The organism is Azospirillum sp., from assembly GCF_035627195.1.
In the GTDB taxonomy this organism is placed as follows: Bacteria; Pseudomonadota; Alphaproteobacteria; order Azospirillales; family Azospirillaceae; genus Azospirillum.
The window spans coordinates 1-56,651 of the sequence record NZ_DASPMG010000237.1; the positions used below are offsets into that span (position 1 = coordinate 1).

Annotated in this window: 50 protein-coding genes (1 of these 50 running past the window's edge); 7 read left to right on the top strand and 43 right to left on the bottom strand. The window is 70.6% G+C overall.

Going from position 1 to position 56,651, the window contains the following annotated elements:
• Nucleotides 1-121: 121 nt before the first annotated feature.
• Nucleotides 122-1,870, top strand: a complete 1,749-nt coding sequence (gene ybaL / locus VED21_RS21355) for a YbaL family putative K(+) efflux transporter (protein ID WP_324885798.1) — start codon at nucleotides 122-124, stop codon at nucleotides 1,868-1,870.
• Between the two features lie 3 nt (nucleotides 1,871-1,873).
• Here the strand turns inward: ybaL and VED21_RS21360 are convergent, their stop codons facing one another.
• The gene (locus VED21_RS21360) at nucleotides 1,874-3,430 is read right to left on the bottom strand and encodes an acetolactate synthase large subunit (RefSeq protein WP_324885800.1); all 1,557 of its coding nucleotides are present in this window, start codon (nucleotides 3,428-3,430) and stop codon (nucleotides 1,874-1,876) included.
• Nucleotides 3,431-3,693: 263 nt separating this feature from the next.
• Between VED21_RS21360 and VED21_RS21365 the strand changes: the two genes are divergently transcribed.
• Nucleotides 3,694-4,395 carry a transglutaminase-like domain-containing protein gene (locus VED21_RS21365; RefSeq protein WP_324885802.1) on the top strand — a complete coding sequence of 234 codons (702 nt, stop codon included), beginning with the start codon at nucleotides 3,694-3,696 and terminating at the stop codon, nucleotides 4,393-4,395.
• Here VED21_RS21365 and VED21_RS21370 read toward each other — a convergent pair.
• From VED21_RS21370 to VED21_RS21405, 8 genes are all read right to left on the bottom strand, one after another.
• Nucleotides 4,382-5,428, bottom strand: coding sequence for a histone deacetylase family protein (locus VED21_RS21370; protein ID WP_324885804.1), 1,047 nt, complete (start codon nucleotides 5,426-5,428; stop codon nucleotides 4,382-4,384). The genes VED21_RS21365 and VED21_RS21370 overlap by 14 nt on opposite strands.
• 117 nt (nucleotides 5,429-5,545) lie before the next feature.
• Entirely contained in the window at nucleotides 5,546-6,781 is a 1,236-nt protein-coding gene (locus tag VED21_RS21375; protein WP_324885806.1) for a Zn-dependent hydrolase, read from the bottom strand.
• Nucleotides 6,782-6,804: 23 nt separating this feature from the next.
• Entirely contained in the window at nucleotides 6,805-7,758 is a 954-nt protein-coding gene (locus tag VED21_RS21380) for a ketopantoate reductase family protein (protein WP_324885808.1), read from the bottom strand.
• Entirely contained in the window at nucleotides 7,755-9,398 is a 1,644-nt protein-coding gene (locus VED21_RS21385; RefSeq protein ID WP_324885810.1) for an ABC transporter ATP-binding protein, read from the bottom strand. The genes VED21_RS21380 and VED21_RS21385 overlap by 4 nt, the downstream gene beginning before the upstream one ends.
• Nucleotides 9,395-10,237, bottom strand: coding sequence for an ABC transporter permease (locus VED21_RS21390; RefSeq protein WP_324885812.1), 843 nt, complete (start codon nucleotides 10,235-10,237; stop codon nucleotides 9,395-9,397). The genes VED21_RS21385 and VED21_RS21390 overlap by 4 nt, the downstream gene beginning before the upstream one ends.
• The gene (locus VED21_RS21395; RefSeq protein WP_324885814.1) at nucleotides 10,234-11,214 is read right to left on the bottom strand and encodes an ABC transporter permease; all 981 of its coding nucleotides are present in this window, start codon (nucleotides 11,212-11,214) and stop codon (nucleotides 10,234-10,236) included. The genes VED21_RS21390 and VED21_RS21395 overlap by 4 nt, the downstream gene beginning before the upstream one ends.
• Before the next feature lie 215 nt (nucleotides 11,215-11,429).
• The gene (locus tag VED21_RS21400; RefSeq protein ID WP_324885816.1) at nucleotides 11,430-13,004 is read right to left on the bottom strand and encodes an ABC transporter substrate-binding protein; all 1,575 of its coding nucleotides are present in this window, start codon (nucleotides 13,002-13,004) and stop codon (nucleotides 11,430-11,432) included.
• A gap of 54 nt (nucleotides 13,005-13,058) precedes the next feature.
• Nucleotides 13,059-14,366: an ArgE/DapE family deacylase gene (locus VED21_RS21405; RefSeq protein ID WP_324885818.1), complete on the bottom strand. Its 1,308-nt coding sequence runs from the start codon at nucleotides 14,364-14,366 to the stop codon at nucleotides 13,059-13,061.
• Nucleotides 14,367-14,523: 157 nt separating this feature from the next.
• Between VED21_RS21405 and VED21_RS21410 the strand changes: the two genes are divergently transcribed.
• Nucleotides 14,524-15,510 (top strand): LysR family transcriptional regulator, encoded by a 987-nt coding sequence (locus VED21_RS21410; RefSeq protein ID WP_324885820.1) that lies wholly within the window; start codon nucleotides 14,524-14,526, stop codon nucleotides 15,508-15,510.
• 20 nt (nucleotides 15,511-15,530) lie between these two features.
• On the opposite strand, the gene VED21_RS21415 is transcribed toward VED21_RS21410, so the two are convergent.
• The 4 genes from VED21_RS21415 to VED21_RS21430 form a co-directional block, all read right to left on the bottom strand.
• Complete coding sequence (locus VED21_RS21415; RefSeq protein WP_324885822.1) at nucleotides 15,531-15,881, bottom strand: hypothetical protein; 351 nt, start codon at nucleotides 15,879-15,881, stop codon at nucleotides 15,531-15,533.
• A gap of 192 nt (nucleotides 15,882-16,073) precedes the next feature.
• Complete coding sequence (locus VED21_RS21420) at nucleotides 16,074-16,418, bottom strand: ribbon-helix-helix domain-containing protein (RefSeq protein ID WP_324885824.1); 345 nt, start codon at nucleotides 16,416-16,418, stop codon at nucleotides 16,074-16,076.
• 171 nt (nucleotides 16,419-16,589) lie between these two features.
• Nucleotides 16,590-17,111 (bottom strand): ribbon-helix-helix domain-containing protein, encoded by a 522-nt coding sequence (locus tag VED21_RS21425; protein ID WP_324885826.1) that lies wholly within the window; start codon nucleotides 17,109-17,111, stop codon nucleotides 16,590-16,592.
• Nucleotides 17,108-17,725, bottom strand: coding sequence for a GNAT family N-acetyltransferase (locus VED21_RS21430; protein ID WP_324885828.1), 618 nt, complete (start codon nucleotides 17,723-17,725; stop codon nucleotides 17,108-17,110). Before VED21_RS21430 ends, VED21_RS21425 begins: the two co-directional genes overlap by 4 nt.
• Nucleotides 17,726-17,840: 115 nt before the next feature.
• Between VED21_RS21430 and VED21_RS21435 the strand changes: the two genes are divergently transcribed.
• Nucleotides 17,841-18,752 (top strand): LysR family transcriptional regulator, encoded by a 912-nt coding sequence (locus tag VED21_RS21435; RefSeq protein ID WP_324885830.1) that lies wholly within the window; start codon nucleotides 17,841-17,843, stop codon nucleotides 18,750-18,752.
• An 18-nt stretch (nucleotides 18,753-18,770) separates the two neighbouring features.
• Here VED21_RS21435 and VED21_RS21440 read toward each other — a convergent pair whose 3' ends face one another.
• Both VED21_RS21440 and VED21_RS21445 read right to left on the bottom strand, forming a co-directional pair.
• Nucleotides 18,771-19,166: a helix-turn-helix transcriptional regulator gene (locus VED21_RS21440; protein ID WP_324885832.1), complete on the bottom strand. Its 396-nt coding sequence runs from the start codon at nucleotides 19,164-19,166 to the stop codon at nucleotides 18,771-18,773.
• A 150-nt stretch (nucleotides 19,167-19,316) separates the two neighbouring features.
• Nucleotides 19,317-19,814 (bottom strand): substrate-binding domain-containing protein, encoded by a 498-nt coding sequence (locus VED21_RS21445; RefSeq protein WP_324885834.1) that lies wholly within the window; start codon nucleotides 19,812-19,814, stop codon nucleotides 19,317-19,319.
• Nucleotides 19,815-20,012: 198 nt separating this feature from the next.
• Here VED21_RS21445 and VED21_RS21450 point away from each other — a divergent pair, with 198 nt between their 5' ends.
• Complete coding sequence (locus VED21_RS21450) at nucleotides 20,013-20,891, top strand: SDR family oxidoreductase (RefSeq protein WP_324885836.1); 879 nt, start codon at nucleotides 20,013-20,015, stop codon at nucleotides 20,889-20,891.
• A 3-nt stretch (nucleotides 20,892-20,894) separates the two neighbouring features.
• Here the strand turns inward: VED21_RS21450 and VED21_RS21455 are convergent, their stop codons facing one another.
• The 5 genes from VED21_RS21455 to VED21_RS21475 all read right to left on the bottom strand — a co-directional run bounded on the left by VED21_RS21455 (nucleotide 20,895) and on the right by VED21_RS21475 (nucleotide 29,754).
• The gene (locus VED21_RS21455) at nucleotides 20,895-22,862 is read right to left on the bottom strand and encodes a YgiQ family radical SAM protein (RefSeq protein ID WP_414638261.1); all 1,968 of its coding nucleotides are present in this window, start codon (nucleotides 22,860-22,862) and stop codon (nucleotides 20,895-20,897) included.
• Between the two features lie 171 nt (nucleotides 22,863-23,033).
• Nucleotides 23,034-24,161, bottom strand: a complete 1,128-nt coding sequence (locus tag VED21_RS21460; RefSeq protein ID WP_324885840.1) for an ABC transporter permease — start codon at nucleotides 24,159-24,161, stop codon at nucleotides 23,034-23,036.
• Nucleotides 24,162-24,164: 3 nt separating this feature from the next.
• Nucleotides 24,165-26,906, bottom strand: a complete 2,742-nt coding sequence (gene rbbA / locus VED21_RS21465; protein WP_324885842.1) for a ribosome-associated ATPase/putative transporter RbbA — start codon at nucleotides 26,904-26,906, stop codon at nucleotides 24,165-24,167.
• Nucleotides 26,903-27,916, bottom strand: coding sequence for an HlyD family secretion protein (locus tag VED21_RS21470; RefSeq protein WP_324885844.1), 1,014 nt, complete (start codon nucleotides 27,914-27,916; stop codon nucleotides 26,903-26,905). Before VED21_RS21470 ends, rbbA begins: the two co-directional genes overlap by 4 nt.
• 212 nt (nucleotides 27,917-28,128) lie before the next feature.
• Nucleotides 28,129-29,754, bottom strand: a complete 1,626-nt coding sequence (locus VED21_RS21475) for an alpha-amylase family protein (RefSeq protein WP_324885846.1) — start codon at nucleotides 29,752-29,754, stop codon at nucleotides 28,129-28,131.
• Between the two features lie 92 nt (nucleotides 29,755-29,846).
• Between VED21_RS21475 and VED21_RS21480 the strand changes: the two genes are divergently transcribed.
• Complete coding sequence (locus VED21_RS21480) at nucleotides 29,847-30,338, top strand: dihydrofolate reductase (protein WP_324885848.1); 492 nt, start codon at nucleotides 29,847-29,849, stop codon at nucleotides 30,336-30,338.
• Between the two features lie 136 nt (nucleotides 30,339-30,474).
• Here the strand turns inward: VED21_RS21480 and VED21_RS21485 are convergent, their stop codons facing one another.
• From VED21_RS21485 to VED21_RS21545, 13 genes are all read right to left on the bottom strand, one after another.
• On the bottom strand, nucleotides 30,475-31,224 hold the full coding sequence (locus tag VED21_RS21485) for an ABC transporter ATP-binding protein (protein WP_324885850.1): 750 nt from the start codon (nucleotides 31,222-31,224) through the stop codon (nucleotides 30,475-30,477).
• Nucleotides 31,212-31,964 (bottom strand): ABC transporter permease, encoded by a 753-nt coding sequence (locus VED21_RS21490; RefSeq protein ID WP_324885852.1) that lies wholly within the window; start codon nucleotides 31,962-31,964, stop codon nucleotides 31,212-31,214. Before VED21_RS21490 ends, VED21_RS21485 begins: the two co-directional genes overlap by 13 nt.
• A 4-nt stretch (nucleotides 31,965-31,968) precedes the next feature.
• Nucleotides 31,969-32,982, bottom strand: a complete 1,014-nt coding sequence (locus VED21_RS21495) for an ABC transporter substrate-binding protein (protein ID WP_324885854.1) — start codon at nucleotides 32,980-32,982, stop codon at nucleotides 31,969-31,971.
• 111 nt (nucleotides 32,983-33,093) lie between these two features.
• The gene (locus VED21_RS21500; RefSeq protein ID WP_324885855.1) at nucleotides 33,094-34,362 is read right to left on the bottom strand and encodes an amidohydrolase family protein; all 1,269 of its coding nucleotides are present in this window, start codon (nucleotides 34,360-34,362) and stop codon (nucleotides 33,094-33,096) included.
• Nucleotides 34,362-35,273, bottom strand: coding sequence for an ABC transporter permease (locus VED21_RS21505; protein ID WP_324885856.1), 912 nt, complete (start codon nucleotides 35,271-35,273; stop codon nucleotides 34,362-34,364). The genes VED21_RS21500 and VED21_RS21505 overlap by 1 nt, the downstream gene beginning before the upstream one ends.
• Before the next feature lie 3 nt (nucleotides 35,274-35,276).
• Nucleotides 35,277-36,326 carry an ABC transporter permease gene (locus tag VED21_RS21510; RefSeq protein WP_324885857.1) on the bottom strand — a complete coding sequence of 350 codons (1,050 nt, stop codon included), beginning with the start codon at nucleotides 36,324-36,326 and terminating at the stop codon, nucleotides 35,277-35,279.
• On the bottom strand, nucleotides 36,316-37,863 hold the full coding sequence (locus VED21_RS21515; protein ID WP_324885858.1) for an ABC transporter ATP-binding protein: 1,548 nt from the start codon (nucleotides 37,861-37,863) through the stop codon (nucleotides 36,316-36,318). Before VED21_RS21515 ends, VED21_RS21510 begins: the two co-directional genes overlap by 11 nt.
• 118 nt (nucleotides 37,864-37,981) lie before the next feature.
• Nucleotides 37,982-38,998: a BMP family protein gene (locus VED21_RS21520; protein ID WP_324885859.1), complete on the bottom strand. Its 1,017-nt coding sequence runs from the start codon at nucleotides 38,996-38,998 to the stop codon at nucleotides 37,982-37,984.
• A gap of 152 nt (nucleotides 38,999-39,150) precedes the next feature.
• Nucleotides 39,151-39,780, bottom strand: a complete 630-nt coding sequence (gene upp / locus VED21_RS21525) for a uracil phosphoribosyltransferase (RefSeq protein ID WP_414638262.1) — start codon at nucleotides 39,778-39,780, stop codon at nucleotides 39,151-39,153.
• 37 nt (nucleotides 39,781-39,817) lie between these two features.
• Nucleotides 39,818-40,993: a URC4/urg3 family protein gene (locus tag VED21_RS21530; protein ID WP_324885861.1), complete on the bottom strand. Its 1,176-nt coding sequence runs from the start codon at nucleotides 40,991-40,993 to the stop codon at nucleotides 39,818-39,820.
• A complete protein-coding gene (locus VED21_RS21535) occupies nucleotides 40,990-42,249 on the bottom strand; it encodes a GTP cyclohydrolase II (protein WP_324885862.1) in 1,260 nt (419 codons plus the stop codon). Before VED21_RS21535 ends, VED21_RS21530 begins: the two co-directional genes overlap by 4 nt.
• Before the next feature lie 146 nt (nucleotides 42,250-42,395).
• Nucleotides 42,396-42,764, bottom strand: coding sequence for a hypothetical protein (locus tag VED21_RS21540; protein ID WP_324885864.1), 369 nt, complete (start codon nucleotides 42,762-42,764; stop codon nucleotides 42,396-42,398).
• 74 nt (nucleotides 42,765-42,838) lie between these two features.
• Complete coding sequence (locus VED21_RS21545) at nucleotides 42,839-43,249, bottom strand: hypothetical protein (RefSeq protein WP_324885866.1); 411 nt, start codon at nucleotides 43,247-43,249, stop codon at nucleotides 42,839-42,841.
• 268 nt (nucleotides 43,250-43,517) lie between these two features.
• On the opposite strand from VED21_RS21545, the gene bfr reads away from it, so the two are divergent.
• A complete protein-coding gene (gene bfr, locus VED21_RS21550; RefSeq protein WP_324885868.1) occupies nucleotides 43,518-43,994 on the top strand; it encodes a bacterioferritin in 477 nt (158 codons plus the stop codon).
• 4 nt (nucleotides 43,995-43,998) lie between these two features.
• Here bfr and VED21_RS21555 read toward each other — a convergent pair whose 3' ends face one another.
• The 10 genes from VED21_RS21555 to VED21_RS21600 form a co-directional block, all read right to left on the bottom strand.
• Nucleotides 43,999-44,334, bottom strand: a complete 336-nt coding sequence (locus VED21_RS21555; RefSeq protein ID WP_324885870.1) for a YnfA family protein — start codon at nucleotides 44,332-44,334, stop codon at nucleotides 43,999-44,001.
• A gap of 5 nt (nucleotides 44,335-44,339) precedes the next feature.
• Nucleotides 44,340-45,440, bottom strand: coding sequence for a DUF1513 domain-containing protein (locus tag VED21_RS21560; RefSeq protein ID WP_324885872.1), 1,101 nt, complete (start codon nucleotides 45,438-45,440; stop codon nucleotides 44,340-44,342).
• On the bottom strand, nucleotides 45,433-46,539 hold the full coding sequence (locus tag VED21_RS21565) for an imelysin family protein (protein WP_324885874.1): 1,107 nt from the start codon (nucleotides 46,537-46,539) through the stop codon (nucleotides 45,433-45,435). Before VED21_RS21565 ends, VED21_RS21560 begins: the two co-directional genes overlap by 8 nt.
• 28 nt (nucleotides 46,540-46,567) lie before the next feature.
• Entirely contained in the window at nucleotides 46,568-47,902 is a 1,335-nt protein-coding gene (locus tag VED21_RS21570) for a di-heme oxidoredictase family protein (RefSeq protein WP_324885876.1), read from the bottom strand.
• Entirely contained in the window at nucleotides 47,899-49,170 is a 1,272-nt protein-coding gene (locus VED21_RS21575) for an imelysin family protein (RefSeq protein ID WP_324885878.1), read from the bottom strand. Before VED21_RS21575 ends, VED21_RS21570 begins: the two co-directional genes overlap by 4 nt.
• A 204-nt stretch (nucleotides 49,171-49,374) precedes the next feature.
• Nucleotides 49,375-49,686 (bottom strand): DUF2149 domain-containing protein, encoded by a 312-nt coding sequence (locus VED21_RS21580; protein WP_324885880.1) that lies wholly within the window; start codon nucleotides 49,684-49,686, stop codon nucleotides 49,375-49,377.
• A complete protein-coding gene (locus VED21_RS21585; RefSeq protein ID WP_324885882.1) occupies nucleotides 49,683-50,228 on the bottom strand; it encodes a MotA/TolQ/ExbB proton channel family protein in 546 nt (181 codons plus the stop codon). The genes VED21_RS21580 and VED21_RS21585 overlap by 4 nt, the downstream gene beginning before the upstream one ends.
• Before the next feature lie 3 nt (nucleotides 50,229-50,231).
• On the bottom strand, nucleotides 50,232-54,194 hold the full coding sequence (gene cobN / locus VED21_RS21590; RefSeq protein ID WP_324885884.1) for a cobaltochelatase subunit CobN: 3,963 nt from the start codon (nucleotides 54,192-54,194) through the stop codon (nucleotides 50,232-50,234).
• 72 nt (nucleotides 54,195-54,266) lie between these two features.
• Nucleotides 54,267-56,447 (bottom strand): TonB-dependent hemoglobin/transferrin/lactoferrin family receptor, encoded by a 2,181-nt coding sequence (locus VED21_RS21595; RefSeq protein ID WP_324885886.1) that lies wholly within the window; start codon nucleotides 56,445-56,447, stop codon nucleotides 54,267-54,269.
• 102 nt (nucleotides 56,448-56,549) lie between these two features.
• Nucleotides 56,550-56,651 carry the 3' portion of a hemin uptake protein HemP gene (locus VED21_RS21600; protein WP_324885888.1) on the bottom strand. It continues 87 nt past the right edge of the window, so 102 of the gene's 189 nt are visible here — the last part of the coding sequence; the start codon falls outside the window, past its right edge; its stop codon occupies nucleotides 56,550-56,552.

The following is a 56,651-nucleotide window of genomic DNA, read 5'->3' on the forward strand; positions in this document are numbered from 1 at the left end:
GGTCAACAGCGCTGCGATTCCCATGGCGGGCCTGGAAATGTCGACCATTTTGGTTGAAATATGCCGTTCCCGTCCCAAATGCAAGGACCACCCGCGCCCCATTCCGACCCCGCAGGTTCCCATGCACCACGGCCCGCTGATCGCCATGCTCGTCGCCGGCTTCGGCCTTGCCTTCGCGTTCGGGGCGCTGGCCCACCGGCTGCGCGTGTCGCCGCTGGTCGGGTACCTGATGGCCGGCATCGCGGTGGGGCCGTTCACGCCGGGGTTCGTGGCCGACCAGGGGCTGGCCAACGAGTTGGCGGAGATCGGCGTGATCCTGCTGATGTTCGGCGTCGGCCTGCACTTCTCGCTGAAGGACCTGCTGTCGGTGCGCGCGGTCGCCGTGCCCGGCGCCGTGGTGCAGATCGCCGCCGCCACGGCGATGGGTGCGGGTCTGGCCACGTGGCTCGGCTGGTCGCTGCTGTCCGGGATCATCTTCGGGCTGGCGCTGTCGGTGGCCAGCACGGTCGTCCTGCTGCGCGCGCTGCAGGAGCAGCGGCTGGTGCAGACGGAGCGCGGGCGCATCGCCGTCGGCTGGCTGATCGTCGAGGATCTGGCGATGGTCCTGGCCCTGGTGCTGATCCCCGCCGTGGCCGGCGCCGCGCACGGGGGTGTGGATGCGGATGGCCCGCTGGGGATGGGCGTCGCCGGCATCATCCTGCTCACGCTGGGCAAGGTGTCGGCCTTCGTCGCCTTCATGCTGATCGTCGGGCGGCGGGTCATCCCGTGGATCCTGCACTGGGTGGCGCACACCGGCTCGCGCGAGCTGTTCCGCCTGGCGGTGCTGGCCATCGCGCTGACGGTGGCCTTCGGCGCCGCCATGCTGTTCGGCGTGTCCTTCGCGCTGGGCGCCTTCTTCGCCGGCATGATCCTCAGCGAATCCGAACTCAGCCAGCGCGCGGCGGCCGAGACGCTGCCGCTGCGCGACGCCTTCGCCGTGCTGTTCTTCGTGTCGGTGGGCATGCTGTTCAACCCGGCCATCATCGTGCAGGCCCCGTGGGAGCTGGCGGCGACGCTGGCCATCATCCTGATCGGCAAGTCGGCGGCGGCGTTCCTCATCGTGCGCGCCTTCGGCCGGCCGACGGGCACGGCGCTCACCATCTCCGCCAGCTTGGCGCAGATCGGCGAATTCTCCTTCATCCTCGCCGGGCTGGGCGTCGGGCTGGGCATCCTGCCGGCGGTCGGGCGCGACCTGATCCTGGCCGGCGCCATCCTGTCGATCGTGGTGAATCCGCTGCTGTTCGGGCTGATCGCCCGCCTCGTCCCGCGCGAGGAGCCGGCGAAACCGGAACCCGCCACCAGCCCCGCAACAACCGCACCGGCCGCACCGGCGGAGCCCGCGCACGACCTGCAGCCGACGGCGCTGACGGGCCACACGGTGCTGATCGGCTACGGCCGGGTCGGCGCGCTGGTCGGCGCCGGGCTGCGGGAAGCCCGCGTCCCCTTCGTGGTCGTCGAGGACCGGACCGAGCCGGCCGAGGCCGCGCGCGGCGACGGCGCCGAACTCCTCTTCGGCAACGCCGCCGATCCCGACGTCCTGGCGGCGACCAACCTGGCCGGCGCCCGGCACCTGATCGTCGCCATCCCCGAAGCGTTCGAGGCCGGCCAAGTCGTCGAGCAGGCGCGCGCCGCGAACCCAAACCTGGAGATCGTGGCCCGCGCCCATTCCGACGCCGAACTCGACCACCTCGCCACCTGCGGCGCCTCGCACACCGTCATGGGCGAACGGGAGATCGCCCGCTGCATGCTGTCCCTGGTGCTGGACGACTGGGACACCCGGACGGACGGACGGCGGACGGACGACCGCCGCGCCGCCGGGGCCGCGGAATGAGGCTCACCCCGCCATCATCGCTTCGATGAGGAACGGGCCCGGCGTGGCGAGGCTGCGGGCCAGCAGGTCGTTGAAGGTCTCCATGTCCTCCGCCCGCGCCGCCGGCACGCCCATGCCCTTGGCGAGGCTCACCCAGTCCAGCGCCGGGCCGGTCAGGTCGGTCATCGCCCGGGCCGCGGCACCGGGATCCTGGAAGCCCAGGTTGCCCAGTTCCACCCGCAGGATGGCGTAGGAGCGGTTGTTGAGGATCACCGTGGTGACGTTCGCCCCCTCCCGCGCCTGACTCCACAGCGCCTGGAGCGTGTACATCGCGCTGCCGTCGGCCTGCAGGTTCACCACCCGCCGGTCCGGGCAGGCGATGGCGGCGCCCAGCGCCACCGGCGGGCCGTAGCCGATGGAGCCGCCGGTCACGTGCGTCCAGGAATGCGGCCGCGCCCCGTCGGTGGGCGGGTAGAGGAAGCCGCCGGCGGTGATCGATTCGTCCACCACCACCGCGTGGTCCGGCAGCAACGCCGCCACGGAGCGGCCGATCGCCTTGGGCGTCACGGCGCCGATGGCCGGGGTGGGCGGGGCCAGTTCCTGCACCGGCACCGGCCGGGCGTGCGCGCCCATCTCCTCGGCCAGCCAGGCCAGGGCTTGCAGCGCGTCCTCGCCGGGGGCGGCCAGCGTGTGGATGCGGCAGTGCTCCGGCGTCAGCACGCTGGGCTTGTCCGGATAGGCGAAGAAGCCCACCGGCGCCTTGGTGCCGACCAGGATCAGGTGGTCGACGGTCGACAGCGCCTCGATCGCCTGCGCCACGGGATAGGGAAGCTTCTCCGCCGTCACGCGGCCAGCACCACGGTCGACGCGGGCGCACAGCGTCTTGGCGATCAGACGCGCGCCGGTCGCCGCGGCGATGCGCCCGGCCCAGGCCAGCGCGTCCTCGCGTAGCGCCGGGCCGTCCAGGAAGAAGGCGACGCGCTGGCCGGTACGAAGCGCCTCCGCCGCCGCCCGCACGGCTTCGCCCGCCACGGCGGCGGGGCGCGGCGGGTGCATCGGGCGGGCCACCTCGGGCGCCGTTTCGTTCCAGGCGGCGTCGGCCGGCACGATCAGCGTGGCGATGCGGCCCGGCGGCGTGCGCGCGGCGGCGATCGCCTCGGCCGCCAGCCCGGCCAGCGACGCGGCGTCCGGCGCCGTGCGCACCCAGTGCGACATCGGGCGCGCCACGCCCTCCACGTCGGCGGTCAGCGGCGCGTCGTGCTGCAGGTGGTAGGTCGCGTGGTCGCCGACGATGTTGACGACCGGCGACTCCGCCTTGCGCGCGTTGTGCAGGTTGGCCAGCCCATTGGCGAGGCCCGGTCCCAGGTGCAGCAGCGTGGCCGCCGGCCGGTCGGTCATGCGGGCGTAGCCGTCGGCCGCCCCGGTCGCCACCCCTTCGAACAGCGTCAGCGCGCAGCGGATGCCCGGCTGGCGGTCGAAGGCCGAAACCACGTGGATCTCCGAGGTGCCGGGGTTGGCGAAACAGACCTCGATCCCACCGGCCTTGAGCGTCGCCACCAGATTGTCCGCGCCGAAAACCATGCCTTAGTCCTTCCCTGGCGTGTTCTTCTTGGGGCGCGAGTATGGCCGAGCCCACCGACGCCGCCAAGCCTCGCGCATGCACGCACGGCAGCCCCGCGCCCTTGGCATTTGCGGCGAACCATCAGTGTTGCCAACTATTGGCCACACCCCAACGTCTGCGTCATGGCCGACCTGATTCCCGTGCGGTTGCGCCCGATGCGCCGGAAGGGTATGCCTCCGCCCGCCCCGGACCCGACTCCAGACCTGATCGAAGATCCCGCCCCATGCTGAGCGACATCGAACACCGCCTCTACACCTCGCCCGGCGAGTACATCGACAGCGACCACCCGGCCCTGCGCAAGCACGCCGCGTGGGTCACCGCCTGCGCGCCGACGGACGAGGGCAAGGCGCAGTGCCTGTACCTCGCCGTGCGTGACGAGATCCGCTACGACCCCTATCTCGACTACGGTTCGCTCGACGTCTACCGCGCCTCCTCGGTGCTGGAGGCGCGGCGCGGCTACTGCGTGGGCAAGGCATCGCTGTTCGCAGCGCTGGCGCGCGCCATCGGCATCCCGGCGCGCATCGGCTTCGCCGACGTGCGCAACCACCTCGCCACCAAGCGCCTGCTGGAGACGGTGGGCAGCGACGTGTTCGCCTGGCACGGCTACGTGGAGATCTACCTGGGCGAGCGCTGGGTCAAGGTGACGCCCACCTTCAACGACACGCTGTGCGCCAAGCTGGGCGTGGCGCCGCTGCCCTTCGACGGCACGTCGGACGCGCTGCTCCAGCCCTTCGACGCCGAGGGGCGGCAGTTCATGGCCTACCTGAACGACCACGGCACCTTCCACGACGTGCCCGCCAAGTTCCTGGTCGGCGAGATGGCCCGCCTGTACCCCAAGCTCTGCGCGACCATGGCCGGCCAGGGTGAGTTGAAGCGCGACATGGAGCGCGAGGCCGAAGAGGACGCCGCCGCTATGCGGCGCTGAACCCCTCCAGGAAGCTCGTCAGGTTGGCGGTGAGCGCGGCGCAGTCGTAGCCGCCCTCCTGCACCAGCACCGTCGGCCAGCCGCCCGCGGCGATGGCCGCACCCAGCGTGGCGAAGCCCGGCGTCGTCACCTGGAAGGCGGCCAGCGGGTCGCCCGCGTAGGTGTCGAACCCCAGCGACAGCACCAGCGCCTCCGGCCCCCAGGCGCGCACGTAGGCCATCGCCTGCCCCACCGCGTCCAGGAACATCGCCTCGGTGGTGCCGCCCACCGGCAGCGGGATGTTGAGGTTGCAGCCCAAGCCCCGCCCTTTCCCACGCTCGTGCGCGTAGCCGGCGAACCAGGGGTAGAAATTGTTGGGATCGCCGTGGATGGAGGCGAACAGCACGTCGTCGCGCTCGTAGAAGATCGCCTGCGTGCCGTTGCCGTGGTGCACGTCCACGTCCAGGATGGCGACGCGCGGCGCCCGGCCCTGCCCCGCCAGGATGGGCAGCATCGCCTGCGCCGCCACGGCCGCGTTGTTCAGGTAGCAGAAGCCGCCCGCCATGTCGCGGGACGCGTGGTGCCCCGGCGGCCGGCACAGCGCGTAGGCCGCCGGCACCTCCCCCCGCGCCACCAGCTGCGCGGCGTGCGCCGCCGTGTCGGCGCCCGCGCACACCGCCTCCCACGTGCCCTCGCCGATGGGGCAGGCGGTGTCGGCCATGTGCCAGCCGGCCTGCCCGACGATGCCGGTGGGATACTCCGCCATGTCGGTGCTGCGGTGGACGTTGGGGATGATCACCTCCGCCGCGTCCGGCAGCGCCGACCAGCGTTCGTACGCTGTCTTCAGGAAGCGCAGGTAGTCGGCCGAGTGCACCGCCGCCCGCGGCCCGGCGCCCAGGTCCGGCGGCGCCTCCACCGCGCAGCCCCGCCGTTTCAGCGCGTCCAGCAGCGCCGTCGCGCGCTCCGGCTTCTCCGGCGACGGCTGCGGCCGGCCGCGCACCAGGAACGTCGGCGGCCGGTGCCTGAGCTGGGTCTCGGAATAGACGAAACGCATGAGATGACCCTTCCCGATTTCTTCTCTTCGTAGGTTGGGTTGAGCACCAGCGAAGCCCAACAGCCTTTGCGCCGCGAACATGTTGGGCTTCGGCTGCGCCTCAACCCAACCTACGCATCACGCCACGCCCGCCGTCTCCAGCACGGCGTCGGCCAGCACGTGGCAGCCCGCCAGCGCGTCGGCCGGCTTGATGTTCTCCGCCTCGTTGTGGCTGAGGCCGCCTTCGCAGGGGATGAAGACCATGGCGGTCGGCACCTTGCGGGCGACGTAGACGGCGTCGTGCCCGGCCCCCGACACGATGTCGCGGTGCGTGAGGCCGCGCCGCGCGGCGGACGCGCGGACCCGGCCGACCAGCGTGGCGTCGAACGGCGTCGTCGGGAAATCCCAGAAATCGATGATCTCCAGGCCCAGGTTGCGCTCCCGCGCGATGGTGCCCAGGCGCTCGTTCATCATCGCCACCATGCGCGACAGCGTGTCGGCGTCGGGGTTGCGCAGGTCGATGGTGAACCAGACGCGGCCGGGGATGACGTTGCGCGAGTCCGGCTCGGCCCGGATGCGCCCGACCGTGGAGCAGGCATCGCCCCCCACCTCGCGCGCGATGGCCTCCACCGCCGCGATCATCAGCGCGGCCCCGGCCAGCGCGTCGCGGCGCAGGCGCATGGGTGTGGGGCCGGCGTGCGCCTCGCTGCCGGTCACCGTGGCCTCGAACCAGCGCTGGCCCTGCGCGCCGGTGACGACGCCGATGGCCTGCCCTTCCGCTTCCAGCACCGGCCCCTGCTCGATGTGCGCCTCGAAATAGGCGGCCATGCGGTGCGCCGTGGGATCGTGCGGTCCGGCGTAGCCGATGCGGCGCAGTTCGTCGCCCAGGCGCAGCCCCTCGGTGTCGCGGATGTCCAGCACATGGTCCAGCGTGAAGACGCCCATGGCGACGCCCGAGCCCAGCATGGGCGGGGAGAAGCGTGCCCCTTCCTCGTTGGTCCAGACGATCAGCTCCAGCGGCGCGTCCGTCACGATCCCGGCGTCGTTGCACGCACGGATCACCTCCAGCCCGGCCATGACGCCGTAGATGCCGTCGAACCGCCCGCCGGTCGGCTGGGTGTCCAGGTGGCTGCCCATGCACACCGGGTCGCGGGTCGCGTCGCGCCCGGCCCGGCGGGCCACCAGGTTGCCGACCTGATCGACGCGCACGTCGCAGCCGGCCATGTCCGCCCATTGCACGAAGCGGTCGCGCCCCTCGCGGTCGAGGTCGGTGAGCGCCAGCCGGCACACCCCGCCCTTCGGCGTGGCGCCGATCGTCGCCAGGTCCATCAGGCTCGCCCACAGGCGCTCGCCGTCGATGCGCAGGTTCGTCATGTGTTCATTCCCCAGTGAGAATCCTATGCCGCCAACGCCTCGCCACCGCGCCGGCACAGCCGGACCAGCGCCTGAACCGTGCGCAGGCGCGGCACCGGGGCGCCGACGCGGTCGGCCAGCTCCACCGGCGCGTCGAGGAACGCCTCCCACTCCGGCCGGCCCTCCGCTGGCCAGGGGCGGATGCGCCCCGGCCGCTGCGCCAGCGCGATGCAGGCGTCCAGCCCGTCCACCACGGCGTGGCCGAGCCTCCCCGCCAGATCCCGCACCTCCTCCACGACGGCGGCGGCCACCGTGCGGGCGTCGGCGTCGCGGGCCAGCTCGTCGGGTGCCCGGCCCGCGACGAACCCCATCGGCGCGAAGGCCAGCGGCGCCAGCAGCGCCGGCCACACCGCGGCGCGCGCATCGCCCGCCGCCGCCTCGAACCCCGCCGCGCCCAGCAGCGCCGCCAACTCCTCCACGAAGCCGTCGTTCGTCCCCTCCGCCATGCCCAGTGTCAGCGTCAGCCCACCGACGTGGCGGATGTAACCCTCCGCCCGGCGCTCCACCGCGAAGCCCGCGACGGCGCCGACCACCCGCCCCGGCGGCATCGCCGCCCACAGCAACCCGCCGGGATCCAGGCTGCGCAGCGGCCGCCCGTCCAGCCCGGCCGGGTACCACCAGGGCACGCCGCCCAGCACCGGCACCAGCCGCGTGCCGCGCCCGACCAGCGGCGCCATCGCCTCCAGGACGTTCGCCAGATCGTGCGCCGGCACCGCCAGCAGCACGGCGTCCCGCACGCCCAGCTCCAGCGCGTCGTCGGTCACCGGCGGGTGCACGGTCAGCGGCCGTCCCGACGGCGTCTCCAGCGTCAGCCCGTCGCGGCGCAGCGTGTCCAGCGTGCGCCGCCGCGCCAGCAGCGGTGCCGGCGTCCCCGCCAGCGCCAGCCGCGCCGCCAGCAGCCCGCCGGCCGCCCCCGCCCCGACGATCGCCAGCTTCATGAGGCCATCCCGCGCCGCCGCACCGGCGTCAGGTCCTCCGGAATGCTCCACGCCTTGCCGGGGATGGCGTCCAGCAGCTGGCGGGTGTAGGCGTGCTTCGGGGCGGAGAACACGTCCCTGGCCGGCCCGATCTCCACGATCTTCCCGCGCTGCATCACCGCGATGGTGTCGCACACCTGGGCCGCCACGCGCAGGTCGTGGGTAATGAACAGCATGGACAGGTTCAGGCGGTGCCGCAGCTCCTCCAGCAGGTCCAGCACCTGCGCCTGGACGGACACGTCCAGCGCCGACACCGGCTCGTCCGCCACCAGCAGCTTGGGCTCCAGCGCCAGCGCGCGGGCGATGGAGATGCGCTGCCGCTGCCCGCCGGAGAACTCGTGCGGGAAGCGCGTGAGCGCCGAGGCGTCGAGCCCCACCAGCTCCAGCGTCCGCCGTGCCTTGTCCATCGCCGCCCGCCGGTCCTCGCCGAAGGCGACGGGCCCCTGCGTGATGATGTCGCCCACCGTGTGGCGCGGGTTCAGCGAGGCGTAGGGGTCCTGGAACACCATCTGCACGTGCTTGCGCCAAGGCCGGAACTGTGTCCGCGACAGCGACAGCAGGTCCGTCCCCTCGAACAGGATGCGCCCCTTGTCCGGCTTGATCAGCCCGACCACGGAGCGGCCCAGCGTCGACTTGCCCGACCCGGACTCGCCGACCAGCCCCACCGTCTCCCCCGGATGGATCTCCAGCGAGATGTCGTCGCCCGCCACCACCGTTTTCGCCGCCCGGAACAGCCCGCCGCCCAGGTGGAAGGTCTTGCTGACCCCCTCCGCCTTCAACAGCGGCGCGCCGGCGCGGGCGAAGTCCGCCCGATGCTCGATCAGGTGCGGCACGGCGGAGATGAGCTGGCGGGTGTAGGGGTGTTGCGGCCGGTTCAGCACGTCGGCGGCGCGGCCGATCTCCACCACGCGGCCGTGCTGCATCACCGCCACGCGGTGCGCGATCTCCGCCACCACGCCGAAGTCGTGGGTGATGAACATCACCCCCATGTGCCGCGTCGCCTGCACCTCGCGGATCAGGTCGAGGATCTGCTTCTGCGTGGTGACGTCCAGCGCGGTTGTGGGTTCGTCGGCGATCAGCACGTCGGGCTGCACGGCCAGCGCCATGGCGATCATCACCCGCTGCCGCTGCCCGCCGGACAGGCGGAAGGGGTAGCTGCGCCGCAGATGCACCGGCTCCGGCAGTCCCACCGACGCCAGCAGCTCCACCACCCGCGCCTTGCGCGCGGCGCGGTCGAGTTGGGTGTGGTAGCGCAGCACTTCGTCGATCTGGTCGCCGACGCGCATCAGCGGGTTCAGCGCCGTCATCGGCTCCTGGAAGATCATGGAGATGCGGCCGCCACGCAGGGCCCGCTGCTGCTTCTCCGGCAGGAACAGCACGTCGGTGCCGTGGTGGCGGATGGCGCCGGCGGAGACCTTCACCGCCTTGGGCAGCAGGCCCATGATGGCGTGCGCGGTCATCGACTTGCCCGATCCGGACTCGCCGACCACGCACAGGATCTCCTCCCGCTCAAGGGTGAAGGCGACGTTCTCCACCGCGTGGCGGCGGTCGGCGCCCGGCGGCAGGTCGATAGTCAGGTTCTCGACGGACAGCAGCGTCATGCCCGCCCCCGCCGTGCCATCTTGGGGTTCATCGCGTCGTTCAAGCCTTCCCCCACGAGGTTCAGCGCCAGCACAGTCAACAGGATCGCCACACCGGGGAAGAAGCTCATCCACCACGCCTGCCGGATCACCGTGCGCGCAGCACCCACCATGTAGCCCCAGCTCATCATGTTCGGGTCGCCCAGGCCCAGGAACGACAGCGAGCTTTCCAGCAGGATCGCGGTGGCGACCATCAGCGAGGCCGACACGATGATCGGCGACAGGCTGTTGGGCAGGATCTGGCGCAGGATGATGGTGGCGTTCGACTGCCCGGTGGTGACGGCGGCCTGCACGAACTCCCGCGTGCGCAGGCTCATGAACTCCGCCCGCGCCAGCCGGGCCAGCGGCGGCCAGGACACGATGGCGATGGCCAGCACGATGGAGGTGATGGAGGGTGTGAAGATCGCCACCAGCACCACCGCCAGCACGAAGTTGGGGATGGTCTGGAACAGCTCGGTGAAGCGCATCACCGCGTCGTCCACCCGCCCGCCGTAGAAGCCGGCCACCGCCCCCAGCAGCACGCCGATCAGCACGGCCACCAGCGTGGAGGTCAGCCCGATCAGCAGCGACACCCGCGCCCCGTGCGCGATCCCCGCCGCGATGTCGCGCCCCAGCGTATCGGAGCCCAAGGGAGCGTCGTCGGACAGCGGCGGCTGGAACGGGGCCGTCGCCATGTCCCACGGGCTGCCGGGGAAGGCGAAATCGGCCAGCGCCGCCAGCGCCACCACGGCGACCAGGAACACCAGCCCGACCACCGCCCCCTTGTTGCGCGCGAAGGCCCGCCAGAACTCAGCATTCATGGCATCACCTCGATGCGCGGATCGACGAGGGTGTAGATCAGGTCGGTGATCAGGTTGAACAGCACCACCACCACCGAGGTGACCAGGAAGATGCCCAGTAGCACGGCGTAGTCGCGCTGCAAGACGGCGTCGAAGGCCAGCCGCCCGATGCCCGGCAGGGCGAACACCGTCTCGATCAGGATGGAGCCGCCGATCAGGTGCCCGGCCTGGAAGCCGGCCACGGTGATCACCGGCAGGATGGCGTTGCGCAGGATGTGCACCGACACGATGCGCCATTCCGGCAGCCCCTTGGCCCGCGCCGTCTTCACGAAGTCCATGTCCCGCACCTCCAGGATCGAGGCGCGGGTGAGCCGCGTGTACACGGCCATGTAGAACAGCCCCAGCGTGGCCACCGGCAGCACCAGATGCACCACCCGGTCCTTGAACGCCGCCAGCCCCGTGTACCCCGCCCCCACCGTCTCGATGCCGAAGGCCGGCAGCCAGCCGAGGTTTACGGAGAACAGCAGGATCAGCATCAGCCCGATCCAGAAGATCGGCGTCGCGTAGGCCGTCAGCCCGACGATGGTGATGGCGGTGTCCGACCACGTCCCCGCCCGCATGGCCGCCAACGTGCCCAGCAGCACGCCCCCGATCAGCGCCAGCACGAAGGCCGACAGGGTGAGCGCCAGCGTGGTCGGCAGCCGGTCCATCAGCAGCGACAGGACGGGGCGCTGCTGCCGGTAGGAATAGCCGAGGTCCCCCTGCACCACCTTGCCCATGTAGGTGCCCAGCTGCTCGTACAGCGGCCGGTCCAACCCGAACTGCTGGCGCAGCTGCTCGATGAACTTGGCGTCGGCGGCGCCGGCCTCGCCGGCCATGACCATGGCCGGGTCGCCTGGGGCGGCGTGCACCAGGAAGAAGTTGAACACGGCGATCGCCAGCACGACGAACACCGCCTTTACCAGCCGCTGGACGATGAAAAGCACGATGCGGGGCATGGGGGTTCCTTAAAAATCCCCTCTCCCGCCCCGGGAGAGGGAGGGACCCGCCCGGAGGGCGGGAGGGTGAGGGTAAAGCCAAGGATCCTTGCCTGTACCCTCACCCGGCCGGCTTCGCCGGCCACCCTCTCCGCTCTCAGCGGATGCCAAAGGCATCCGCCTGCCGCGTCAGCCGGATCGAAGATCCGGCGTGAGCGGGACGGGAGAGGGTTGGATCACTTCTTCAACCAGACCCCGTCATAGCTCTCGTTCACGCCGATCGCCGTGGTGACGGCGTTCTGCACGCGCTTGTCGAGGAAGGTCGGGAACTCCATCTCCAGCAGCCACGCCACCGGCACGTCCTCCACGATGATCTTCTGGGCGGCGGAGTAGAGCTGCTGGCGCTCGTCGTCCTTGGACGACTGGGCGGCCTGGGCGAACAGCTTGTCGGCCTCCGGGTTCGAGTAGCCCATGGTGTTGGAGAACATCACCCCCTGGCGGATGTTGTCGGAGATGTAGGTGCGCGCCACACCCAGCGCCGGGTCGCCGTACTGGTAGACGAAGTTGAAGGTCAGCTCGTAGTCCCAGCCCGACACGCGCTTGGTCCAGCCGGCGACGTCCGTGGTCTCCAGCGTCACGTCGACACCGACCTTCTTCATCGCCTGCTTCACGTACTCGCCCAGGCGCGTCCAGGTCTCGCCATAGGGCATGACCAGCAGCTTCACCTTGGCGCGCGTGCCGTCCGAACCCTTCTTCAGCCCCATCTCGTCCAAGAGCTTCTCGGCCATCTTCGGGTCGTACGGGTACTTCTTGACGTTGCCTTCATAGAAGCGCGTGACCGAGTTGACCGGCCCGGTCGCCACGCGGCCCAGGCCGAACCAGATCTTGTCGCGGATGAACTGGCGGTCCAGCGCGTGCAGCATCGCCTGCCGGAACCGTTTGTCGTCCAGCGGCTTGACGCGCGTGTTGATCTCGATCCACGACAGCGGCGCGAAGAACTCGTAGCCCTTCGTGGTCATCGTCAGGTGCGGCAGCGCCTTCAGGCGCGGCACGTCGAAGGTCTCGATGTCGTTGAACTGCGTCTGCTGCACCGTCCCCTGCTCCAGCGCCACGGAGCGCGAGGCGGCGTCGGGGATCACGCGGAAGATGATCTCGTCCAGGTACGGCTTGCCCTGCTTCCAGTAGGCGTCGTTGCGCACGAGGTGAATGTGCGAGCCCTTCACCCACTCCTTGAACTTGAACGGGCCGGTGCCGATGGGCGTGGCGTTGGCCGGGTTGGCGCGGAAGTCGCTGCCCTCGTACACGTGCTTGGGCATGATCGGCGTCGTCGACACCTCGAACGCCTGCAGGAATGGTCCGAACGGCTCCTTCAGCTTGAAGACCACCGTGCCGGCGTCCGGTGCCGTGATGAATTCGCAGCGCGCGAAGATGGCGCGGGCGCGCGGGTGCGTTTCGGGCAGGAACTTGGTAGTGGTGAACACCACGTCGTCGGCGGTGAACGGCTTGCCGTCGTGCCACGTGACACCCTTGGCGAGGCGGAAGGTGTAGGTGAGGCCGTCCGCCGACACCTCCCACGATTCCGCCAGCCCCGGCTGCGGCTTCAGCGCGTGGTCGTAGGTCAGCAGGCTCTGGTAGATCTTGCCGGCCACGGTCTGCGTCGGGCCGTTCTGGTTGAGGCCGAGGACGAGCATCGGCGGTTCGGGCTGGACGATGACGTTGAGGGTGCCGCCGCGCTGCGGCTCCTGCGCCATCGCCCCGCCGGGCAGGGAAAGCGCCGCCGCGACGGCCGCCGCCGCCAGGGTGTTGCGCATGTGAGACCACCGGTTGCTCATGAATGCCGTCCCCTGTTCTTGTTGAAACCTTCGTTACGTCGACGCCTCCAGGCCGCACCATTCGGCCATGAAGAGCGCCAGCACGGCCGTGACGTCGGCCACGCTGTCCAGCGACACCCGTTCGTCGATGCCGTGGATGCGTTCGGCCTTCGGGCCGTAGCAGGTCGCCGGGGTGTTCCCGTACAGCACGAAGCTGCGCACGTCGGTGGTGCAGGTGGCGGCCAGCGTCCGCGCCGGCTCGCCCCGCACCGCCTCGTGCGCGCGGGCCAGGGCCGCCATCACCGGCTCATCCGGGTCGATGGTGCAGCCCTCCGACTGGAAGCCGCGGAACTCCACCCTCACGCCGATCCCGGCGAGGTCGGGTTCGTCGCGCACGGCCTCCATCACCGTCTGCTCCACCTCCTCGCTCGCCGCGCTGGCCGCGCGGCCGGGCGGGAACCCGAGACGCAGGTCGACCCGGCAGCGCGTAGGCACCGACGAGGTCCACTCGCCCCCCTCGATGCGGCCCAGGTTGAAGTTGTAGGGGTTTTCGTACGCGGCGTAGGCGGGGTGGCGCCCGTCCGGGTGGTTCCACGCCGCCACCAGCGCCTTCAGGTGGGTGACGATGCGGTACGCCGCCTCGATGGCGTTCAGCCCGGCGCCGGTGTCCAGCACGTGCGCCGGCCGCCCGGTGGTCTCGATGCGCACCCACAGCACGCCGACCTGCGCGGTCATCAACGTGTGGTCGAACGGCTCCGGGATCACCGCCGCGTCGGCGGTGTAGCCGCGGTGCAGGCAGGCGAAGGCGCCGTTGCCCGTGCACTCCTCCTCCACCACCGACTGCAGGTACACCGGTGCGGCGGGCTGCACCCCCAGGCTCTTCAGCGCCTTGAAGGCCATGACGTAGGCGGCGATGCCCGCCTTCATGTCGCCGGCCCCGCGGCCGTACATCCAGCCGTCGCGGATCACCGGCGTGAACGGCGGGTCGGTCCACAGCTCGGCCGGCCCCTCCGGCACCACGTCGATGTGGCCGTTGAGGATGAGCGAGCGGCCCTTGACCGCCCGCGGCCGGTGGATGCCGACCACGTTCTCGCGCCCCTGGTAGGAGGCCAGCGACGGCGACCAGCCGCGCAGGCCCTTGAGCGCGCCCTCGTCGATGGTGAATCGGTCGACCTCGAGCCCGAGGTCGGCAAAGGCACGGGCCATGCGCTCCTGCGCCGGCCCTTCGGCGCCCAGCAGGCTGGCGCAGCGGACGAGGTCGGCCAGGAACGCCTCCCCCTCCGCGCGCAAGCCCGCGACGGCGCCGAGGATCGACGGACCGTCGATCCCGCCCTTGCCCACGCCTTTGGTGTGAGCGGGCATGGCTGTCTCCAACCTTTCCCTGAAGCCCTGTGCCCCCGCGCACCGTCTGTCGCGATGCTGTCCGCGGGCGGGTAACCCTGTGGGTGGGATTACAGGCCCCTTTTCCTTCGGTGCCAAATCGATAATCCTCATCCTACGCATAAGCTGGATTTATGGCATGACCCCGCGCGACCTCGACCGCCTCGGCCACCAGTTGGACTGGAACCTGCTGCGCACCTTCATGGTGATCGTGCAGGAACAGGGACTGACGCGCGCCGCCAGCCGCCTGGGCCTCACCCAGCCCGCCGTGAGCCAAGCTCTGAAACGGCTGGAGGAGCAGCTGGGCCGCCAGTTGATCGAGCGCGGCCAGGGCCATTTCCGCATCACCGGGGCCGGCGAGGTGATCTACGGCGAGGTGCTGGAGATCTACGGCAACATCACCCGCTTCGGCGTGCTGATGCGCGAGGTGCGGGACGAGATCGCCGGCCACGTCCGCCTGGCGCTGGCCAGCCGCATCCAATCGCCGCTGTTCGACGCCATCCTGGCACGCGTGCACGCGCTGCACCCGCTGGTCACCTTCCGAATCGACGTGATGGCGAGTGCGGAGGCGCACACGGCCGTGCAGCAGAAGACGGCGTCCGCCGCCCTGTGCCTGATGCGGGAGCCGCCGCCGCACGTGGACCACGCGCTGTTCGCCCGGCAGGTCTTCCACTTCTATTGCGGACCCGGCCACCGGCTGTTCGGGCGCGGCGACCTGACGCTGGCCGACCTGCGCAGCGAGACCTTCGTCTCCTTCACCAGCGACCAGATCGGCGGCGTGCTGTCGCCGCTGGCCGTGTTCCGCGCGCAGGAGGGGATCGACAGCCGGATCGTCGGCGCCAGCGCCAACCTGGACGAGGTGCGGCGGATGATCGTCGCCGGCCTGGGCATCGGCCCCCTGCCCGCCCACGTGGCCGCGCGCGACCGCGAGGACGGCCTGCTCTGGCCCCTGCCCCCGCCGGAGGGGGTGGCTCCGGTGGACCTGCACCTGCTGTGGAACCCGGCGGCCAAGCTGAACCGCGCCGAGCGCGCCTTCCTCGACGTCGCCCAGTCGGCCATGGCCGCCGTGCCCCTGGAGCGCCGATTCGACGCCCAGGCCGCCGCCGCGTGGCTGAACGGGCGGTGAGGACGCCCCCCGACGACGGTTCAGATCTTCACGCAGTTCAGGGTGGGCGCCTGCCCCGACACGCGCACGCGCAGCACCGGTCCCGCCTCGAACGGCAGGCGGCAGGCCGTACCGCCGCCCCCGGCCGCGCCGTTGCCCTCGGCATAGCCGACGTCGATCATGTACTCATCGGCCTGGAGCACCATGCGCACGCCGTGCTGGTAGGGCATCAGCACCTGCCAGTCGGTGCACATGGCGAAGGCGCAGACCCGGTACTTCACCGGATTCGCGGTGTCGTTGGCGACCTCGGCCCGGGTCGTCTGCCCCTGCGCCAGCACGGCCGGTGCCAGCCCGGCAGCCAGGGCGAAGCTGAGGACAAGCGTGCGGAGCATCGGCGCCCCTTCTTCCGGTCAGGTGTCCCGCGTTCGATACAGCCCCCAGCCGAAGAAATCAATCGGCAATGGTAGGATTTTCAAAAGAGGATAACCGGCGCGCTGCATACGACAACCCGACACTACCGTGCGTCGCGCCGGCACGCGCTCAGGCTGTATGGGTGGTTTCGTTGCCGGCGACGGCCGCGCCCCTTACGGCGCGCCGGCCTCGGCCCCCCGATGGCGGCGCCGCGCCATGATGGCCGCCTCCTCCTCGTCCAGCCCGCGCACGGCGGCGATCGCCGCTTCCACGGCCTCACCGTCGGCGCCCTGGCCGGCGGCGTGCCGGTTCGCCTTGACGCGGTAGTAGGCGATGATGAAGACCCGCAGCGCGGACGTGACGTTGGCGTTCGAGCAGGCCGCCTGGATGCGCTCGGCCAGGATCCGCGGCGTCACCCGCTCGCGCGCCGCGATCTCGGTGAGCGCCAGCCAGAACTCGTTTTCCAGGGATACCGACGTCTTCGCGTCGCCGATGATGATCGTCCTAGGCTTCGGCATGACCCAGGAACTTCGTCGCGATACCGATGCGCGCAAGCACGATGGCCTCCCTCCTCCCGAAGGGGGAACCGTATCAAGAAAGTGGCGGGCGCGCTGTGAAATTCATCACACCATTGTCTGCAACCTGCGGCCGCCACTTATCGCGAGAACGCTCCGCGCACTTCGCCCCTTTCACTGATCGAACGGCTGAACGAGGTCGCGCAATGCCTGCCCTGCGAGGGCGTCCTCACTGGGCGGCCAGGGCGGCCGCGGTCCCCAGGCTTCTCGCGCGGCGCTGCCGAGATCCTGAAAGCCACCGTGCTCCGCCATCAGCGCCCTGGCCGTTTCGGCCCGCCGCACCGTGAAATTCTGGGCGATGCGTTCCTTGCAGCGCATGAGCATGGCCGCACTGGCGCAGGCCGGCGGCGGAATGACCTGATCGAGCGCCGCGTCGATGATGGTGTGCGGCGGTGCGCCGGGCAGGGCTTCGATCATGCGCCAATAGGCGAGTATGAACAGGCGCAACGCGCTGGTCAGGCCGACGTCCCGACTGCGCCGTGCATCGATGCGGCTGGCCAGCGCATGAATGGACAGGTTCGCCGCGCCGCAGATCGCGTCGAAGCTTTCCCAGGCGTAATGCTCAAGCTGGACTGTGGTCATCCGCCCGACGACCCTGATCTTGCGCTTGCTGGTGACCCAGCCCGGCGTGCTCATGCCGACACCTCGGACGAGCTCCGCATGAGGTCGGCCTCCGCCATGACCATGGCCAGTTCAAAATCCAGGGTACCGGCACCGCCGGCCAGGGCCGGATGCGCGGCGGCCGGCAGGTCACGCTTCATCGGCACCACGCATTTGTCGACCTGAAGGAGCAGCGCCTCGCCGTTCACTTTTGCGCCAAGGCGCTCCCAAAGCCGGATCGTGTCCTCCAAGGCGACCGAAGTCACCGTCCTGTAACCCTTCGCCGCGCACAACGCGAAAGCGAATTTCGCCAGCGCGCGAAACACGGTCATGGAGCGGAATTCGGGCCTCACGGCCAGCCTCTCGAAGCGCGCCTGATCGGGAAGCCAGCGAATCCGCATGGTCCCCACCGGTTCGTCACCGACCCAGGCCAGCAGGTGGGTGGAGCAAGTGTCATTCCGATCGAACTGCACGTCGTAGCGCGCCCCTTCCTGGCAAAGCCAGACGGCGCCACGGATCACGCGGGCACGTACGAGATCATCAAAGTTCTCGGCCACCGTGGCGCGCACTGGTTTGCCTCGCCAGCGTTGCGTGACTCCCACATCCATGGTCGATTGGGGGTAATCGGCACTGTACGAACCATCGGGCATTTCCACCTCCGCGCGTTATCCACGGCATAGTGGGTTATGCAAAAATGCCATACCGTGGTAGGACTCGCGTGGCTGATGGGGGTTCTCAAATCTGAGAGGCGGCGGGGACGGGCTCATGGCACGGACAGACCTGAACCTTGTGCGGATACTTATGGCAGTGGCTGACGCTGGATCGTTTCAGCGGGCCGCAGCAATCCTGGGCGCGGATCACAACACAGTGGGCCGCAAGATCGCCCAACTGGAGAAGCAGGCTGGAGTGGCGCTGTTCCAGCGGCGCTCCACGGGCGTTCAGCCAACGGAAGCCGGCCGCCGGCTGCTGACCGCCGCTGAGCGCGTCTCCTCGGCCATGGACGATTTCGACCGGGTGCTGATCACTCTGCGCCACAGCGGGACACCCGTCACGATCGCGGCTCCCGAAGGGCTCAGTTCGTACCTGCTGGTTCCGCAGACGGTCGGCGGGCCGGTCAAGGGCACGCCTGTGTTGTCCATCCCGTCCGGCGTCATGCCACGCATGATCTTCCTGCCCGGCGATCAACGGGCCGACATCACCATCCTTGCGGTGTCACCCGGCGATGACGTTCCCTGCAGCCCGGATTACAACGCCCGCAAATTGGGGCTCATGCGCTTCAAGCCCGTGGCGGCGCGCACGTACCTTCAAACGAACGGCACTCCGGAATCGATGGCGGAGATGGCGCGCCATCCGTTGCTGTCGCACGTCGGCTACGAAATACTTCCGTCCTTCCGTGCGTATGCGGACCTGACGCACAGTTCGCCCGAAGGCCCGTTGATGACCCTCTCCACCTCGTCGGCGCTGCACCGCGCCGTCATGGCGGAGGCCGGGATCGGCCTGTTGCCCGATTTCTCGAACGTGCTCGATCCACAGGTGGTGGTGCTGCCATTCGAGGAGCGTATGGCGGTCGAAGTGTGGCTGGTCGCGCATCCGGACACGTTGCGCCTCCCGTCCGTGCGGCAGGCCTACGACGGCATCGCCGCGGCCTTCCACGGCTCGGCCTGGTTCCGGGAATAGGGGCGGCGACGTCTGCGCTCATCCCGGCGCGGCGCCGTCCGCGACGGCATCGCGGCTGTCCTTCGGCAGGCAGTCGAGGATGCGCTCCGCCAGTTCGACGTCGGACAGGGAGCCTTGCAACAGCTCGCGCGCCACGCCTTCCAGCCGCTTGATGATGCCGTTGCCGCCGGGGGCCGCCGCCGTCTGCCGCCAGAACCGGTCGGCCTCGACCCTGACGATTTTGTCGCGTTCCCGCTCCAGTTTCGCAAAGGCTTTGTCGAGACGTTCCGCCACATCGCGAAAATTAGAGCGTCCTTGCTCCGCCCTGGAGACGGTCGGCTGGTCCTCACCGATCAGCAATCCAGCCCTCCTTTGCGTCAGACCAAGCTTGATGCGCCGCGCCGCAAGAGTCTCGTATATTTGCTTAGATGCCATAATGAACACCGTATCCCGTTACGGCAGGAGGCCATTTCTTCTCCTATTCTACAAAATGACTCCTTGAGCCGCCACCGGCAAAGCGCCAGATGCGCTCAATAGTGATATGCACATCCGGATATTCGCATCCAGTGCACCGGTCCAGCCCCCTCACGTCCCGCTCGTCGGCGCGGCCACCGGCTTGCCGGTCACGCCCCAGCTCTGGACGAACTCGCGCACGCCGGGGATGGCGGCCAAATGGGCGTCCTTGACGTAGACGTACTGGTTCGGGCCCAGCTCGTATTCGCTCAGGGGAATGCCGCGCGCCTTGCAGCGGCGGGCCTCGTCGGTGCGGATGCGTCGGTCGGACAGGGCCATGTCCGGGCTCTCCACGCCCGTCCCGGCGCACAGCGCGCGCAGGCCGGCCACGGTGCCCTCGGCCGCCACGCGCGGGCGGGTGTCGCGCGTGCCCTCATAGCCGGCGGCGACGGTGCGCAGGCGCGGCTCCACCGCGCCACTGCCGACGATCCAGATGCCGCGCTCCTCCGGCTCGGCGCGCTTGGGCGGCGGGGGCGGGAGGGCCGCGGTCTGGCCCAGGCCGCCGAACAGCGGGCCCTGGCATCCGGCCAGCAGCCCCGCCGCGATCAGGGCGGCGCAGGCGGTGGTCAAGGGGCTTCTTGCACGCCGGCTTCCTATACGATCGACCATGCTCTTCTCTCCTTCGGGTGTGTCGCGGGGGAAACACGCGCGGCGGCGCTTCGGTCCATGGGGAAATCCGGGGAAACCGGGGCTCGCCCGTCCGGTTGAGGAGAGTTCCCCCACAAACCCGTCGCGAACCGCAGGACGCGAACCGCAAGGGAGGCCAGCATGGCCGGACGGCTTCAGGACAAGGTCGCCATCGTCACCGGCGCGGGCACCGGCATCGGCGAGGCGATCGCCCACACCTTCGCGCGCGAAGGCGCGCGGCTCCTCATCGCCGGGCTGCCCGGCGACCCGGTCGCGGACGTCTGCGCCGCCGTCGCCGAACGCGGCGGAGAGGCGCGCATCCACGTCGGCAACCTCGCCGAGGAGGAGGACGCCCGCGCCTGCGTGCAGGCCGCCATCGACGGCTTCGGGCGGCTCGACGTGCTGGTGAACAACGCCGGCGTCTTCCTGGCCGTGGCCGAGACGCAGGACTACCCCATCGACGCGTTCGAGGAGACGCTGCGCCACAACCTGCGCTCCGTCTTCCTGATGACGCGCTTCGCCCTGCCCCACCTGCGCCAGACGCGCGGCTGCATCGTCTCGGCCGGGTCGGAATCGGGCATGATCGGGCTGGCGCAGAACGCCGTCTACGGCGCCACCAAGGGCTGGATCCACGCCTTCACGCGCGGCGTGGCGGTGGAGCAGGCGCCCTACGGCGTGCGCGCCAACTGCGTGTGCCCCGGCCCCATCGACACCGCCTGGACGCACAAGGAAACCGGCCCCATGACCGAGGAGATGGAGCGCACGACGGTGGAGAGCACGGCACTCGGCCGCCTCGGCACGCCGGAAGAGGTCGCCAACGTCTACGCCTTCCTGGCGTCGGACGAGGCGAGCTACGTCACCGGCGCCCTGTGGGCGGTGGACGGCGGCGTCACCGTCGCCAAGGGCTCCGTCGGCACCAAGGTGCCGGACGAGCTGCGCGCCGAGCCGCAGCCCACCCTGCCGCTGCGCCACAGCCGCGACGGCCTCGCCAACAAGAACGTCCGCCACGCCGCCGAATAGCGGCTACTTGCGCGGCCGGCGGCGCCCCGGACCGGCGTGCTGGGTGAAGAAGGGCTTGCCCGCCGGCTTCCCGGCCCCGCCGCCCGCCGCCGCCGCGGCCTTGCCCGTGCCGGCCGGCTGCCACGCGGGCACCAGCTGGTCGGGGCCGGGGCCGATCAGGTCGGCGCGGCCCATGCCCTTCAGCGCGTCGCGCAGCACCGGCCAGTTCTCCGGGTCGTGATAGCGCAGGAAGGCCTTGTGCAGGCGGCGCTGCTTCAGGCCTTTGGCGCTCGCCACCATCTCGCCGCCCACGCGGCGAACCGGGCGCAGCGTGTTGCGGCCGGTGTGGTACATGGCCGTGGACACCGACATGGGCGACGGCAGGAAGGTCTGCACCTGGTCGGCGCGGAAGCCGTTCCGCTTCAGCCACAGCGCCAGGTTCATCATGTCCTCGTCCGACGTGCCCGGATGCGCGGCGATGAAGTAGGGGATGAGGTAGAGCTGTTTCCCCGCCTCCTTCGCCGCCTTGTCGAACATGCGCTTGAAGCTGTCGTAGGCGCCGATGCCCGGCTTCATCATCTTGGACAGCGGGCCGGCTTCCGTATGCTCGGGCGCGATCTTCAGGTAGCCGCCGACGTGGTGCTTGACCAGCTCCTTCACGTACTCCGGGCTCTTGACCGCAAGGTCGTAGCGCAGGCCCGACGCGATGGAGATCTTCTTGACGCCCTTCAGGTCGCGCGCCTTGCGGTAGAGCTGGATCAGCGGGCCGTGGTCGGTGCCCAGGTTCTTGCAGATGTCCGGATAGACGCAGCTGGGACGGCGGCACTTGTCGCGGATCTCGTCGCTCTTGCACGCCAGCCGGTACATGTTGGCCGTCGGGCCGCCCAGGTCGGAGATGTGGCCGGTGAAGCCCTTGGTCTTGTCGCGGATCTCCTGGATCTCGCGCAGGATGGAGCCCTCCGACCGGCTCTGGATGATGCGCCCCTCGTGTTCCGTGATGGAGCAGAAGGAGCAGCCGCCGAAGCACCCCCGCATGATGTTGACGGAGAAGCGGATCATCTCCCACGCCGGGATCCGTGCGTCGCCGTACACCGGGTGGGGCGCGCGGGCGTAGGGCAGCGCGAAGACGGCGTCCAGCTCCGCCGTGGTCAGCGGGATGGGCGGGGCGTTCAGCCACAGCTCCTTGTCGCCGTGCCGCTGCACCAGCGGCCTGGCGTTGCCGGGGTTGGCCTCCTGGTGCAGGACGCGCGACGCCTGGGCGTAGAGGACCTGATCCTCCATCACCCGCTCGGCCGAGGGCAGGCGGACGACGGTGTCCTCGACGCCGCCGCGCAGGTTCACGTCGGTGCCCTCCTCCACCGCCGCGGCGCTGTCGATCTCGGTCCAGCCCTCGGGCACGGCGTCGCGCAGGAAGGCGGTGCCGCGGATGTCCTGCATGGCGCGCGGGTGCTCGCCCCGGGAGGCCCGGTGGGCGATCTCGACGATGGCGCGCTCGGCGTTGCCGTAGGCCAGGATGTCCGCCTTGGCGTCCACCAGGATGGACCGGCGCACCTTGTCCGACCAGTAGTCGTAGTGCGCGATGCGGCGCAAGGACGCCTCGATGCCGCCCAGAACGATGGGTACGTCCTTGTACGCCTCGCGGCAGCGCTGGGAATAGACGATGGTGGCGCGGTCCGGGCGCTTGCCGCCCTCGTCGTTCGGCGTGTAGCTGTCGTTGTGGCGCAGCCGCCGGTCGGACGTGTAGCGGTTCACCATGGAATCCATGTTGCCGCCGGTCACGCCGAAGAACAGGTTGGGCTTGCCAAGATCCTTGAACGGCTCGGCGTTCTGCCAGTCCGGCTGGGCGATGATGCCGACGCGGAAGCCCTGCGCCTCCAGCAACCGCCCGATCACCGCCATGCCGAAGCTGGGATGGTCGACGTAGGCGTCGCCGGTGACGATGATGATGTCGCAGCTGTCCCAGCCGCGCGCCTCCATCTCCGCGCGCGACATGGGCAGGAACGGGGCCGGGCCGAAACGGTGGGCCCAGAATTTGCGGTACGAGAAGATGTCCTTGGCGCTCTGCAAAACGGCGTGCTCCGGTTAGACCGCGATAGATAGCGCGTCCGGGCCGCCGCGCAAACACCCCGCGGCGGAATAATTGACTTGCGAGGTCGGATTTCCTCAGTGAATGGCCGCCAGATGGCGGCGGAAGCGGCGCAGGCTCCAGGCGAAGAACAGCGCACCGATGCCGGCCACGGCGGCGAAGCGCGGCCACACCACGTCGAACCCGGCGTCGCGGTAGAGGATCGCCTGCGCGAACGCCACGAAATGGGTTGAGGGGGAGAACTGCATGGTGAACCGCAGCGCCGCCGGCATGCTCTCCAGCGGCGTCTCGCCGCCCGACAGCAGGTTCATGGGCAGCACGATCAGGATGAACAGCAGGCCCAGCTGCGGCATAGACCGCGCGATGGTGCCCAGGAAGATGCCCAGCGCCGTGGCGAAGAACAGGTAGAGCGCCGTGCCCAGCAGGAACAGCGGCACCGACCCCGCCAGCGGGATGCCCAGCACGCCCTGAAGCACCACGCGCAGCGACAGCACGGTCAGCGCCAGGATCACCGCCCCGTTGGCCAGCACCTTGGCCGTCATGATCTCCGCCGGCCGCACGGGCATGACCAGCAGATGCTCCAGCGTGCCGTGCTCGCGCTCGCGGATCAGGGCGGCGCCGGCCAGCAGGACGGCCAGCAGCGTGATGTTGTTGATCACCGCCATCACGCCGGTGAACCAGCTGGTCTTCAAGGTCTGGTTGAAGGCGATGCGCAGCGCCAGCCCGACCGGCGCCCCCGTCCCCGGCGCCTCGCGGCGGACGAAGCGGTCCACCTCCTCGGCGACGATGCCCTGGATCTGCTGGGCGCCGATGCCCGCCTGCATCATGGCCGTGGCGTCGATCAGCAGTTGCACCGCCGGGCTGCGGCCGGCCAGCACGTCGGCCTGGAAGTTCGGCGGGATGTCGAGGACGAAGGTGAAGCGCGCGGAATCCATGGCGGCGTCCACCTCCTCCTCGCGGATCAGGGCGGGTGCCCGGAACTCCGGCGCGTGGAAGGCGGAGATCAGGCGCTGCGACAGGGCCGAGCGGTCCTCGTCCACGATGGCGAGCGAGGCGTTGCGCAGCTCGTGCGAGATGCCGGTGGCCTCGCTGTAGACGGACACGGTGAAGGCGTACAGGACGAAGCCCATCATGAAGGCGTCGCGGAACAGGCTGATCCATTCCTTGCGCGCCAGGACGAGGCTGTTGCGGATGAAGCGTCCCATGGCTCACCGCTCCTGCTTGTCGAGGAAGATCAGGCCCAGCACCACCAGCGCCGGCACGAACAGGGCGGTCGCCCCGATGAACGGCAGCAATTCGGCGAAACCCAGCCCCTTGGTGAAGGCGCCCAGGCTGATTTTCAGGAAATGCGTGGTCGGGAACAGCGCCCCCATCACCCACGCCGGCCCGTCCAGCGTGGAGACGGGCTGCAGCATGCCGGAGAACTGGATGGCCGGCATGGTGGTGGCGATGGCGGTGCCGAAGATCGCCGCCGTCTGCGTGCGCGTGAAGGCGGAGATCAGCAGCCCCAGCGCCGTGGTGGCGCACACGTACACGAACCCGCCCAGCAGCAGCCCGGCCACGCTGCCCTTGATCGGCACGCCGAACAGCGTCACCGCCATCCCCACCATCAGCAGCAGGTTGAAGGTCGCCAGCGCCACGTAGGGGATCTGCTTGCCCAGCAGGAATTCCAGCCGCGTCACCGGCGTCACGTACAGGTTGGTGATGGAGCCCAGCTCCTTCTCCCGCACCACGCCGAGTGCGGCCAGGATCGCCGGGATGAAGATCAGCAGGATGCCGATGGTGGACGGCACCATGGCGTCCAGGCTGCGGAACGCCTGGTTGTAGCGGTAGCGCGCCTCCACCGTCGCCGCGGGCGGCGGCAGGTCGACGCCGGCCTCCCGCGCCTTGTCGGTGATGAAGCGCTCGTGCAGGCCGGCGACGTAGCCCTGGATGGTCTCGGCGCGGAAGGGCATGGCGCCGTCGATGCGCACGGCCACCTCCGGCGCCCGGCCGCGCCGCAGGTCGCGCCCGAAGCCCGGCGGGATCTCGATCGCCAGCGCCACGTCGTTCTCCTGCAGCCGCCGGCCCAGTTCCGCCTCGTCGGATATCGGCGGCCTTTCCAGGAAGTAGGGGGAGCCGCTGAACTGCTCGACGTACGCCCGGCTCTCGGGCGTCTGGTCGCGGTCGAGGACCGCGAAGGTCAGGTCCTCCACGTCCATGGTGATGCCGTAGCCGAACACCAGCATCAGCAGCACCGTGCCCAGCAGCGCCACGGTGAGGCGCACCGCGTCGCGCCGCAGCTCCAGCGCCTCGCGCCACGCGTAGGCCAGCAGCCGGCGCGGCGAGAAGGCCCGGCGCTGCTCCGCCGGGCGCTCCACCTTTGCGACCGGAGGGGCCGCGTCGGGAACCCCGCCCTCCGCGTCCGCCGCCGCATGGCGCATGGCGGCGATGAAGGCGTCGTCCAGGGTGGCGGCGTTCTGCTGCCGGCGCAGCTCGTCCGGCGGGCCGACGGCGATGACGCGGCCGGCGTTCATGAAGGCGACGCGGTCGCAGCGCGCCGCCTCGTTCATGAAGTGGGTGGAGACGAAGATCGTTACCCCCTGCTCGCGCGACAGCGCCACGAGGTCGGTCCAGAACAGGTCGCGCGCCACCGGATCGACGCCCGACGTCGGCTCGTCCAGGATCAGCAGCTCCGGCCCGTGCAGGATCGCCACGGCCAGCGACAGCCGCTGCCGCACGCCCAGCGGCAGCCCGTCCGCCACCGCGTCCAGATAGGGTTCGAGGCCGAAGCGGTCGGTGAGATGGTCGAGGCGCTCCGCCGCCCGCGCGCCCGTCAGGTCGAACAGCCGCGCGTGCAGCTCCAGGTTCTGGCGCACGGTCAGTTCGCCGTACAGCGAGAAGGCTTGCGCCATGTAGCCGACGCGGCGGCGCGTTTCCAGGTCCTTGGGCTTGACCGGGGCACCGAACAGCATGGCCTCGCCCGCACTGGCCGGCAGCAGGCCGGTCAGCATCTTCATAGTCGTCGTCTTGCCGCAGCCGTTGGAGCCGAGGAAGCCGAAGATCTCCCCCCGCTCGATGCGGAAGCTGACGCCGTCCACCGCCGTGAATGCGCCGAAGCGCCGCGTCAGGCCGCGCGCCTCGATGGCCGGCGGCCCGTCGCCGTCCGGCCGGCGCGGCGGCACCACCAGCGCCCGGTGCCCGCGCCGCGCCTCCTCCGGCAGCAGGGCGACGAAGGCGCCTTCCAGGTCGTCCGCCCCCGTGCGCGCCTTCAGCTCAGCCGGGGTACCGTCGGCCAGCAGCCGGCCGGCGTGCATCATCAGCACCCGCTCGAACCGCTCCGCCTCGTCCATGTAGGAGGTGGCGACCAGCACCGTCATGCCCGGCCGGCCGGCGCGGATGCGCTCGATCAGCTCCCAGAACTGGCGGCGCGACAGCGGGTCGACGCCGGTGGTCGGCTCGTCCAGGATCAGCAGGTCGGGGTCGTGCAGCAGGGCGCAGCACAGCCCCAGCTTCTGCTTCATGCCGCCCGACAGCTTGCCGGCCAGCCGGTCCGGAAACGGGGCGAGGCCCGTGGCGGCCAGCAGCTCCGCGATGCGCGCGGCGCGGGCGGCGGCGTCCAGGCCGAACAGGCGACCGAAGAACTCCAGGTTCTCGCTCACGCTGAGGTCGGCGTAGAGGTTGCGGCCCAGCCCCTGCGGCATGTAGGCGATGCGCGTCTGCAGCATGGCCCGGCCGCGGGTGTCGCGCATGTCGGTGCCCAACACCGTCACCGTTCCGTCCTGCAGCCGCTTGGCCCCGGCGATCAGGCCGAACAGCGTCGACTTGCCCACCCCGTCCGGCCCGATCAGCGCCACGCTGGCGGCCGGCGGCAGGCTGAGCGCCACGCCGTCCAGCGCCACCGTGCCGCCGTAGCGGTGGCGCACGCCCTCCACCACCACGGCCGGACCGGCGGCAAGGCCGGCGGTCATGACTGCGGCGCCCCCGCCGCCGTCCCGTCCCGCGTCAGGCGCGATTCCAGCCAGTCCGGCCACGCCACGCCCGCGTCCAGCTTCACGTAGGCGACACCGGTGATGCCGGTCTTCACCCGCTCGATGTATTTGGTCACCAGCGCCTCGGGGATGCGGGCCTTGACGCGGAACATCATGCGGTCGCGTTCGGATCGGGTCTCCACCTGCTTGGGCGTGAACTGCGCGCGCGGCGCCACGAAGGACACCTGCGCCGGCACGGCGAGGTCGGGCAGCGCGTCCAGCAGCACCCGCGCCTCCGCCCCCAGCGCCAGCGGCCCCACCTGATCGGTCGGCAGGAAGAAGGTCATGTGCACGTTGGAGAGGTCGAGCAGCGTCACCACCTTGCCGCCGGCCGCCAGCACCTCGCCCGGCTCGGCCAGCCGGTAGAGCACGCGCCCCTTGCGCGGCGCCTTCAGCGTGCCGTCGGCCACCAGCTCCTGCAGCCGGTCCACCTCGGCCACGGCGGCGCCGATGGCCTCGGCGGCGTTGTCGCGCTGGCTGCGCGCGGCGGTCAGCGCGGCGTCCGCCGTGCGGCGCTGGTTGCGCGCCTGATCGACGCGCTGCTGCGAGACGTGGCCCTTGCCGAACAGCACCAGCGCCCGTTCCAGCTCCTTGGCGGCGAAGTCGGCCTCGCTCACGCGCTGGGCGATCACGGCCTCGGCCGTGGCCTGCGCCTGCCGGGCTTGGCGCAGTTGCGCCTGCGCGGCGCGCAGCTGCGCCTCCAGGTCGCGGATGTCCAGGCGGGCGATCACCGCGCCGGCATCCACGAGGTCGCCCTCCTCCGCCGTCACCTCGGCGACGCGGGCGGCGTACTTGGTGGCGATGTCGATCTCGTTGGCCTCGATGCGGCCGTTGCCGGACACGATGCCGGCCGGCAGCCGGCGCGTCTGCATGGCGTCCCACGCCACGTAGGCACCCACGGCGCCGAGGATCAGGACGAGGGCGGCGAGGATCAAGGATTTCGTTTTCACGGCCGTTCTCCCGAACCGGCGGCCGTTGGGCAGGGAAAGGCGATGCGCGGAGGGTACGGCCGTGCAACCGGCCGGCTGCCAACGGACTTTCGAACAAAAGGCTTTCGGACACGAAAGGTTCGATTATTTCAAACCCCTCCCGCCGGCCCGTCAAGGGCGCGGAGTGACGCGGACGACCGTGCAGGCCAGCCGCGTGCGGGGCGCATGGAACCCTACCCCGGCCGCCGATCCCCACCGTCCACGCGGAACCAGCGGAAGCCGTAGCCGCGCAAGGCGATGGCCTCGCCCCCCTTCGGATACGGGTCGTCGCCCGCGATCTCCACCAGCCGCCCCCGTTCCCCCTTGTCAAGCGGCAGCGTCACGGACACCTCGCGGTCGGACAGGTTGTTCAGCACCACCACGCTGTTGCGCCCGTCGCAGCGGTGGGCCAGCACGGCGGGCTCCCCGGTGTCCAGGATCGTCATCCGCCCCACCCCCACCTCCTCGCAGCTGCGCCGCACGCGGATCAACCGCTCGATGCGGTTGAGCAGCGAGCCGGGGTCGAGGCGCTGGGCCTGCACGTTCAGCCGCTCGTACCCGCAAGGCCCACCGCTGATCACCGGGCGCACCAGCCTGTCGGCCGGTGCCGTGGAGAAACCGCCGTTGGCGTCGTTCGACCACTGCATGGGCGTGCGCACCGCCAGCCGCTCCTTCAGCGAAAGGTCGTCCCCCATGCCGATCTCGTCGCCATAGCGGATGACCTGCGCGCCGGGCAGGCTGAAGCACAGGCTGTGCGCCATCAGGATGCGCCACGCGTCGTTGCCCAGCATGGGGGCGAGGCGGCGGCGGATGCCGCGGTCGTAGATCTGCATGCACGGGTCCGGGCCGAAGGCGGCGTAGACCTCCTGCCGGTCGGCGTCGCTCAGCCGGCCCAGGTCCTGCTCGTCGTGCAGGCGCAGGAACTGCGCCCACTGCGTGTGCGGCGGGATCGGCGGCAGCTCGCGCAACGCCTTGGCCAACGGGGCCGCCTCCATCCGCGCCAGCGCCAAGTAGAGCGGCTGGTTGACCAGGAAGTTGAACAGCATGTGCATGCGGTGGCCGCCGCCGAAGTAGTCGCCGATGTGCTCGGCCGTCACGTTGGCCTCGGCCAGCAGGATGGCGTCGCCCTGGCGCCAGGACAGGAAGGTCTGCATCTCCTCCAGGAACTCGAACATCGCCTTGCCCTGCGGCCCCTCGCCGCTGGTCAACTCGATCAGGAACGGGGCGGCGTCGACGCGGAAGCCGGCCACCCCCAGCTCCGTCCAGAATCCCATGATGCGCAGGATCTCGTCGCGCACGGCCGGGTTGGCGATGTTCAGGTCCGGCTGATGGCAGAAGAAGCGGTGGAAGTAGTAGGCCTGCGCCTGCTCGTTCCAGGTCCAGGTGGTCTCCTGCACGCCGGGGAAGACCATGCCCTGGTCGGCGTCCTTCGGCCGCTCCTTCGACCAGATGTAGAAGTCGCGGTAGCGCGAGTTGGGATCGGCGCAGGCCGCCTTGAACCACGGATGCTCGATGGAGGTGTGGTTGACCACCAGATCGATGATCAGGCGGATGCCGCGGTCCCGCAGCGCGTGCGTGAAGGCGACGAAGTCGCCCAGCGTGCCCAGGCGCGGGTCCACGGTGTAGAAGTCGGCGACGTCGTACCCGTCGTCCAGGTTCGGCGTCGGCTGGAACGGCTGCAGCCACACGCAGGTGACGCCCAGCGTTTCCAGGTGGTCGAGCCGGTCGGTCAGGCCGCGGAAATCGCCGATGCCGTCACCGTCGCCGTCCATGAAGGTTTCGACGTCCAGGCAATAGATGACCGCGTTCTCGAACCACATGGCTGCCCTCCCCCGTGTTGTGGGAGAATCAACCCCGCACCCGCCGACTTGTGCCCGGAAGGGCGCCGCAACCGAGAAAGGAAGAGGCCGGAATGCGCATCAGTCTGGTGGTGGCCGCCGCGCGCAACGGCGTGATCGGCCGCAACGGCGCCCTGCCCTGGCACCTGCCGGGCGACCTCAGGCGCTTCAAGGAGCTGACGCTGGGCAAGCCGACGCTGATGGGCCGCCGCACCTGGGATTCGCTGCCCCGCCGCCCCCTGCCCGGCCGCGAGAACATCGTGCTGAGCCGCAGCTGCGAACCCGGCGCCCATGACGGGGCGTCGTGGTTCCATGACCTGGGCGCCGCCATCGAGCACGCGCGGTCTTCCGGCGCAGAAGAACTGTGCGTGATCGGCGGGGCCGAGGTCTTCGCCGAGGCCCTGCCGCTGGCCGACGTGATCCACCTGACCGCCATCGAGCAGGACATGGACGGCGACACCATCATGCCGCCGTGGGGCGAGGGCTGGGTGGAGGTGCGCGCAACGCCGGTGCAGCACGAGAACGGGCTGGCGTTCCGGTATGTGGATTACGAGCGGGTGCGGTGAGGTCCGATGCCCCCTCCCGCCCTCCGCTTGCGCTCCGGGCACCCTCCCCCTCTTCGAGGTGGAGGGTTTGTCGGCTGGCGGCGGAGTTCCCTCCACCGCAGCGCGGGGGAGGGTTAGGGAGGGGGCAAAAAACTCCTCAAATGCTGTAGTTGTCCGCGATCCCCGCCTCGATCCGCGCCACCTGGTCGCGGAACAGGTCGCCGTCGCGCCGACGCTCGGCGCGGTGGCCGTTGGTGATGTCCTGCGTCACCTGCGCCGGGCTGCCGCCCAGCAGCAGGATGCGGTCGGCCAGATAGACCGCCTCCTCGATGTCGTGGGTGACGAACAGCACAGTCTTGCCGGTCTCCGCGTGGATGCGGCGCAACTCGTCCTGCAAGGCGCGGCGGGTGATGGCGTCGAGCGCGCCGAACGGCTCGTCCATCAGCAGGATTTCCGGATCCACGGCCAGCGCCCGGGCGATGCCGACGCGCTGGCGCTGGCCGCCCGACAGCTCGTAGGGCCAGCGCCCGCCGTAGTCGTCCAGCCGCACCAGCCGCAGCGCCTCGCGCACCCGCTCCTCCCGCTCGGCGCGGCCCAGCGGCAGGCCCTCCAGCCCGAAGTGCACGTTGCGCGATACGCGCCGCCAGGGCAGCAGGCGCGGGTCCTGGAAGACGAGGCCGACGGGGCGGCGCCCCGCGCGCTCCTCCGCGTTGATGATCACGCGGCCGGCGCTGGCCTGATGCAGGCCGGCGACCACGCGCAGCAGGGTCGACTTACCGACGCCCGACGGCCCGACGATGGCGACGAAGCTGCCGCGCTCCACGCTGACGCTGACATCGGCCAGAACCGGCGGCTTCCCCCGGCCGTAGCCGAGCGTCACGCCAGAGAGTTCGATCACCGCTGCCATGCCAGCACCCGCGTCTGCACGCGCACGAACAGGAAGTCGGAAATCCCGTACAGCAGCGCGATGGTCACCATGTAGAGAACCACGATGTGGGTGGCGAGCAGGCCGGAGGCCTCCATCATCCGCATGCCCACGCCGGGGATGCCGAAGAGCTCGGCCGCCACCACGGTCATCCAGCCCTGCCCCAGCCCGGCGCGCAGGCCGGCCAGGATGCCCGGCAAGGCACCCGGCAGGATGATCTTGAACAGCCGCGGCACCAGCCCGCCCTGGCCGAAGGCGTAGCCCAGCTCAACCAGATCCTTGTCGACGCTGCTGACCGCGGCGAAGGTGGCGAAGTAGTTGATCCAGAACACCGTCAACGCGATCAGGAACGCGGCGGAGCTTTCCGACACGCCGAACCAGATGATGGCGAAGGGGATCCAGGCGATGGCCGGGATGGGGCGCAGCATGCGCACCACGCCGGCCTGCAGCGCGTTGAACACCGGCGACAGCGCCGCCGCCGTGCCCGCCGCGATGCCCAGGAACGACCCCAGCGCCAGCCCGGACAGGTAGTGCGACAGGCTGGCCATCACCATCGCCTGCCACTGGCCGTTCCTCACCTCCGCCAGGAAGGCGGCGGGCACGGCGCTGGGCGACGGCAGCAGGCGCGACGGCACGATCCCGCTGCGCGCCAACCCCTCCCACGCCAGCAGGAAGACCAGGACGCCGAGCGCCGACAGCAGGGCGACGGTGCGCTTGTTCATCGTCTTATTTCGCGGCGTCGTAGAAGCGGAAGTCGAACGCCTCTTCCACCGGGGTCGGCGCGGCGGCGGTGCCGATCTCCAGTTGGAAGGCCTGCATGGCCTTCACGGCGGCGACGATGGCGTGCGGGTCGGCGGTGAACTTGCTGGCCGGCGACTTCAGCGCCGCCTCCAGCACCTCCGGCTCGACGAGGCCCTTGCCCAGGTGCTCGTTCGACAGGGCGGCGGCGCGCTTGGGATCCTTGGACACCACGTCCACCGCGCGCTTGTGCAGGGTTACGAAGCGCTGCACGGCGTCGGCCTTGCCGCGCAGCAGTTCGCCGCGCGCGGCCACCACGGTGCCGGGCTGGCCGGGGAACATCTCGTTGCCCAGCGCCAGGATGGCGGCGGCCGGGTCGGCGTTGCGCACGATGGTGATGGTCGGCTCGCGGATGTCGGCGGCGTCCAGCGCGCCGGCCATCAGCGCCTGCTGCGTCTTCTCGATGCCCATCGGCACGATCTCGACGATCGCCGGGTCCAGCTTGGCGACCTTGAACAGCCAGTGGCGCAGCACCGTGTCCGGCACCGAACCGGCCGGCTGCGTGCCGAACTTGATCTTGCGGCCGGTCTGCGCGGCCAGTTCCTTCACCGCCTCGGCCGCCGGCTTGTCCTTGGCCAGCTTGGCCAGCGGGCCGCGGGCGACCAGCACCAGCTCTTCCACCGCCGAGTTGGCGACGACGGACACGTCCACGCCCTTGGACCGCGCCACCACCACCGGCGCCACGCCGGCGTACATCACGTCGATCTGCCCGGCGGCCAGGGCCTGGATGGCGGCGGGGCCGTCGACGAAGCGGGTCAGCTTGACGTCCAGCCCTTCCTGCTTGGCCCAGCCCTCGCCGGTCAGCACGAACAGCGGTGCCGCGGCGAGGATCGGGATGTAGCCGACCGAGATCGTCACCGGATCGGCGGCGCGCGCGGCGGGCGACGTGAACGCCGCGACGGCGGCGACGGCCAGCGCGGCAAGGCGGGTGGTCAGCGACATGGGGCGAGGCTCCTTCGTACGGTGCCCCAGATGTATCCACATTCCCACCGGCTTCCAAGGGAAATATTTTACATTTTCACATGTCCATAACGTTCAATGCGCCGACGCCGGTCATGAGAACGTCACCGACGCCGGCCGGCCGGGCAGGTCCAGCTCCGCCTGCACGGGTGCGCAGCGGCTGATCACCGCGCCCCGGCGCAGCACGAACAGGCGCGCGGCGCGGGTGCGGATCGCCGCCACCGGGTCGGCGGCCTGCAGCACCACCAGATCCGCATGGCAGCCCGGCTCCAGCCCATAGCCGTCCAGGTGCAGCAGCTTCGCCGGGTTCTCCGTCACCGCGCGGAAACAGGCGGTGATGCCGTCGCTGCCCGTCATCTGCGCCACGTGCAGGCCCATGTGCGCGACCTCCAGCATGTCGCCGGTGCCCAGCGGGTACCACGGGTCCATCACGCAGTCGTGGCCCAGCGCCACGGTCAGCCCGGCGGCCATCAGCTCCGGCACCCGCGTCATGCCGCGCCGCTTGGGGTAGGTGTCGTGCCGGCCCTGCAGGACGATGTTGATCAGCGGGTTGCTGATCACGCCCAGGTCGGCCTCCGCCATCAGCGGAATGAGCTTGGAGACGTAGTAATTGTCCATAGAATGCATGGAGGTGAGGTGCGATCCCGTCACCCGCCCCTGCATGCCCAGCCGCTGCGCCTCATAGGCCAGCGTCTCGACATGGCGCGACAGCGGATCGTCCGACTCGTCGCAGTGCATATCGACCAGCAGCCCGCGCTCCGCCGCGATCCCGCACAGCAGCCGTACGGATTCCGCCCCGTCCGCCATGGTGCGTTCGAAGTGCGGGATGCCGCCCACCACGTCCACACCCATGTCCAGCGCCCGCTTCAACAGGTCCACCGCGCCGGGGGAGCGCAACACCCCGTCCTGCGGGAAGGCCACCAGCTGCAGGTCGATGTACGGCGCCACGCGCCTCTTCACCTCCAGCAGCGCTTCGGTGGCCAGCAGGCGCGGGTCGCAGACGTCCACGTGGCTACGGATCGCCAGCAGGCCGCGCGCCACCGCCCAGTCGCAGTAGGCCAGCGCCCGCTCGATGATGGCGTCCTGCACCAGCGTCGGCTTCAGCTCGCCCCACAGCGCGATGCCCTCCAGCAGCGTGCCGGAGCGGTTGACGCGCGGGATGCCGTAGCTGAGCGTCGAGTCCATGTGGAAGTGCGCGTCCACGAACGGCGGCGTGACCAGCCGCCCGGTGGCGTCGATCTCCGCGCCCGCCTCGCCCGCAAGGTTCGGCTCCACGGCGGCGATGCGCCCCTGGCGGACGCCGATGTCGACGCCTGCGCGCCCGTCCGGCAGGTTGGCGCGGCGGATGACCAGATCGAACATCAGCGTTCTCCCTTGCGATACGGCACCATCAGGGCGCGCGGGTAGGCGGCCCGGCGCGCCACCAGAACCAGCGCCAGGATGCTCAACAGGTACGGCAGCATCAGGAACACCTGGTAGGGCAGCACCCCGCCGGTCATCTGCTGCAAGCGCAGCTGGAAGGCGTCGAAGGCCGCGAACAGCAGGGCGCCCAGCAGCGCCTTGCCCGGCCGCCAGGAGGCGAAGACCACCAGCGCCACGCAGATCCAGCCGCGCCCGTTGACCATGTTGAAGAAGAAGGCGTTGAAGGCCGACAGCGTCAGGAACGCCCCCGCCAGCCCCATGAGCGCGCTGCCCGCGACCACCGCCCCCATACGCACGGCCGTGACGTTCAGCCCCTGCGCCTCGGCAGCATCCGGGTTCTCACCCACCATGCGCACGGCCAGCCCGACCGGCGTGCGGTACAGCACGTACGCCACCACCGCCACCAGCACGGCGGCGAGGTACGTCAGCGGCGTCTGCGCCAGCGGTCCCGGCAGGTCCAGCGGCTGGAACGGCACGATGGTCGGCGGCGTGCTCGCCTGCGGCAGCGCCAGCCGGTAGACGAAGTAGGACAGGCTGGTGCCCAGCAGCGTCACACCGATGCCCGCCACGTGCTGCGACAGCCCCAGCGGCACGGTGAGGCACGCGTGCAGCAGCCCCATCAGCGCCCCGCACCCCATCGCCACCAGCACGCCGGCCCACAGGTCGGCCCCCTGGTACACCGCCATCCAGCCGGCCATGGCGCCCAGCACCATGATCCCCTCGATGCCCAGGTTCAGCACCCCGGCGCGCTCGCACAGCAGCTCCCCCAGCGTGCCCAGCACATAGGGCGTGGCGATGCGCAGCACGGCGGTCCAGAACGCGGCGGAGACGAGGACGTCCAGTATTTCCATGCCTCACCCCCGCCGCAGGCGATAGCGCGCCAGCAACCCGGCCACCAGCATGCACAGCAGGCTCGTGGCGACCAGCACGTCGGCGATGTAGTTGGGCACCGGCATGGCGCGGCTCATGGCATCGGCACCCACGAAGATGCCGGCGATGAACAGCGCCGCCCCCACCACGCCCAGCGGGTGCAGCTGCGCCAGCATGGCGACGACGATGCCCGAATAGCCGAACCCCGGCGACAGGTCGAGCGTGAGATACCCCTTCAACCCCGTCACCTCCGCCGCCCCCGCCAGCCCGGCCAAACCGCCGGACAGCAGCGCCGTGCGCAGCATGACGCGCGTCACCGGCATGCCGGCGAACGCCGCCGCGCGCGGGTTGGCGCCCACCGCCCGGTTCTCGTAGCCCCAGATGGTCCGCGTGTCGATCAGCCACAGCAGCACCGCCAAGGCGAGCGCAATTACCAGCCCGGTGTGCAGCCGCGTGCGCGCCACCAGCTTCGGCAGCTCCGCCGCCTCCACCACCGGCGCCGACTGCGGCCAGCCCATGCCCATGGGGTCCTTCAAGGCACCCTCCAGCAGCATGGAGACGAACAGCAGCACGACGAAGTTCAGCAGCAGCGTCGTCACCACCTCGTCCACGCCGAAGCGCACCTTCAGCACGGCCGGCCCCAGCAGCGTCAGCCCGCCCGCCAGCGCACCGGCCAGCAGCACCACGGGCAGCAGCAGCCAGAACGGCAGGTTCAGCATCCCGCCCCCCAGCACCACGGCGGCCAGCGCGCCCATGTACAGCTGCCCCTCCGCCCCGATGTTCCACAGCTTGGTGCGGAACGCCACGGCGGCGGCGAGCCCGGTGAGGATCAGCGGCGTGGCGCGCGTCAGCGTTTCGGTCAACGCGAAGCGCGAGCCGACCGCCCCCTCCACCAGCAGCCCATAGGCCGTCAGCACCGGCGCCCCGGTCCAGGCGACCAGCAGGGCGCACAGCGCCAGCGCCGCCATGACCGCGCCCAGGGGCGCCAGGATGCGCACGGCCAGCGGCGTGTGCGTGCGCGGTTCAAGCCGCATCGGCGATCTCCGACAGAACTTCCCAATGCCCGGCCATCAGCAGGCCCAGCTGGCGCACCGACACGCGGTCGTGCGGCAGCAGCGGCGTGATGCGGCCGTGGTAGACCACGGCGATGCAGTCGGCCACCGCCAGGATCTCGTCCAGATCCTCGGAGATCAGCAGCACCCCCGCCCCCGCCGCCCGCGCCTCCAGCAGGCGCCCGTGCACGTAGGACACCGCACCCACGTCCAGCCCGCGCGTCGGCTGGCTGGCCAGGATCAGGTCGGGGCCGTAGGCCAGCGTGCGGCCCAGGATCAGCTTCTGCATGTTGCCGCCGGACAGCAGCTGCGTGCGCGCGTCCGGCCCCGGGCAGCGCACGTCGAAGGCGCGGATCGCCTCCTCCGCCGTGCGGCGGGCGGCGGCGCGCTTCAGCACGCCCCAGCGCTGGAACGCGGGATCGCGGTAGCGCTCGGCGATCAGGTTCTCCCAGACGGCCATGGAGCCGACGAGGCCGGCGGCGTGCCGGTCCTCCGGAATGCGCGCCACGCCGCGCCGCACCATGGCCGCCGCGTCGGCCGCGCGCACCGCCTGCCCCTTCAGCGCCAGCGTGCCGCCGTCCGGCACGATCAGGCCGCTGACCAGATCGGCCAACGCCGTCTGCCCGTTGCCGGACACCCCGGCGATGCCGACGATCTGGTGGCGGCGCACCGTCAGGTCCGCCCCGTCCAGGTGCGGCCGGCCGTGCCCGGACAGCACCGTGACCTCCTTCAGCTCCAGCACCGATTCCCCCGGCGCCATGGGGGCGGGTGTCGGCGGCTTCACCGCGCGGCCGACCATCAACTCGGCCAACTCCTCGCGGCTGGTCCCGGCCACGGCGCGGGTGGCGACCAGCCGGCCGCCGCGCAGCACCGCCACCGTGTCGCTGACCGCGAAGACCTCGTGCATCTTGTGGCTGATGAACACCACGGCCAGCCCGTCGGCCGTCAGCCGGCGCAGCGTGTCGAACAGGCCGGTGGCCTCCTGCGGCGTCAGCACGGCGGTGGGCTCGTCCAGGATCAGGATTCGGGCGTCGCGGTAGAGCGCCTTCAGGATCTCCACCCGCTGCCGCTCGCCCACCGACAAATCGCCCACCAGCGCGTCGGGGCGCACGCCCAGGCCGAAGCGATCGGCCAGTTCCAGCAGGCGCCGCCGCGCGCCGGCACGATCCGACCGGAAGCGCCACAGCGGTTCGGTGCCCACGGCGACGTTGTCGAGCACCGACAGATTGTCGGCCAGCGTGAAGTGCTGGTGCACCATGCCGATGCCCGCGGCCAGCGCCGCCTTCGGCGACCCCGGCGGCAAGGGCTGGCCGAACGCCTCGACGGTCCCTTCGTCGGCCACGTAATGGCCGAACAGGATGTTCATCAGCGTGGTCTTGCCGGCCCCGTTCTCGCCCAGCAGCGCCAGCACCTCGCCCGCGTGCAGCGTCAGCGAGATGCCGTCGTTGGCGACGAGCGGACCAAAGCGCTTGGTGATGCCGGTGAGGCGAAGGACGGCCGGCTGGATGGGATTGGTCATGGCTTTGCGAGCGGTTGCCCCCTCCCCATTCCTCCCCCGCTTTGCGGTGGAGGGGGCAGAGCGGCGGAGTTCCCTCCACCTCGAAGAGGGGGAGGGTTAGGGAGGGGGCATTCGCCCTTTACATCGTCGACTTCGGCTCGTTGTCGTTGACCTTCACGGTGAACGTGCCGGAGCGGATCTCCTGCTCGCGCGCCTTCACCTTGGCCACCACCTCGGCCGGGACCTTGCCCTCGAAGGTGCCCAGCGGGGCGAGGCTGGAGCCGCCGTGCTTCATCATGCTGTAGGGGCCGTAGTCCTCGGCCTTGTAGGTGCCGGCCTGCACCGCCTTGATGGCGCGGTCCACCGACGGCTCCATGTGCCAGAGCGCACTGGCGACCACGGTGTCCGGGTACTGCGGCTGGGTGTTGATGACGTTGCCGATGGCCAGCACCTTGCGCTCCTTGGCGGCGTCGGAGACGCCGAAGCGCTCGGCGTACATCACGTCCGCCCCCCGGTCGATCATGGCGAAGGCCGCCTCCTTGGCCTTCGGCGGGTCGAACCAGGAGCCGATGAAGCTGACCGAGAACTTCACCGCCGGGTTCACCTCCTTCGCCCCCTCCATGAAGGCGTTCATCAGGCGGTTCACCTCCGGGATCGGGTAGCCGCCGACCATGCCGATCATGTTCGACTTGGTCATGGCGCCGGCGATCATGCCGGTCAGGTAGGCCGGCTCCTGGATGTAGTTGTCGAAGACGGAGAAGTTCGGCTCCTGCGGCTGGAAGCTGGAGCCCATGACGAAAGCGGTCTTGGGATAGTCCTTGGCCGCCGCGCGCGCCGCGCGCTCCACGCCGAACACCTCGCCGAAGATCAGCTGCCGGCCGCCCTCGGCGTACTGGCGCATGACGCGCTCATAGTCGGTGTTGGCGACCGACTCGGCCCAGACGTATTCGATCTCGCCGCGCGCCTCGGCGGCCTTCAGCGCCGTGTGGATGCGGCTGACCCACTGCTGCTCGATGGGCACGGTGTAGACGCCGGCCACCTTCAGCTTGGTCTGCGCCAGGGCCGGTGCGGCCACCGCCACGGCCGCCGCCGCGATACCGCCCAGGACCGCGCGCCGCGCGATCGTGAAACCCCCGAATTCCGAAAAAGCCCCCATGAAGAAACCCCCTCTGTCCATTGCCGTTCCGGCTTTGACACTGCAACAGGGATGCCAGCCACGGAGCACAGCGCTGCCGTCGCCGTTCCGGCGGGTGCGGGCATTCCACGGGCAGAGACGGTGACACGCGATCAAAAAGGCGGCAACCGGTATTACCGCGTTCCGAACATCCGGTCGCCGGCATCGCCCAATCCGGGCAGGATGTAGCCGTGTTCGTCCAGCCGTTCGTCCACCGATCCGGCGTAGACGGCCACGTCCGGGTGCGACTCGTGGAAGGTGCGCAGCCCCTCGGGTGCCGCCACCAGCACGGCCAGCCGGATCGACGCCGCCCCCGCCTCCTTCAGCCGGTGCACGGCGGCGGTCGCCGTGTGGCCGGTGGCCAGCATGGGGTCGACCAGGATCACCAGCCGCTCCTCGATGTCGCTCGGCACCTTGAAGAAGTACTCGATCGGCGTCAGCGTCTCCTGGTCGCGGTAGAGGCCGATGTGGCCGATGCGGGCGGAGGGAAGCAGGCTGCGCATGCCGTCCAGCATGCCCTGCCCCGCCCGCATGATCGACACCAGGCACAGCTTCTTGCCACTGAGCAGGGGTGCCTCGAACGTGGTGAGCGGCGTGGTGACCGGCCGCTCCTCCAGCGCCAGGTCGCGCGTCAGCTCGTACCCCATCAGGACGGAGACCTCGCGCACCACCTCGTGGAAACGGCCCGTCGGCGTCTCCCTGCGGCGCAGGATGGTCAGCTTGTGCTGGACCAGCGGGTGGTCGATGACGGTCAGCGTCGGTATGGGCCCTGGTTGCTTCGGCATGCGCGGCCTCTTCTTCTCAGAACACGGTTCCGTCGCTGCGGATGCGGATCGGCGGGCCGCCGTCCGGACGCAGGCGCCGCGCGATCACCCGCCCGGCCGTCCAGGTGCCGCCCTGCAGCACCTTGGCGAGCGGGAAGCCGGCCGCCGCCACCCCCAGCCGCCCGCGCACGGCGTCGGCGACGCGGTCGAGCAGCGCCACCGTCAGCGCCCGCCATTCCACCACCGCCGGGTCGTCGACCTCCAGCGCGTCGGTCAGGATGCGCGGCTCCCTGGGCACCAGCACGCCGGTGTCCACCAGCAGGCCGCCGTTGCGGTATTCCGGCAGCCCGGTCAGGCGGTCCAGGTCCGTGACACGGATCCCAGCACCCTCCAGCGGCTCCACCAGCGAATAGCTCAGCCATTGCGACAGCTTGTGGAAGGGCACCAGCCCGCCCGCCGGATGCCGCCAGACGTCGCCCAGGTTGACACCGTCCAGCACGATCCGCCCCGGCCAGATCGGCCCCAGCCGTCGCAGCACGATCGCCAGAATGGCGGGCGCCGGCAGCGCGCCGCCCACGGCCTGCCGCTTCAGGTCGTCGTACAGGTCGCCGACACGCCCCCCCGGCCCCAGCGCCTCGCCCAGCCGCCGCAGCAGGGCCGCGCGCCCCTCCAGCCCGACCAGCGGGTTGTCGCCGGATACCTGGAAGCCGCGCGCCAGATCCGCTTCCCCGACGCCGGCCAACGCCGCCGCGTCGGCGCGGAGCGGATTGCGCGGATCGGCGGAGAAGGCCCCCGCGCGGAACATGTCGAAGCTGGCGATGGCCAGCCCTTCGGAGCGCGCCAGCTCCGCCCCGCCGGCGGCATCACGATAGCGCCAGCGGTCCCCGGCGCCTGCGTCCAGCAGCACGCTGGTCACCGTGAGGTCGAAGCGGATGCGCGCGACTTCGTCGGCATCCTCGTTCAGCCCGGCCGCCAGCCCCGCCCAGCGGTCCTCCCCGCCCACCACGAAGTGCCGCCAGCGGCTGTGGTAGGGCACGTCCAGGTCCGGGTAGGCGGCGCGCGTCACCTCGGCCACCAGATCGGCGGCCGCGCCCAGCCGCTCCGGCCGCACCGCGAAATGCGCCAGTTCGCCCCGTTCGCCCAGGTCCAGCAGGGCGTGCGCCCGCTCGCGCACGGCGTCGGCGGACAGCAGCCAGGAGACGTCCGCGCTCAATCCGTCAGCCCCCGGCCCTTGGCCGCCGCCAGTTCCTCCGGCGTCGGCACCGTGGGGGTGAAGTAGCCGGCGGCCTTCTTGGCGTCCATCTCCACCTTGGCGTCGTCGGGGATCAGCTCGTCCGGGATGGGAATCTGCTCGACGATCTCGATGCCGGCGCGGCGCAGCGCGTCGGACTTCATGTTGCTCATGGACACCATGCGGTCGATGCGCGTCACGCCCAGCCAGTGGAAGACGTCCGGCATCAGCTCCTGGAAGCGCATGTCCTGCACGCCGGCCACGCACTCCGTCCGCTCGAAATAGGCTTCCGCCCGGTCGCCGCCGGGCTGGCGCTTGCGGGCGTTGTAGACCAGGAACTTGGTCACCTCGCCCAGCGCCCGCCCCTCCTTGCGGTTGTAGACGATGAGGCCGACGCCGTCCTCCTGCGCCGTGCGGATGCACTCCTCGATGCCGTGCGTCAGGTAGGGGCGGCAGGTGCAGATGTCGGAGCCGAAGACGTCCGACCCGTTGCACTCGTCGTGCACCCGGCAGGCCAGCCGGTGCCTCGTGTCGCCGATGGCCGCCGGATCGCCCAGGATGTAGACGGTCTGCCCGTTGATCGGCGGCAGGAAGACCTTCAGGTCGGACCGCGTCACCAGTTCGGGGAACATGCCGCCGGTGTGCTCAAACAGGCCGCGGCGCAGGGCGCTCTCGCTGATGCCGAAGCGCTTGGCCACACCGGGCAGGTACCACACCGGCTCGATGGCGATCTTGGTGACGCGCGCGTCGCCGCTGTCCAGCAGGATCCTGCCGTCGGGTTTCAGCCGGCCGGCCTGCATGGCCTCGGCCAGTTCCGGCACCTTGATGCGCGCCTTGGTCACCGCGATGGTCGGCCGCACGTCGACGCCGCGGTCCAGGTGATCCTTGAAGGCCTCGCTCACCACGTGGCCGAAGGGGTCGATGGAGACGATCTTTTCCGGATCGAACCACTGCGGGTGCGGCCCGATGGCCTCGGCCGGCGCCGTGTTCGTCAGGTCCGGCACGTGGTAGGCGCTGAGCTGCCCGGCCGCCACCGCCAGCGCCCGGTAGACGGCGTAGCTGCCGGCGTGCGCGCCGATGGCGTTGCGGTGCGACGGGTCGGACAGGGAGGCGACGACCGGCCCGCGCTCCGCGGCACTGGCGGCCCCCCAGTGCACGGGGGTGTGGCGTGGCCGGGCACCGCCCGGGTGCGAGGTCAGGACGATGTGTCTCGGCGGCTGGTTGCGGCGGCTCTCCATCTCGCGGCCCTCGATGCACTCGAATGCGACATGGTGACACACTCGGGCGCCCAAGCAATACGGGACAAAGGGCCAGTCGCCCCGACATTCAGCAGAGGGCCCTTCAGCAGGGGGCCTTCAGCAGTGGGGCCTTCAGCAGGTTCCGTTCAACACGTCCCCATGGGCCGCATGGTCGCCAGTTCGCCGCGCGGGCCGGTGGACCGGCGCTCCTCGCGGTGCGCGCGGACCAAGTCGGTGGCGGCGGCGACGCACACCTGCTCGATCTCGCTGCGCGCCTCTTCCGGGTCGGCGGGGTAGCCGCGCCGGTCCGGCGGGGTCACCAGCGTCCACGCCTCCTCCGGCTCGCCGATCAGGCGCATCCAGGTGCCGCGCCCGTCCTCGCCGGTGCGGAACTCCGCCGCCACGGCGAAATCCGCGTCCTCGTCCGTCGTCAGCAGCATGGTCCAGCGCCAGCCGCACGGCCCGTGCCGCACGATGGACAGCCGGATGTTGGCCTCCACGTCCTGCTTCTCCATAGCCTTCTCCTGCCGTCACCCGAGGGCAGGATGGACGACCAGTCGTTAAGATCACGCTACGTTTGCATGCCCAGCTATGCAGCCGTGCCGAGGCTGGTCAGCGTTCCGGCGTTGGGGCAGACCGCATGGTGTTCCGCCGCCGGCGCGCCGGCCGCGATCAGGCGCCGGCATTGCCGCACCGTCGGGCAGGCGCTGCACACCCGCTGCAGGTCCCACAAAAGGTCACGACGCCGTTCGTCCAGCCAGACGGCGTCGACGCCGTTCAGGCGCAGCGCTTCCGGCAGAAGCTCCGCCACGTGGCCGGAACGGTCGAGCACGCACGGCAGGTCGCTCTCGCACAGCCCCACCTCGGCCAGCACGCGTTCCCGGTCGCGCGGCTCCATGGTGTCGAGCGCGCGGCGCTCGGCGCGCCGCAGCATGACCCGCCGCAGCCAGGACGGGCGCGGGATCGCCGGGGAGTGCAAGCCGGTCTGAACGTTCGCCATGGCACGAAACCTCCTTGTCGCCGAGCTTCAGCCTAGCGGACGGTCCGGAGGGCGGCTTTGACCGCGATCAAGCCTTGCGCCTGCCCAAAACAGCGGCAAGTCGTCATTTGACAATAGTTCTCATTCGCATATGCGCCAGGACTGAATAAATTGGGTCCGTCTTGCCGATACTTGACGGTGCGCTATCTGCATGTCACCGGCATCTTAGACCAGCCCCAGACAAACCTTCCGGCTCTGCTTCCCAAAGACCCATACAGGAGAAGGGACAATGAAGGGCGATCCGCAGGTCATCGCGCACCTGAACAAGATCCTCACCAACGAGCTGACCGCCATCAACCAGTACTTCCTGCACGCGCGCATGCTGAAGAACTGGGGCCTGAAGCGGATCGCCCACAAGATCTACGAGGAATCCATCGGCGAGATGAAGCACGCCGACAAGGTGATCGAGCGGATCCTGTTCCTGGAAGGGCTGCCCAACCTGCAGGACCTGGGCAAGCTGATGATCGGCGAAGACCTGCCGGAGATGCTGACCAACGACCTGAAGAGCGAGCACACCGCCCGCGACGGCCTGATCGAGGCGATCGCCCACTGCGAATCCGTGCGCGACTATGAAACGCGCGACCAGCTGGAAGACCTGCTGGAGGACACGGAGGAGCACATCGACTGGCTGGAAACCCAGCTCGACCTCATCCAGCGCATCGGCCTCCAGGCCTACCAGCAGGAACAGCTGTACAAGGACAGCTGAGCCCTCACACCGGCGCGGCGCGCGGCCCGAACAGGATGACGGCCGCGCCGCCCAGGCACAGCGCGGCGCCCAGCAGGTCCCAATGGTCGGGCCGCTGGCCCTCGACTGCCCACAGCCAGACCAGCGACGCGGCGATGTAGACGCCGCCATAGGCCGCGAAGGCGCGCCCGGCGAAGGCGGCGTCCACGCGCGTCAGCAGCCACGCGAACAGCATCAGGCTCAGCACGCCCGGCACGACCCACAGCGGCGACTTGCCCAGGCGCAGCCACGCCCAGAAGGCGAAGCACCCGGCGATCTCGCCCACCGCCGCCCCCGCATAGACCAGGATCGCCGACGCCATGCCCGTCACGACCGCATCGGCGTCAAATGGTTGTCCCAGCGCAGGCCGGCCGAGTCATGCCGCGCCCCGGCGTCGCGCCCGTCCGCGGCCAGCAGCGCCAGCGTGCCATGGCCGCTGGTGGCGACACAGCGGCCATCGGTCCACGCGATGCCGCAGCCGTCCGGCAGCGACGCGGCACCCAGCCAGTGCCCGCCCGCATCCCAGAACCCCACCAGCCCGCCGCGCGGCGAACTGGCCGCGATGGTCTGCCCGTCCGACGCCATGCTGCCGACATAGCCCTCGAAGCGCGCCAGCACGTCCTGCGGCAAGTCGAGCAGGCGGACGGCCCCGCCGCCCGGCCGGTGCGTGCCGACCAGCGGCTGGAGCGCGCCCGTCGGCCGCTCGTCCTGCGTGCCGAAGGCGACCGAACCGTCGGCCAGCACCGCCAGATGCCGGATGCCGAGGTTGGCGTGCTCCTCCGGCAGGCGTGCCTGGTCGATCAGGCGCCCGCTCGCCACCTCGACGTAGGTGAGCGACGCGTCCATGTCGTCCAGGTTCAGCTTGGCGCGGCCCGTGTCGGGGTGGGTGATGACGCCGCCGTTGGCCACCGCCAGCACGCGCCCGCCGTCCATCGCCACCAGCTCGTGCGGGCCGATGCCGTGCGTCGGCAGGACGCCGATGCGGCGGTAGCCGTCCGTGGCGTCGTACACGGCGATGGCGCCCGTCTCGCGCGGCACGTCGTCCTCGGCCACGTACAGCAGCCGGCCATCGGCGGAGAACACGCCGTGCCCTGTGAAGCGCCGGTCGTCCGGCACCGCCACCGGCGCGCCCGCCGCACCCGTCGCCAGATCGACGGGCACGAACCAGCGCCCCGGCCGCCGCGCGAAGACCACCGCCTGCGCCCGCGCCGGGTTCGGCACCACCGCGTGCGCCCGGCCCGGCAGCGCCGTGGCGAAGGCCACGGTGCCGTCCGCGTCCAGCGCCGCCACGCCATAACCCGGCTTGTCGCCCGCCGTCGCATAGGCCGTCAGGAATCTCGGCCCCGCTTCGGCCCGCGTGGGCAGCGGAACCGCCATCAGGGCCGCCATGCCGCCGAAACCGGCCAGCAGGCGGCGCCGGTCAATCACCGTCCAGCTCATTGAACCCCAGTGTCACGCCGATGAGGGGGGGAAGCTTCTGCACCAGCACGGTCTGGATGCCCTTGGCGGCGCGGAACGCCGCCTCGACCGCCTTGCGCTGCTTCGGATCGGCGACCGCCTTGTCCAGCGGCGCCGGAACGGCCTTCACCGCCGCCGCGGCGTCGTCGAAGGCCTTGACCACCGCCTTGCGGGCCGCCGTGCCGTCGGCGTTGTCGGGCAGCAGGGCGGCGAAGCCCGGCCCGCCATCCTCGCCCAGCACCATGGCGCGCATGGCTGCGAGGTTGATCGCGATGTTCTTCAGCGACCGCCCGGCGCGCGCCGATTCCGCCAGCGCCGGCTTGGCGTCGGCGGGGCTCTCCCCCAGCGGGATCAGCAGCTTCTGGTCGACCACCACCTGCAGCGCCGTGACCAGCGAGGCGTAGAGGTTGTCCACCGCCTCCCTGGCCGACGCGCCCACCGGCGTCGCCGCGCCCGCCACCAGCTGCGGCCCCAGCGCCGACCAGCCGTCGCGCACCTCGGCGCCCAGCTTCGCCACGTTGCGCGCCACCGCCAGCGTCACCGCGCAGCGATGGCCGCCGGCCTCGCCGGCAAAGGAGGCCGCCGTCACGCCGTCGCCGAACAGCAGCCGCTCGACGGCGGTCAGGCCCTGCACGGCCGCACTCTGCTTGGCGAAGGCGTCGGGCTCCAGCGCCTTGGGATCGCGGGCGGCCAGCAGCTGCTCGACCTGCCGGGCGACGATGTTGCGCCGCTCCGGCCAGAAGGCGATGCGGTCGGAGCGCATCTCCAGCAGCAGCGGCCCCGGCCGCACGTGCTGCACGCCGGCCCAGGCGTCCATGGCCGCACCATAACCGGCCCGCGCACCCTCCAGCCCGGCGCCATCGGGGGCGGCGCAGAACCGCTCCACCCGCGCGGCGAGGTCGGCCGTCGCCGTGGCCAGCGCGCCGGCGCGCTTCTCCACGTGCGTGCGGACCAGCCCGGCCAGCAGGTTCTTGTCCTGCTCCGCCGTGCGCGCCTGCGCCGGCAAGGCCGGCAGCAGAAGCGCCGCGGCCACGGCCGGCACCAGCGCCAGGAACAGTCGACGTCGCATCACCCGATACCCCTTCACCAAAAGACACCTACAGGGACAGCACGAACCGGATCAGCCGCTGCCGCTCGGCGCGCGACAGGGCCACGAACGCGCGGCGCGCGCCTTCCGCCTCCCCGCCGTGCCACAGGATGGCCTCGGCGACGCTGCGGGCGCGACCGTCGTGCAGCAGCGCCAGCCGCCCGTCCTCGCCGGCCAGCCGGTTCATGCCCCACAGCGGCGCCGTGCGCCACTCGCGCCCGGACGCCAGGCCGGCCGCCACGCCGTCGGCCAGCGCGTCGCCCATGTCGTGCACCAGCAGGTCGGTATAGGGAAAGATCGTCCGCTTGGACAGGTGCGGCGCCGCCGCATCCCCGGCCGTGGTGAAGGAGGGGCGGTGGCACGCGGCGCAGCCGGCGGCATCGAACAGCTCCGCCCCCTTGGCCTTCGGCGCCTCCAGCCCCCCGCCCGGCGGCAGGTCGCGCAGGTAGCCGTCCACCAGCGCCAGCATGCTGGAAGGGATCTCCAGCCCCTCGAACTGCGGAGAATCGCCGTGCGGCGCGCCGCGGCAGGCATCCTGCGCCGCCGTGCAGTCGGCCCAGGCGGCAGGGAAGTGCGGCGTGGACATGCCGATGTCCAGGCTGAACGCCTCGGCGTCCTGGTAGCTGAGCGTCGGGTTGGCCGCCTTCCAGCCGAACCGGCCGAGGGCGCCGGCCGCCGTGCGGTTGGCGCGGCCGGAGATGCCGTCGCCGTCGCGGTCGTCGGGGTCCTCCTGCGCCAGGATGGCGTCCTCCGGCACGCGCTCCAGCAGGCCCAGGCCGCGCACCGGCGGCGCCACGCGCGGCGACAGCGCCGCCGCCCCGGCCAGCGCGCCGTAGCCGAGGTCGGCGACACCCCAGGTGGGCCGGCGCAGCACGGTGACGGAGCCGTCGGGGAACGGCACCTTCTCGTCGCGCCATTTGACGGTGGGGCGCCCTTCCGGCACCTGTCCGGGGGTGCCCAGCGCCTGGATCTGCCGGCCGTACACCGGATCGTCGTTCAGGCGCAGGGCGAAGCCCACGCCGAAATCCTGCGGGTCGCGGCCGGCGGGCGGATGGCCGCGCCCGGCCTGCGGGTGGCAGGCGGCACAGGAGCGCGCGTTGTACAGCGGCCCCAGCCCGTCCGCCGCCTGCGTGGCGGTGGGGGCGGCGACCCACAGCCGCTCGAACACCGCCTGCCCGATGCCGAAGTCCAGCTCGTCGGCAACGGCAGATGCGGCGGCGCCCGAAAGCGCCGCCGCTGCAACAAGGCCTGCAATCCCGGACCTCCACCCCCGTCCCGGCCGCCGCGGCAGGAGGGGATCGGAACCGTCGCCGGACACGGGACGGGGGCGAAGCCCGCAGATCACTTGGTCTTCACTTTCGAGGGCTTGTCGAGGCTGTCGGAACCGAGGATGTCGATCTTAACGCCGATCTTGGCGACCGCACCCTCCAGCGCCTTCTTCTGGTCGACCAGACGGTCCACCGCCGCGGCCACGAGGCGGTTGCCCTCGTCGTTGCCGGCGCCGATCATCTGGTCATAGGCCATCTTGCCGCCGTCGGCGGTGTCCTTGATCGCCTGCATGGCCTTCACGGTGGCGTCCAGGCTGGCGCGGACCTTCGCGTCGGATTCCGCGTCCTTGGCCGCCACGTACTGCGACAGCGACGGGCCGGAGACGACGCTGCCGTCCGTGCGCTTGTACTGGCCGGTGTAGACGTTCACCATGCCGATCTGGTCGTAGTAGTGCGAGTTGTGCGTGTTGTCGGAGAAGCAGTCGTGCTCCTCCTCCGGGTCGTGCAGCATGAGGCCCAGCTTCATGCGCTCGCCCGCCAGTTCCCCGTAGCTGAGGCTGCCGAGACCCGTGAGGATGCGGGCGATGCCCTTCTTCTCGCCGGCCTTGGCGATCGACTCGCGCGCCTTGCCCTTCGCACCCCAGGCCTTGGCCATCTCCTCCAGGTCGGCGACCAGCAGGTCGGTGGCGACCGTCAGGAACTGCACGCGGCGGTCGCAGTTGCCGTTGGTGCAGTTGGCGGTGGAGAAGTCGGTGGCCTTGCGCGCACCCGCACCCGGACCGGTGCCGTTCAGGTCCTGGCCCCACAGCAGGAACTCGATGGCGTGATAGCCGGTGGCGACGTTCGCCTCCACCTTGCCGGCTTCCTGCAGCTTGTCGGCCAGCAGGGCGGGCGTGATCTTGCCGGCGTCGATGGTCTTGCCGCCGGCGCGGATCTTCTTGTTGGCGATGACGTTGGCGGTGCCGTACGGGTTGTTCTCGCTGGCGCCGTAGGAGGCGTCGACGTAGTCGATCAGGCCCTCGTCCAGCGGCCAGGCGTTGACCTTGCCTTCCCACTTGTCGACGATCGGGTTGCCGAAGCGGAACGCTTCGGTCTGCATGTACGGCACGCGGGCGACGACCCACGCCTGACGGGCCTTGGCCAGCGTCTCCTCGGTCGGGTTGGCGACCAGCGCGTCCACGGCGGCCTTCAGCGCCTTGGCCCCACCCAGCGCGTCCTCGTAGGAGGCCTGCGCGATGTCGGCGTAGTTCTTGAGGATGTCCTTGGCCGCCGGGGCCTGCGCGTGCGCGGCGAGCGGAAGCAGGACGGCGGCAACGGCGACGAAGCCGGCAACGCGCTTTTTCATGTGGGGGACTCTCCTGAACACGTCTGCGAAAGAATGAAACTGCGACTAAGTCGCATTAACACAGCCAGATTGTGGGTATCTGTCAAGCGTGAAGTTGGGCGACCGACGTTGGGTTTTCGGCCTGCGGCCTCAACCCAACCTACGGAGCGCCTGTAGGTTGGGTTGAGCGTCAGCGAAAACCCAACGCCGGCCGCCCGGCATCCCTCACTCCGGCACGTACAGCATGGACCCGTCCTTCAGGCGGTAGGCGACGCCGGCCTTGGTGCCCTCGCCCTGGCCGACGCTGCCGCTGGATTTGTAGCGGTCCAGCTTCTGGCCGTCCTTGACGACGATCTCCATGTCCGGCTGGCCGGGGTTCTTGATCATCGTCACCTTGTCGTGGCTGAACGGGTTCATCGGGTTGTTGGCCGCCGCCAGCAGCAGCGCGGCGATGATCACCAGGAACACGTCGATGAGGTTGACGACCGACAGGATCGGGTCATCGGCCTCCGCCTCCTCCAGGAGCTTCAGGCTCATTCCGCGCTCTCCTGCGCGAGGCCATGCACGGCGTCGGCGGCGCCCGCACCGGCGGTACCCCGGCCGGCCCGGCAGCGTTCGATCTCCAGCAGCTCCTCGGCGTACCAGCGGCGGCGCACGTTGACGACGAGGTAGGTCAGCGACGCCGCGATCAGCGCCAGGATGACGGCGGAGAACGCCACGGTCAGGTTGGCGCTGACCGCCGACAGCTGCCCGTCGGCCAGCGCGGTCAGCGCCGGCCCCATCGGGATCATGGTGGCGACGAGGCCCAGCATCGGCGCCACGCGCGTGGCGATGCGCAGCACCTCCAACCGCTTGAAGGCCAGCGTCTCCAGCTCGGTCGGGGTCAGGCGGCGGTCGTCCTTCCAGGCGGCGCGCAGGTCGAAGCCGGCCGGGTCGCCGGCGCGGCGCTGGCGCGCCTGCCACAGGAACGCCCCCAGCGCGTAGAAGGAGTAGAGGAACAGCGCGATCACCGCCAGCAGCACCGGCAGCATGAAGACCTGACTGGCCTGATAGAGCAACGTCTCGATGGATGCCTGCACGGGTCAAAGTCCTCGCGTGTACGGGGTGTTGAAGGGATGGGCCGGCGGGGAGCGGCGCGCCTGGCGCAGCATCCCGCCGGCAAAGGCTGCGGCGATGAGGGCAAAGGCGAACGCCGTCGGCCACGGGGCCGGCGCCGGGACGGCCTCCGGCGTTTCCTGCTTCTCGAGCCGCTGGCCCTGTACGGTCTGCGCCTGGGGTTCGGCGGGCTGGGCCTCGGGCGGCTGCGCCGGGTTCTCCTGCGGCGGCGCCCCGGCGTTCAGGCCGAATCCGGCGGCCTGCTGCACGAACTCGCGGAACTTCTCGTTCTCGCTGACCACGTCGAAGCGCTGCGACAGCTCCTGCCAGCGCTGCGCCAGCTCGGCCACCGTCTGCGCGTCGGCCTGCCAGTATTCCTTGCGCACGGCTTCCAGCATGCGTTCGATGATCTGGGCCTGGGCGTGCGGGTTGTTCTTCTCGAACCACTCCTTCATGCCCATCTTGTACTTGTCGTCGACGTAGACGGCCTTGAACTCGGCCCACTGGTCGTCGCGCACCACCTCCGGCGCGGTGGCCTGCCAGCCCCAGAAGTTGTTGACGGTGCCCAGGACCTCCAGCGTGCCGCTGTAGCCCTGCTTCTGCATCTCCGCGATCCAGCCGGGGTGGAAGTAGCGGCCCTTCAGCTCCTTGGACAGGAAGCCCGCCGCCGTCTCCGTGCGCACGTTGCCGCTGTCGCGCAGGTTGGAGATGTAGAGTTCCGGCGACTTGCCCGTCAGCTGCCGCACCGCCAGCCCGATGCCGCCCAGGTATTGGAACGGATCATCCGTGGTCAGCATGCCGTAGAGGTTGGAGCTGCGCGACAGAAGCGCCCCGTCGATGCCCTTCAGATGCTCGGCATAGGCGTTGACCGGCGGCTTCTCGCCCCACTTGGACTCGTCTGGCCCATAGGCGAACTGCATGCGGTTGAGGTAGAGGGTCGCCAGCTTGCGGTCGCCCTCCTTCCGGTCCTCCTTGCCGTCCGCCCCCGTGCCCCAGCTGTCGGAGGCCAGCGTCGCCTCGTCCAGCCCGGTGCCATAGGCGCCGGATTCGGACGAGAAGACGCGCGTCTGCGCGAAGCGCCTGGCCTGATCCGCCGGCACGCCCTGGCCGACCAGCGTCGCCTCGATGGCGCGGGTGTTGGCGGCCACGGCGTTGCCGGGTTCGTCCAACTCGCCGGCCTTCTTCGCGGCCTCGGCCAGCATCTTCATGACCTGCGGGAAGTGGTCGCGGTAGAGGCCGGTGGCGGAGATCACCGCGTCCACCCGCGGCCGGCCCAGTTCGGCGGCCGGGATCGCCTCCACCCCCGTGATCCGCCCGCCGGCGTCCCACACCGGGCGGAAGCCCATGACCGCCAGTGCTTGCGCCTCCAGCATGCCGAAGTGGCGCATGGTCTCCACCGACCACAGGGTGAAGGCCAGCTTCTCCGGGAAGCGGCCGTGCGTCTGCTTGTGCTGGGCGATCAGCTTCTCCGCCGCGTCGCGCCCGGCCTCCCACGCCTGTTTGGTGGGCACGCGCGAGGGGTCGAAGCCGTAGAGGTTGCGCCCCGTCGGCAGGCTGTCCGGGTTCTTGATCGGGTCGCCGCCGTAGGAGGTGGCGACGTGCCGCCCGTCCAGCGCCGCAAGCAGCGCGTCGTTCTCCGCATTGCCGGACAGCGCGGCCCAGTGCCGCCGCCCCGCCTCCAGCAGCTCCGCCAGCTTCGGGTCGCCCGTGAACGGCTCGGCCCGGCGGATGTGGCGGTCGAGCAGCGTCCAGGCCGCCGTCTCCTTCAGCTTGGTGTAATCGGTGACGACCATCTCCTCCGGGTCGTCCGGCATCAGCGCGGCCAGCAGCGGCTTGCCCAGCATCTGCATCACGGTGAACAGCCGCAGGTCCGCGTCGTGCGGCTTGCCGAAGGTGGCGAGGCCCAGCGGCTGCTGGTGCAGCGCCAGATCGTGCAGATGCGTGTGCAGCGTGTCGGTGAAGGGCTTCAGGTCGCGCTCCGCCGCCGCGAGGTCGACGGCCATGTCCTTGTCCAGGTTCAACTCGCGCACCAGCGCCAGCATGTCGCGCGCCGTGGCGGCGCGGACCTCCCCCTCCTCCATGTTCAGCCAGCTGTGCAGCAGGTCGTGCAGGCGGTTGATGTCGCCGTGCAGCCCGGCCGGCGCGAAGGCCGGCGTGGCGTGGGAGATGGTCACCGCCCGCCCGCGCCGCTTGGTCTGCAGCGCCTCGCCGATGTTGTCGACGATGTACGGGTAGACCACCGGCGTGTCGCCCAGCACGAGGTAGGGGTAGTCGGTGACCGACAGCCCGCGCTCCTTGCCCGGCTGCCACTCCTCCGTCCCGTGCGTGCCGTAGTGGACCAGCGCGTGCGCCCCGAACTGCTCGCGCGCCCACAGGTAGGCGGCGAGGTAGAAGTGCGAGGGCGGCACCTTGGTGTCGTGGTACATCGCCTTCTCGCGGTCATCCATCTTCTCCCCGCGCGGCGGCTGCGGCAGGATGGTGACGTTGCCCAGCTTCAGGCGCGGCACGACGAAGGCCGGCTCGCCGTTCACCTCCATCGCCATGGCGGACTTCGCCGGGTCGCCGAAGCGCTCCATGATCGGCGTCCGCACCGCCTCCGGCAGCGCGTCGAACCACGCGCGGTAGCGGGCGATGGGCAGCGCGTCCGCCAGCCCCTTGTCCAGCAGCGCCTTCAACTGCCCGTCGCGGTAGTAGGCCGACAGCAGCGCCGTCAGTTCCTCGACCAGCGCATCCTCGCCGCGCGGCTCGACCGTGTAGCCGTGCGCCTGCATGGCAGCCAGCGTGCTCTCCAGGCTGCGCGGCAGATTGAGGAAGGAGGCGCCCAGGTTCTTCTCGCCCGGCGGATAGTTCCAGAAGAAGACCGCCGCCTTCTTCTCCGCCATCGGCACGCGGCGCAGCCGCGCCAGGGCCGCCGCCTTGTTCACGACCGACTGCAGCTGGGCGTCGATCGCCACCACGTCGCCGTCCGACTTGCGGGTGAAGGCGGCGACCAGCGGGTCGACGATGCCCGCGTATTCCGGCTGGGCGAGGTAGAACGGCACGTCCATGGGCGTCACGCCGATGGGGTCCTGCTCCCAGTCCGCCTGTTCCCCCTTGCGGTAGGGCATGGCCTGGATGACGGGGATGCCCAGGCGCTCGAACTCCGCCTTGCGGCCTTCCGGGTTCAGGACGATCTGCGTGTTGATCAGCACGTCGAGGATCGGCACGCCGTCCACCGAGGCGAGGCGCGTGATGTCGCCGTTGGTCATGGCCGGGGCGTAGATCGCCAGCGCCACCGCACCCGTCTTCTCGATCCGGCGCACCGTCTCGTCCAGGAAGCCGGTCAGCTCCGCGCCCAAGTGTGCTTGATGGAACAGAACGCCGATCACCGGCGGGCGGTTGGCAACGTCCATCGGCCGCCACGCCAGATAGTCCTTCAGTTCGGCAAAGACCCGGCCGGGGTGGTCGGGGTGGTAGACGCCGGCCTCCGGGAACACCTGCGGCTCCGGGCAGTCGGGACCGGGCGCGCCGAACTGCCGGCGGGCGATCTGGCACAGGAACCCGGCGAAGTTCGCCCGCCCGCCGTTGGTGTAGTAGCCGTGCAGGAGCGTGGCCGTCTCCTCCGCCACGCCGTTCTGCTCGGTGCCCTTGGACTGGATCCACACCCAGGGCGCCGTGATGCCCTTCAGCATCGGCGACAGCCGCGCCCGCATCTGCGCCAGCGCGGAGCCGTAGGGCGCGTCGATGACGATCAGGTCGTGGCGCGACAGGTCCGCCGCCTTGGTGTCCGCCGCCATCCTGTCGACGAACAGGTATTCCATGTCGATGCCCAGCTCGCGCGCCAGCGGCTCGATGCGCTGGAACTTGCCGGGCTGCGTCGGCGGGGCGGACAGGAACAGCACGCTCTTGCCCCACGCCGGCGTGGCGAAGGCCAGGAACGCGGAGAGCAGCAGCAGGACCAGCCGGTTCATCGACAAACCCTTCCTTGAATGAAGGCGGCGCGCGGATCCGGTCCCGCGCGCCGCCCGACCCGCCGGCGATGGTTACCAGCGGACCGTCGCGTTGACCGCGAAGGTGCGGCCCGGCCGCGCGTAGCGGTCGATGGTCGCGCTGTTCGCGGCGAGGCTGTTGACGTCGCGGAAGCCGAAGTACTTCTTGTCGAAAATGTTGAAGACGCCCGCGTTGACCGACAGGTGCGGGTCCCACTCGTAGGAGACGGAGGCGTCGGCCACCACGTAGCCCGGCGTCTGGAAATAGGTGGGCGAGCTGACGCGGTCGTGCTTGGCCGCCGCGCGGCCCACCAGTTCCGCCCCCCAGCCGTCGGCGCGGTCGTAGCGCACGCCCAGAACGCCGGTCAGCGGCGCCACGCTGTCCACCGGCAGGCCGCTCTGCTTGTCCTTGCCGCGGGCGAAGGCGGCCGAGCCGAACAGCGCCCATTCCGGCGCCACGCGCCACTCGCCGCGCGCCTCGATGCCCCAGATCTCGACGCGCGGCAGATTGCGGTACTGGTACTGCGTGATTCCGTCGCGCCGGCCGATGATCTGGCTGTCGATGAAATCATCGTACAGGTTGTAGAAGGCGCTGACGCCGAAGTTGCTGCCGCCGCTGAAGCGGCCGCGCAAGCCCGCCTCGAAGCCGTCGCTGGTCTCCGCCTTCAGGTTCGGGTTGGGCAGCATCTCATAGCGCTGCGGGCCGTTGGTGTAGCCGTTGTTGGCGCTGTCGAACGGCGGGCTGCGGAAGCCGCGCGCGTACAGGCCGTACACCAGATACTGCTCGTTCAGCTTGTAGGTGATGCCCAGCTTCGGCGACACCGCGAAGTCCGACACCTCGCTGACGGGCGAGCTGCGGAAGTTGCTGTTGGCGAAGTCCCGGTCGGGGTGCGGCGTCATCTTGTAGTAGTCGACGCGCACCGCCGGGGTCAGCGTCAGGGCGCCCAGCGACACCTCGTCCTGCACGTAGGCGCCGGCCTGCACGGTGGTGGAGTCCGGGTAGTTCTTGTTGGGGAAGGTCTCCGCCGGCACGCCGGGGCCGCCGGAGAAGCTGCGCGTGGTCACGCCGGTGGCGAGGTTCGTCTCGTACCGGTCGCGCGGGCGCGTGGTCTTGGCGCGGTCCAGGCTGCCGCCGTAGGTGAATGTGTTCTTCGCCCCGAACAGGGTGGCGGTGCTGGTCAGCTGCACGTCGCCGCCGACGATCGTCTGCTCGAAGTCCAGGTTGGTGACGCGGCGCGCCCGCGTGGCGCCGGTGGCGCGCAGCTGCTCGGTGTCCTCGTCGCGGGTGACGCGGGTGCCGTACAGGCGCCATTCCAGCCGGTCGATGAAGCCGATGGGCGCGCTGTGCACGTGATCGATGCTGAGGCGCGTACGCTGGGTGATGTCCTGGCCGACGCTGTTCAGCACGGTGGACGTGCGCTCGCTCCACAGGTCGGTGTCGGTGCGGCGGCGCAGGTGTTCGGCGGTGACGCGGATCTTGTCCGCGCTGGTCGGCCGCATCACGACCTTGGCCAGGATGTTGTTGGAGCCGTAGTCGACCGGGTTGGGTGCGATGCTGCCGTTGGGCTTGATCTCGCCGCCGTCGCGGCGGGTGTAGGCCACCATGCCCTCGACCCAGGCGGCGCGGGCGGCGGCGACCAGCGTCTTCGACAGGCTCGTGTCGGCCGAATCGTAGCCCACCTTGGCGATCGCCGCCCAATCCTTGCCGACGCGGTTCAGGTAGTCTTCCGGATCCTTGGTGACGAAGGCGACCACGCCGCCGATGGCGTCGCTGCCGTACAGCGCCGAGGCCGGGCCGCGCACGATTTCCAGCCGCTTCAGCGTCTCCACATCGACGAAGTCGCGGGTGTAGGTGCCGGGGCCGGCGTTGGAGCCGGGGAACTCCGGCACGCGCACGCCGTCGATCTGCAGCCGCACGCGGTTCTCGCCGATGCCGCGGATGGAGAAGTTGGTCGCACCCGCGCGGGCCGGCTGGTTGCCGATGTCGACGCCCGGCTCATAGCGGGTGAGGTCGCGCAGGTTGCCCTGGTTGCGCCGCTCCAGCTCATCCCCCTCGATCACGGTGACCGACTGCGGCGTCTCGTAGACCGACTTTTCGGAACGGGTGGCGGTGACCGAGATGGGATCGAGCGTCATCCCGGCGTCCGTCCTGGCCTCCTGGGCCAAGAGGGGGGCGGCGAGGAGCAGGACGAACGGCAGGGGCGCCAGGCGAAGGGTGTTGCGGAAAGCACGCATGCGGGGGAGTCCGTGGCTGAAGGCAGGGGAAGGCATGCCTTGGCTGGCTCGCGCAACGACGCTGGCTGGCTCGGCGATTGGGCTGGACGGATGGAGCAGGGGTTACTTGATCAAAAGCAGCTTGTTCGCCCGCGTGACCCGCAGGCGGTAGTTCTGGCCGGCGTGTCGCAGGATGACCTCGCTGGCGCCGCGCATCAGCTGCGC

Coding starts and splice junctions, on each gene's coding strand:
- ybaL (WP_324885798.1), top strand. CDS start 122: ATGCACCACGGCCCGCTGATCGCCATGCTCGTCGCCGGCTTCGGCCTT.
- VED21_RS21360 (WP_324885800.1), bottom strand. CDS start 3,430: ATGGTTTTCGGCGCGGACAATCTGGTGGCGACGCTCAAGGCCGGTGGG.
- VED21_RS21365 (WP_324885802.1), top strand. CDS start 3,694: ATGCTGAGCGACATCGAACACCGCCTCTACACCTCGCCCGGCGAGTAC.
- VED21_RS21370 (WP_324885804.1), bottom strand. CDS start 5,428: ATGCGTTTCGTCTATTCCGAGACCCAGCTCAGGCACCGGCCGCCGACG.
- VED21_RS21375 (WP_324885806.1), bottom strand. CDS start 6,781: ATGACGAACCTGCGCATCGACGGCGAGCGCCTGTGGGCGAGCCTGATG.
- VED21_RS21380 (WP_324885808.1), bottom strand. CDS start 7,758: ATGAAGCTGGCGATCGTCGGGGCGGGGGCGGCCGGCGGGCTGCTGGCG.
- VED21_RS21385 (WP_324885810.1), bottom strand. CDS start 9,398: ATGACGCTGCTGTCCGTCGAGAACCTGACTATCGACCTGCCGCCGGGC.
- VED21_RS21390 (WP_324885812.1), bottom strand. CDS start 10,237: ATGAATGCTGAGTTCTGGCGGGCCTTCGCGCGCAACAAGGGGGCGGTG.
- VED21_RS21395 (WP_324885814.1), bottom strand. CDS start 11,214: ATGCCCCGCATCGTGCTTTTCATCGTCCAGCGGCTGGTAAAGGCGGTG.
- VED21_RS21400 (WP_324885816.1), bottom strand. CDS start 13,004: ATGCGCAACACCCTGGCGGCGGCGGCCGTCGCGGCGGCGCTTTCCCTG.
- VED21_RS21405 (WP_324885818.1), bottom strand. CDS start 14,366: ATGCCCGCTCACACCAAAGGCGTGGGCAAGGGCGGGATCGACGGTCCG.
- VED21_RS21410 (WP_324885820.1), top strand. CDS start 14,524: ATGACCCCGCGCGACCTCGACCGCCTCGGCCACCAGTTGGACTGGAAC.
- VED21_RS21415 (WP_324885822.1), bottom strand. CDS start 15,881: ATGCTCCGCACGCTTGTCCTCAGCTTCGCCCTGGCTGCCGGGCTGGCA.
- VED21_RS21420 (WP_324885824.1), bottom strand. CDS start 16,418: ATGCCGAAGCCTAGGACGATCATCATCGGCGACGCGAAGACGTCGGTA.
- VED21_RS21425 (WP_324885826.1), bottom strand. CDS start 17,111: ATGAGCACGCCGGGCTGGGTCACCAGCAAGCGCAAGATCAGGGTCGTC.
- VED21_RS21430 (WP_324885828.1), bottom strand. CDS start 17,725: ATGCCCGATGGTTCGTACAGTGCCGATTACCCCCAATCGACCATGGAT.
- VED21_RS21435 (WP_324885830.1), top strand. CDS start 17,841: ATGGCACGGACAGACCTGAACCTTGTGCGGATACTTATGGCAGTGGCT.
- VED21_RS21440 (WP_324885832.1), bottom strand. CDS start 19,166: ATGGCATCTAAGCAAATATACGAGACTCTTGCGGCGCGGCGCATCAAG.
- VED21_RS21450 (WP_324885836.1), top strand. CDS start 20,013: ATGGCCGGACGGCTTCAGGACAAGGTCGCCATCGTCACCGGCGCGGGC.
- VED21_RS21455 (WP_414638261.1), bottom strand. CDS start 22,862: ATGTCGCGCGCGGAGATGGAGGCGCGCGGCTGGGACAGCTGCGACATC.
- VED21_RS21460 (WP_324885840.1), bottom strand. CDS start 24,161: ATGGGACGCTTCATCCGCAACAGCCTCGTCCTGGCGCGCAAGGAATGG.
- rbbA (WP_324885842.1), bottom strand. CDS start 26,906: ATGACCGCCGGCCTTGCCGCCGGTCCGGCCGTGGTGGTGGAGGGCGTG.
- VED21_RS21475 (WP_324885846.1), bottom strand. CDS start 29,754: ATGTGGTTCGAGAACGCGGTCATCTATTGCCTGGACGTCGAAACCTTC.
- VED21_RS21480 (WP_324885848.1), top strand. CDS start 29,847: ATGCGCATCAGTCTGGTGGTGGCCGCCGCGCGCAACGGCGTGATCGGC.
- VED21_RS21485 (WP_324885850.1), bottom strand. CDS start 31,224: ATGGCAGCGGTGATCGAACTCTCTGGCGTGACGCTCGGCTACGGCCGG.
- VED21_RS21490 (WP_324885852.1), bottom strand. CDS start 31,964: ATGAACAAGCGCACCGTCGCCCTGCTGTCGGCGCTCGGCGTCCTGGTC.
- VED21_RS21495 (WP_324885854.1), bottom strand. CDS start 32,982: ATGTCGCTGACCACCCGCCTTGCCGCGCTGGCCGTCGCCGCCGTCGCG.
- VED21_RS21500 (WP_324885855.1), bottom strand. CDS start 34,362: ATGTTCGATCTGGTCATCCGCCGCGCCAACCTGCCGGACGGGCGCGCA.
- VED21_RS21505 (WP_324885856.1), bottom strand. CDS start 35,273: ATGGAAATACTGGACGTCCTCGTCTCCGCCGCGTTCTGGACCGCCGTG.
- VED21_RS21510 (WP_324885857.1), bottom strand. CDS start 36,326: ATGCGGCTTGAACCGCGCACGCACACGCCGCTGGCCGTGCGCATCCTG.
- VED21_RS21515 (WP_324885858.1), bottom strand. CDS start 37,863: ATGACCAATCCCATCCAGCCGGCCGTCCTTCGCCTCACCGGCATCACC.
- VED21_RS21520 (WP_324885859.1), bottom strand. CDS start 38,998: ATGGGGGCTTTTTCGGAATTCGGGGGTTTCACGATCGCGCGGCGCGCG.
- VED21_RS21535 (WP_324885862.1), bottom strand. CDS start 42,249: ATGGAGAGCCGCCGCAACCAGCCGCCGAGACACATCGTCCTGACCTCG.
- VED21_RS21540 (WP_324885864.1), bottom strand. CDS start 42,764: ATGGAGAAGCAGGACGTGGAGGCCAACATCCGGCTGTCCATCGTGCGG.
- VED21_RS21545 (WP_324885866.1), bottom strand. CDS start 43,249: ATGGCGAACGTTCAGACCGGCTTGCACTCCCCGGCGATCCCGCGCCCG.
- bfr (WP_324885868.1), top strand. CDS start 43,518: ATGAAGGGCGATCCGCAGGTCATCGCGCACCTGAACAAGATCCTCACC.
- VED21_RS21555 (WP_324885870.1), bottom strand. CDS start 44,334: ATGGCGTCGGCGATCCTGGTCTATGCGGGGGCGGCGGTGGGCGAGATC.
- VED21_RS21565 (WP_324885874.1), bottom strand. CDS start 46,539: ATGCGACGTCGACTGTTCCTGGCGCTGGTGCCGGCCGTGGCCGCGGCG.
- VED21_RS21575 (WP_324885878.1), bottom strand. CDS start 49,170: ATGAAAAAGCGCGTTGCCGGCTTCGTCGCCGTTGCCGCCGTCCTGCTT.
- VED21_RS21580 (WP_324885880.1), bottom strand. CDS start 49,686: ATGAGCCTGAAGCTCCTGGAGGAGGCGGAGGCCGATGACCCGATCCTG.
- cobN (WP_324885884.1), bottom strand. CDS start 54,194: ATGAACCGGCTGGTCCTGCTGCTGCTCTCCGCGTTCCTGGCCTTCGCC.
- VED21_RS21595 (WP_324885886.1), bottom strand. CDS start 56,447: ATGCGTGCTTTCCGCAACACCCTTCGCCTGGCGCCCCTGCCGTTCGTC.